Source organism: Formosa haliotis, assembly GCF_001685485.1.
Classification (GTDB): domain Bacteria; phylum Bacteroidota; class Bacteroidia; order Flavobacteriales; family Flavobacteriaceae; genus Formosa; species Formosa haliotis.
On sequence record NZ_BDEL01000001.1, the window covers coordinates 1 to 57,671 of the forward strand.

The 57,671-nt window shown below is 34.2% G+C and carries 54 protein-coding genes, 3 pseudogenes and 1 riboswitch (1 of these 58 running past the window's edge); of the genes and pseudogenes, 30 read left to right on the plus strand and 27 right to left on the minus strand.

The genetic code is table 11. The features are described from left to right. The first annotated feature begins 388 nt into the window (after nucleotides 1-388). The 3 genes from A9D35_RS00005 to A9D35_RS00015 all read left to right on the plus strand — a co-directional run bounded on the left by A9D35_RS00005 (nucleotide 389) and on the right by A9D35_RS00015 (nucleotide 1,646). Nucleotides 389-757, plus strand: coding sequence for a patatin-like phospholipase family protein (locus A9D35_RS00005; protein ID WP_066217528.1), 369 nt, complete (start codon nucleotides 389-391; stop codon nucleotides 755-757). After that, nucleotides 742-1,047 carry a patatin-like phospholipase family protein gene (locus tag A9D35_RS00010; RefSeq protein WP_141675445.1) on the plus strand — a complete coding sequence of 102 codons (306 nt, stop codon included), beginning with the start codon at nucleotides 742-744 and terminating at the stop codon, nucleotides 1,045-1,047. Before A9D35_RS00005 ends, A9D35_RS00010 begins: the two co-directional genes overlap by 16 nt. Nucleotides 1,048-1,115: 68 nt before the next feature. Further along, entirely contained in the window at nucleotides 1,116-1,646 is a 531-nt protein-coding gene (locus tag A9D35_RS00015; protein WP_066217534.1) for a hypothetical protein, read from the plus strand. A gap of 1,781 nt (nucleotides 1,647-3,427) precedes the next feature. Here the strand turns inward: A9D35_RS00015 and recF are convergent. Beyond that, nucleotides 3,428-4,503: pseudogene (gene recF, locus A9D35_RS00020) on the minus strand (DNA replication/repair protein RecF). Between the two features lie 130 nt (nucleotides 4,504-4,633). Here recF and A9D35_RS00025 point away from each other — a divergent pair. Together A9D35_RS00025 and ribH are read left to right on the plus strand one after the other, a co-directional pair. Next, nucleotides 4,634-5,422 (plus strand): tetratricopeptide repeat protein, encoded by a 789-nt coding sequence (locus A9D35_RS00025; protein ID WP_066217535.1) that lies wholly within the window; start codon nucleotides 4,634-4,636, stop codon nucleotides 5,420-5,422. A gap of 1 nt (nucleotide 5,423) precedes the next feature. After that, nucleotides 5,424-5,908 (plus strand): annotated as a pseudogene (gene ribH / locus A9D35_RS00030) (6,7-dimethyl-8-ribityllumazine synthase). Nucleotides 5,909-5,962: 54 nt separating this feature from the next. Here the strand turns inward: ribH and A9D35_RS00035 are convergent. Next, the gene (locus A9D35_RS00035) at nucleotides 5,963-7,306 is read right to left on the minus strand and encodes a serine hydrolase domain-containing protein (protein WP_066217537.1); all 1,344 of its coding nucleotides are present in this window, start codon (nucleotides 7,304-7,306) and stop codon (nucleotides 5,963-5,965) included. 195 nt (nucleotides 7,307-7,501) lie between these two features. On the opposite strand from A9D35_RS00035, the pseudogene A9D35_RS00040 reads away from it, so the two are divergent. From A9D35_RS00040 to A9D35_RS00055, 4 genes and pseudogenes are all read left to right on the plus strand, one after another. After that, nucleotides 7,502-8,055, plus strand: a pseudogene (locus A9D35_RS00040) (YeeE/YedE family protein). 4 nt (nucleotides 8,056-8,059) lie between these two features. Next, the gene (locus A9D35_RS00045) at nucleotides 8,060-8,473 is read left to right on the plus strand and encodes a YeeE/YedE family protein (RefSeq protein WP_066217539.1); all 414 of its coding nucleotides are present in this window, start codon (nucleotides 8,060-8,062) and stop codon (nucleotides 8,471-8,473) included. 64 nt (nucleotides 8,474-8,537) lie between these two features. Then, complete coding sequence (locus A9D35_RS00050) at nucleotides 8,538-8,876, plus strand: DUF4870 domain-containing protein (protein ID WP_066217542.1); 339 nt, start codon at nucleotides 8,538-8,540, stop codon at nucleotides 8,874-8,876. 98 nt (nucleotides 8,877-8,974) lie between these two features. Further along, nucleotides 8,975-10,519 (plus strand): IS1182 family transposase, encoded by a 1,545-nt coding sequence (locus A9D35_RS00055; protein ID WP_066217549.1) that lies wholly within the window; start codon nucleotides 8,975-8,977, stop codon nucleotides 10,517-10,519. A 141-nt stretch (nucleotides 10,520-10,660) separates the two neighbouring features. On the opposite strand, the gene A9D35_RS00060 is transcribed toward A9D35_RS00055, so the two are convergent. Then, complete coding sequence (locus A9D35_RS00060) at nucleotides 10,661-11,794, minus strand: histidine decarboxylase (protein WP_066217552.1); 1,134 nt, start codon at nucleotides 11,792-11,794, stop codon at nucleotides 10,661-10,663. A gap of 152 nt (nucleotides 11,795-11,946) precedes the next feature. Here A9D35_RS00060 and A9D35_RS00065 point away from each other — a divergent pair, with 152 nt between their 5' ends. After that, nucleotides 11,947-12,405, plus strand: coding sequence for an Lrp/AsnC family transcriptional regulator (locus tag A9D35_RS00065; RefSeq protein ID WP_066225648.1), 459 nt, complete (start codon nucleotides 11,947-11,949; stop codon nucleotides 12,403-12,405). A gap of 55 nt (nucleotides 12,406-12,460) precedes the next feature. On the opposite strand, the gene dnaN is transcribed toward A9D35_RS00065, so the two are convergent. From dnaN to A9D35_RS00095, 6 genes are all read right to left on the minus strand, one after another. After that, on the minus strand, nucleotides 12,461-13,579 hold the full coding sequence (dnaN, locus tag A9D35_RS00070) for a DNA polymerase III subunit beta (RefSeq protein WP_066217556.1): 1,119 nt from the start codon (nucleotides 13,577-13,579) through the stop codon (nucleotides 12,461-12,463). Between the two features lie 77 nt (nucleotides 13,580-13,656). Beyond that, nucleotides 13,657-15,324: a gliding motility-associated ABC transporter substrate-binding protein GldG gene (gldG, locus tag A9D35_RS00075; RefSeq protein WP_066217558.1), complete on the minus strand. Its 1,668-nt coding sequence runs from the start codon at nucleotides 15,322-15,324 to the stop codon at nucleotides 13,657-13,659. Next, entirely contained in the window at nucleotides 15,317-15,805 is a 489-nt protein-coding gene (locus A9D35_RS00080; protein WP_066217563.1) for a hypothetical protein, read from the minus strand. The genes gldG and A9D35_RS00080 overlap by 8 nt, the downstream gene beginning before the upstream one ends. A 2-nt stretch (nucleotides 15,806-15,807) precedes the next feature. Further along, nucleotides 15,808-16,509, minus strand: a complete 702-nt coding sequence (gldF, locus tag A9D35_RS00085; protein ID WP_066217566.1) for a gliding motility-associated ABC transporter permease subunit GldF — start codon at nucleotides 16,507-16,509, stop codon at nucleotides 15,808-15,810. A 51-nt stretch (nucleotides 16,510-16,560) separates the two neighbouring features. Then, nucleotides 16,561-16,857, minus strand: a complete 297-nt coding sequence (locus tag A9D35_RS00090) for a putative quinol monooxygenase (protein WP_066217571.1) — start codon at nucleotides 16,855-16,857, stop codon at nucleotides 16,561-16,563. Between the two features lie 4 nt (nucleotides 16,858-16,861). Beyond that, nucleotides 16,862-17,698 carry an SAM hydrolase/SAM-dependent halogenase family protein gene (locus tag A9D35_RS00095; protein WP_066217573.1) on the minus strand — a complete coding sequence of 279 codons (837 nt, stop codon included), beginning with the start codon at nucleotides 17,696-17,698 and terminating at the stop codon, nucleotides 16,862-16,864. A 111-nt stretch (nucleotides 17,699-17,809) separates the two neighbouring features. Here A9D35_RS00095 and A9D35_RS00100 point away from each other — a divergent pair, with 111 nt between their 5' ends. From A9D35_RS00100 to A9D35_RS00115, 4 genes are all read left to right on the plus strand, one after another. Then, entirely contained in the window at nucleotides 17,810-18,763 is a 954-nt protein-coding gene (locus tag A9D35_RS00100; protein ID WP_066217576.1) for a PhoH family protein, read from the plus strand. A gap of 668 nt (nucleotides 18,764-19,431) precedes the next feature. Continuing rightward, nucleotides 19,432-19,947, plus strand: coding sequence for a c-type cytochrome (locus A9D35_RS00105; protein WP_066217579.1), 516 nt, complete (start codon nucleotides 19,432-19,434; stop codon nucleotides 19,945-19,947). A gap of 24 nt (nucleotides 19,948-19,971) precedes the next feature. Further along, complete coding sequence (locus A9D35_RS00110) at nucleotides 19,972-20,655, plus strand: 2'-5' RNA ligase family protein (protein ID WP_066217580.1); 684 nt, start codon at nucleotides 19,972-19,974, stop codon at nucleotides 20,653-20,655. A gap of 120 nt (nucleotides 20,656-20,775) precedes the next feature. Continuing rightward, nucleotides 20,776-21,723, plus strand: a complete 948-nt coding sequence (locus A9D35_RS00115) for a phosphoribosylaminoimidazolesuccinocarboxamide synthase (protein ID WP_066217582.1) — start codon at nucleotides 20,776-20,778, stop codon at nucleotides 21,721-21,723. Here A9D35_RS00115 and A9D35_RS18995 read toward each other — a convergent pair. Further along, a complete protein-coding gene (locus tag A9D35_RS18995; protein ID WP_369692192.1) occupies nucleotides 21,709-22,179 on the minus strand; it encodes a hypothetical protein in 471 nt (156 codons plus the stop codon). The genes A9D35_RS00115 and A9D35_RS18995 overlap by 15 nt on opposite strands. Then, entirely contained in the window at nucleotides 22,158-22,826 is a 669-nt protein-coding gene (locus A9D35_RS19000; protein ID WP_235817821.1) for a heparan-alpha-glucosaminide N-acetyltransferase domain-containing protein, read from the minus strand. Before A9D35_RS19000 ends, A9D35_RS18995 begins: the two co-directional genes overlap by 22 nt. A gap of 189 nt (nucleotides 22,827-23,015) precedes the next feature. Here A9D35_RS19000 and A9D35_RS00125 point away from each other — a divergent pair, with 189 nt between their 5' ends. Both A9D35_RS00125 and A9D35_RS00130 read left to right on the plus strand, forming a co-directional pair. Beyond that, the gene (locus A9D35_RS00125; RefSeq protein ID WP_066217585.1) at nucleotides 23,016-24,395 is read left to right on the plus strand and encodes an alanine/glycine:cation symporter family protein; all 1,380 of its coding nucleotides are present in this window, start codon (nucleotides 23,016-23,018) and stop codon (nucleotides 24,393-24,395) included. Continuing rightward, nucleotides 24,392-25,762 (plus strand): GH1 family beta-glucosidase, encoded by a 1,371-nt coding sequence (locus tag A9D35_RS00130; protein WP_066217588.1) that lies wholly within the window; start codon nucleotides 24,392-24,394, stop codon nucleotides 25,760-25,762. Before A9D35_RS00125 ends, A9D35_RS00130 begins: the two co-directional genes overlap by 4 nt. Before the next feature lie 29 nt (nucleotides 25,763-25,791). Here A9D35_RS00130 and A9D35_RS00135 read toward each other — a convergent pair whose 3' ends face one another. Next, the gene (locus A9D35_RS00135) at nucleotides 25,792-26,673 is read right to left on the minus strand and encodes an AraC family transcriptional regulator (protein ID WP_066217591.1); all 882 of its coding nucleotides are present in this window, start codon (nucleotides 26,671-26,673) and stop codon (nucleotides 25,792-25,794) included. Nucleotides 26,674-27,060: 387 nt separating this feature from the next. Here A9D35_RS00135 and acs point away from each other — a divergent pair, with 387 nt between their 5' ends. Further along, a complete protein-coding gene (acs, locus tag A9D35_RS00140; protein WP_066217593.1) occupies nucleotides 27,061-28,968 on the plus strand; it encodes an acetate--CoA ligase in 1,908 nt (635 codons plus the stop codon). Between the two features lie 221 nt (nucleotides 28,969-29,189). Here the strand turns inward: acs and fahA are convergent, their stop codons facing one another. After that, nucleotides 29,190-30,479, minus strand: coding sequence for a fumarylacetoacetase (gene fahA, locus A9D35_RS00145; RefSeq protein WP_066217596.1), 1,290 nt, complete (start codon nucleotides 30,477-30,479; stop codon nucleotides 29,190-29,192). Between the two features lie 111 nt (nucleotides 30,480-30,590). Here fahA and glyA point away from each other — a divergent pair, with 111 nt between their 5' ends. Beyond that, nucleotides 30,591-31,865: a serine hydroxymethyltransferase gene (glyA, locus tag A9D35_RS00150; protein WP_066225651.1), complete on the plus strand. Its 1,275-nt coding sequence runs from the start codon at nucleotides 30,591-30,593 to the stop codon at nucleotides 31,863-31,865. Nucleotides 31,866-32,029: 164 nt separating this feature from the next. On the opposite strand, the gene ppnP is transcribed toward glyA, so the two are convergent. The 4 genes from ppnP to A9D35_RS00165 form a co-directional block, all read right to left on the minus strand. Then, nucleotides 32,030-32,311 (minus strand): pyrimidine/purine nucleoside phosphorylase, encoded by a 282-nt coding sequence (gene ppnP, locus A9D35_RS00155; protein ID WP_066217599.1) that lies wholly within the window; start codon nucleotides 32,309-32,311, stop codon nucleotides 32,030-32,032. 156 nt (nucleotides 32,312-32,467) lie between these two features. Beyond that, on the minus strand, nucleotides 32,468-33,538 hold the full coding sequence (locus tag A9D35_RS00160; protein ID WP_066217601.1) for a DUF5074 domain-containing protein: 1,071 nt from the start codon (nucleotides 33,536-33,538) through the stop codon (nucleotides 32,468-32,470). Nucleotides 33,539-33,548: 10 nt separating this feature from the next. Continuing rightward, nucleotides 33,549-33,764: a TonB-dependent receptor gene (locus A9D35_RS19350; protein ID WP_262487468.1), complete on the minus strand. Its 216-nt coding sequence runs from the start codon at nucleotides 33,762-33,764 to the stop codon at nucleotides 33,549-33,551. Next, the gene (locus tag A9D35_RS00165) at nucleotides 33,755-35,380 is read right to left on the minus strand and encodes a TonB-dependent receptor plug domain-containing protein (RefSeq protein ID WP_262487469.1); all 1,626 of its coding nucleotides are present in this window, start codon (nucleotides 35,378-35,380) and stop codon (nucleotides 33,755-33,757) included. Before A9D35_RS00165 ends, A9D35_RS19350 begins: the two co-directional genes overlap by 10 nt. Before the next feature lie 30 nt (nucleotides 35,381-35,410). After that, nucleotides 35,411-35,625: riboswitch (cobalamin riboswitch) on the minus strand. Between the two features lie 209 nt (nucleotides 35,626-35,834). On the opposite strand from A9D35_RS00165, the gene A9D35_RS00170 reads away from it, so the two are divergent. From A9D35_RS00170 to A9D35_RS00185, 4 genes are all read left to right on the plus strand, one after another. After that, nucleotides 35,835-36,986, plus strand: a complete 1,152-nt coding sequence (locus A9D35_RS00170) for an ABC transporter substrate-binding protein (protein ID WP_066217603.1) — start codon at nucleotides 35,835-35,837, stop codon at nucleotides 36,984-36,986. Beyond that, nucleotides 36,987-38,015 (plus strand): FecCD family ABC transporter permease, encoded by a 1,029-nt coding sequence (locus A9D35_RS00175; protein ID WP_066217606.1) that lies wholly within the window; start codon nucleotides 36,987-36,989, stop codon nucleotides 38,013-38,015. Further along, nucleotides 38,015-38,809 (plus strand): ABC transporter ATP-binding protein, encoded by a 795-nt coding sequence (locus A9D35_RS00180; RefSeq protein WP_066217609.1) that lies wholly within the window; start codon nucleotides 38,015-38,017, stop codon nucleotides 38,807-38,809. The genes A9D35_RS00175 and A9D35_RS00180 overlap by 1 nt, the downstream gene beginning before the upstream one ends. A gap of 75 nt (nucleotides 38,810-38,884) precedes the next feature. Further along, on the plus strand, nucleotides 38,885-40,273 hold the full coding sequence (locus A9D35_RS00185) for a DNA recombination protein RmuC (protein WP_066217611.1): 1,389 nt from the start codon (nucleotides 38,885-38,887) through the stop codon (nucleotides 40,271-40,273). 161 nt (nucleotides 40,274-40,434) lie between these two features. Here A9D35_RS00185 and A9D35_RS00190 read toward each other — a convergent pair whose 3' ends face one another. The 3 genes from A9D35_RS00190 to A9D35_RS00200 form a co-directional block, all read right to left on the minus strand. Then, complete coding sequence (locus A9D35_RS00190; protein WP_066217613.1) at nucleotides 40,435-40,650, minus strand: hypothetical protein; 216 nt, start codon at nucleotides 40,648-40,650, stop codon at nucleotides 40,435-40,437. A 14-nt stretch (nucleotides 40,651-40,664) separates the two neighbouring features. Further along, nucleotides 40,665-42,008, minus strand: coding sequence for an adenylosuccinate lyase (gene purB / locus A9D35_RS00195; RefSeq protein WP_066225652.1), 1,344 nt, complete (start codon nucleotides 42,006-42,008; stop codon nucleotides 40,665-40,667). A gap of 112 nt (nucleotides 42,009-42,120) precedes the next feature. Further along, on the minus strand, nucleotides 42,121-42,687 hold the full coding sequence (locus tag A9D35_RS00200; protein WP_066217615.1) for a HEAT-like fold family protein: 567 nt from the start codon (nucleotides 42,685-42,687) through the stop codon (nucleotides 42,121-42,123). Between the two features lie 36 nt (nucleotides 42,688-42,723). Here A9D35_RS00200 and A9D35_RS00205 point away from each other — a divergent pair, with 36 nt between their 5' ends. The 3 genes from A9D35_RS00205 to cls are packed head-to-tail and all read left to right on the plus strand — an operon-like array spanning nucleotide 42,724 to nucleotide 45,907. Further along, nucleotides 42,724-43,197, plus strand: a complete 474-nt coding sequence (locus A9D35_RS00205) for a heme-binding domain-containing protein (protein WP_066217617.1) — start codon at nucleotides 42,724-42,726, stop codon at nucleotides 43,195-43,197. A gap of 3 nt (nucleotides 43,198-43,200) precedes the next feature. Beyond that, entirely contained in the window at nucleotides 43,201-44,436 is a 1,236-nt protein-coding gene (locus A9D35_RS00210; RefSeq protein ID WP_066217619.1) for a glycosyltransferase, read from the plus strand. 13 nt (nucleotides 44,437-44,449) lie between these two features. Next, complete coding sequence (cls, locus tag A9D35_RS00215) at nucleotides 44,450-45,907, plus strand: cardiolipin synthase (RefSeq protein ID WP_066217621.1); 1,458 nt, start codon at nucleotides 44,450-44,452, stop codon at nucleotides 45,905-45,907. Between the two features lie 11 nt (nucleotides 45,908-45,918). On the opposite strand, the gene A9D35_RS00220 is transcribed toward cls, so the two are convergent. Both A9D35_RS00220 and A9D35_RS00225 read right to left on the minus strand, forming a co-directional pair. Beyond that, a complete protein-coding gene (locus tag A9D35_RS00220; protein ID WP_066217623.1) occupies nucleotides 45,919-47,154 on the minus strand; it encodes a M48 family metallopeptidase in 1,236 nt (411 codons plus the stop codon). Between the two features lie 29 nt (nucleotides 47,155-47,183). Continuing rightward, nucleotides 47,184-47,978 (minus strand): TrmH family RNA methyltransferase, encoded by a 795-nt coding sequence (locus A9D35_RS00225; protein WP_066217625.1) that lies wholly within the window; start codon nucleotides 47,976-47,978, stop codon nucleotides 47,184-47,186. An 86-nt stretch (nucleotides 47,979-48,064) separates the two neighbouring features. Here A9D35_RS00225 and A9D35_RS00230 point away from each other — a divergent pair, with 86 nt between their 5' ends. Next, nucleotides 48,065-48,868: a DUF6503 family protein gene (locus A9D35_RS00230; protein WP_066217627.1), complete on the plus strand. Its 804-nt coding sequence runs from the start codon at nucleotides 48,065-48,067 to the stop codon at nucleotides 48,866-48,868. A gap of 79 nt (nucleotides 48,869-48,947) precedes the next feature. Here the strand turns inward: A9D35_RS00230 and A9D35_RS00235 are convergent, their stop codons facing one another. Then, a complete protein-coding gene (locus tag A9D35_RS00235) occupies nucleotides 48,948-49,949 on the minus strand; it encodes a DUF3810 domain-containing protein (protein WP_369692129.1) in 1,002 nt (333 codons plus the stop codon). 132 nt (nucleotides 49,950-50,081) lie between these two features. Between A9D35_RS00235 and A9D35_RS00240 the strand changes: the two genes are divergently transcribed. Then, nucleotides 50,082-51,545 carry an aminoacyl-histidine dipeptidase gene (locus A9D35_RS00240; RefSeq protein WP_066217631.1) on the plus strand — a complete coding sequence of 488 codons (1,464 nt, stop codon included), beginning with the start codon at nucleotides 50,082-50,084 and terminating at the stop codon, nucleotides 51,543-51,545. A gap of 141 nt (nucleotides 51,546-51,686) precedes the next feature. Here the strand turns inward: A9D35_RS00240 and A9D35_RS00245 are convergent, their stop codons facing one another. The 4 genes from A9D35_RS00245 to A9D35_RS00260 all read right to left on the minus strand — a co-directional run bounded on the left by A9D35_RS00245 (nucleotide 51,687) and on the right by A9D35_RS00260 (nucleotide 56,024). Next, nucleotides 51,687-53,231, minus strand: a complete 1,545-nt coding sequence (locus A9D35_RS00245) for an IS1182 family transposase (RefSeq protein ID WP_066217549.1) — start codon at nucleotides 53,229-53,231, stop codon at nucleotides 51,687-51,689. Nucleotides 53,232-53,331: 100 nt separating this feature from the next. Continuing rightward, nucleotides 53,332-54,462: a peptidylprolyl isomerase gene (locus tag A9D35_RS00250; protein ID WP_066217634.1), complete on the minus strand. Its 1,131-nt coding sequence runs from the start codon at nucleotides 54,460-54,462 to the stop codon at nucleotides 53,332-53,334. Between the two features lie 9 nt (nucleotides 54,463-54,471). Beyond that, nucleotides 54,472-55,011, minus strand: coding sequence for a gliding motility-associated peptidyl-prolyl isomerase GldI (gene gldI, locus A9D35_RS00255; RefSeq protein WP_066217636.1), 540 nt, complete (start codon nucleotides 55,009-55,011; stop codon nucleotides 54,472-54,474). Then, nucleotides 55,008-56,024, minus strand: a complete 1,017-nt coding sequence (locus tag A9D35_RS00260) for a DHH family phosphoesterase (RefSeq protein ID WP_066217637.1) — start codon at nucleotides 56,022-56,024, stop codon at nucleotides 55,008-55,010. The genes gldI and A9D35_RS00260 overlap by 4 nt, the downstream gene beginning before the upstream one ends. A gap of 87 nt (nucleotides 56,025-56,111) precedes the next feature. On the opposite strand from A9D35_RS00260, the gene A9D35_RS00265 reads away from it, so the two are divergent. The 3 genes from A9D35_RS00265 to A9D35_RS00275 form a co-directional block, all read left to right on the plus strand. After that, on the plus strand, nucleotides 56,112-56,531 hold the full coding sequence (locus A9D35_RS00265; protein WP_066217638.1) for a nucleoside-diphosphate kinase: 420 nt from the start codon (nucleotides 56,112-56,114) through the stop codon (nucleotides 56,529-56,531). 107 nt (nucleotides 56,532-56,638) lie between these two features. Continuing rightward, on the plus strand, nucleotides 56,639-57,181 hold the full coding sequence (locus A9D35_RS00270) for a hypothetical protein (protein ID WP_066217639.1): 543 nt from the start codon (nucleotides 56,639-56,641) through the stop codon (nucleotides 57,179-57,181). Beyond that, a protein-coding gene (locus tag A9D35_RS00275) for an ABC transporter ATP-binding protein (RefSeq protein ID WP_066217641.1) crosses the window boundary here: on the plus strand, nucleotides 57,178-57,671 show its 5' portion. 352 nt of this gene lie beyond the right edge of the window; the window shows 494 of its 846 coding nt (coding positions 1-494); it begins with the start codon at nucleotides 57,178-57,180; the stop codon falls past the right edge of the window. The genes A9D35_RS00270 and A9D35_RS00275 overlap by 4 nt, the downstream gene beginning before the upstream one ends.

Here is a 57,671-nt window from a genome sequence, read left to right on the forward strand (position 1 = left end):
GTGGTGCCATAGGCGGATTTGTTACACGCTTATTTTAAGACCATCCCTTTCAAACCGACTTGTTAATGATTGGTTTACTGTCTATCCCGATTATCGTTCTTTTTGTTATGCATAAAACAGGACGATTAAATTAAATTTTTTTGTTCTGCTTTTAAAATGAAGATCTTTTCTGTTTTAGAGATTAAATGTTTCAGATATAAAAAGGTGTAGGTAAGAGTAATAATTTTCGGATAAATCCAGGCATAAGTTTTATAATGTGTTTACAGTATTCAATAATAGTCAATATTATAAATTGCATATATTTGTGGCTGCCAAATCATTGAGATTTAAGTATTCAATCAATTTCTATTTTTCAAATGTGTAACCTATTTCGTTCATTTTTTTTATTATGTCTTGCTATACTTCCCATGTGTACTTATGCACAAGAAGAAGAAAACCAAAAGTTGCTTTAGTATTAAGTGGAGGAGGCGCTTTAGGGATAGCACATATACCAACTCTTCAAAAATTAGACTCCTTAGGGATTGTTCCCGATTTAATTGTTGGAACCAGTATGGGGAGTATAGTTGGAGCCTTGTATTCTATAGGATATACAGGCGATCAAATAGCCGAAATTTCTCGTACAACAGATTGGAAGTCTTTATTTAGTGGAAAAGTTTCTATAAACAGTGTAAGTAACGAAGAGAAAAGTGAATTCGGACGATATAATATAGGTTTCGAGGTGGTCGATAAAAGCCAAAACCTGTGTTGGCCATATTAAACGATCAAAACTTAAGAGAGTTTTTTACAGTACTCACATTTCCGGTTTATAACCTTAATAATTTTGACGATTTTCCAATTCCGTTTAGAGCAATGGCTACCGATATTGTTAATGGAAAACAAGTGGTTCTAGATCACGGATCGTTGGTGACGGCCATGCGTGCCAGTATGTCTATTCCTGGGGTTTTTAAACCTGTAGACTATAAAAACACATTGCTTGTAGATGGAGGGGTTTTAAATAATTTTCCTGTAGATGTAGCAAAAGAGATGGGAGCCGATTTTAATTGGTAGTGAAGTGGGGGCGGACTCCAGCCCAAAGAAAAATTAGGGAATTTGAAACTTTATTGTTTCAAACTGGGATGTTATCTAGTAATGTCGTGGCAGAAGAACATAAAAAAGAGTGTAATATTTTATTAGATCATGTTCCGAACTTAACCTATACACCAGGCGATTTTGACAAGAGTAATATAATTTATGAAGAGGGTAAAAAAGCGGTTGAAGCTAACAATGATAAGTTTATTGAATTAGCCGAAAAGTTAAAACCGTTTAAGCAACTTAAGCCTAAAATGCCAGAGGTTCCTAAATATGTAGAGTTAGACACTATTGTTTATAAAGGTTTTAGTAAGAATAATTTACGATTAGTAACAACACGTTCGGGATTAGAACCGAAGAAAAAATATACCATAGAGGAGGCCAAGAATCATATAAACAGAATTTTAGGAACAAATTTATTTAATGCTATTTCTACAAATCCGATTATAAACGGAGATAAATTAGGTATGGAAATAGTTGGTGTAGAGAAGGCGAATAACCAAGTTAAATTAGCCGCTCATTTCGATAATTATAGAGGGGTTGGTTTATTATTAAATTACCCGGAAGAAATATTGTAGGATCCTCATCAGGTTTTTAGTGAATGCAGACATTGCGAGCAGCCTAAATTCAAGATACAATACCAAAGATATTTGGAGAAAAAGACTGGTGGTTTAGGTCAGAAATGTTTGGTCAAAACTAGATCAAGACGTTATTGTTAGGGGAGATCTGCCGACGGAAATGGATTATAGATATTTTCAATTGATAACGAAATTAATAGAATATACATACCCTAAAAAGTTACGCTGGTTTTGGTTTAGATTATCAGCATACTATCCTTAAACCCGATGCCGATCCAGAGATTGTTAGCAATGTGCTTAACTGGTAAACTATAGGTTTACAACCTTTGAGTTTATGGACAGTAGTTTATAACACTTTAAATGAAGTGTTTTACCCTACAAAGGAATGGATTTAGAGGTTAGATTAGGGCGTGCATTAACCAATAATGTTAGTGTAAATTATATAGACCATGATATTAATGAGAACGCAGAGGGCATGTAAATGGGTTTACGAATTGCGACTTAACTACGAATATGTAAAATCGTTTAAAGACTAAATTCACTTTAATTTAGGGTCCAATGTAGGATTTACCTTTTTAGATAATTTACAAGGAGACGTCTTTCTTATGAAGATATGGTTATGGTGCCAATTATTATCTAGGAGGTAATTTAAGACGGCCTAGAAAGATGACTTTGTGTTTTATGGATTATTAGAGGGATGAATTGCCTGTCAGTCAATTTATCAGCGGAAGATTAGCGCTGCAATATGAAGTTTTAAGTAAAATTTATATTACACCCATGCAGATCTAGCTTCGGTAGGTTTGGAGGATTTAACGATTATATTAAGGATGCCTTTACGCATCGGAGAGTGGCAAGATAATGTAGATACTAGTAGCCTAGTTCTTTTGGAACAAAATTATCGTACAATTCTTTAATAGGTCCAATAGATTTAGATTTACTTGGGTAATGGAACTAATAATTTCGTGTGTTTTTTGGTGTAGGAATCCCAATAGGAAGATAGTTTAAAAGTTTGGGTTTTTACCTATTTAAGCACTATTAACTTGAGTTAAGGAAGTTGTACTTACTTATCTTAAATCAATTTTTTATAACTTCCTTGCCTAATTCTTCATTAAGCATTTTTATTATTTTTCTTTCCCATAACTATTCTTCTCGTAAACACTAGAACTTAGTTGTACATAAGCGTTCGCGTTCTAAACTATAGCAGTAGTGTAGTTGTTACACCATTTCCCATGAGGGCGGCCCAGGCATCGCGCACATTCACTTGTCTAAACCACGTTCTAATTTATGGTTTCTACAAATTCTTTTAACACATCAGAAATGCTTAAATGGTCGTTGCTACGTTTGGCCATGATTATAAGTTTAAAGGGATATATCGTTTGTAAATATATACGTTTTGATGTTTGTTAACGACTTTTAAACGGTTAGAATTTAATTCTAATATAGTTTCTTTCCATTCCGCAAAGGAGTTTTGTACTGTATTTTTAAACTGTCGTTTTCTGTAATTAATTTAATGTTTTCCTTTTTAGTAACCGGGGTATAATTGTTATCGGCATCGGTTTTCATTTTTTGTCTGTAACCCAACAAACTGTCGTTAATCGAAAGTAATCTACCGTTTCATTTATTTTATAAACATGAGATGTGCCATCGGGAAGAATTACTTCCTCAATTTCCCAATACCCGTTTATATTCGAGGTGTCTATTTGTTGTGTATGCGAACAACTGCTTAAAAGGATAAGACTTAAAATTACAAAATATGTTTCATAAGACTAGATTTTAGGCTCCTATATTAAAATTTGATAGGTTTGATGTACTTGTTTAATAGCATTTTCGGTACGGTCGGCATGCGTGTCACTAATAAATAACTGACCGAAATTGGAGTCGTCTACTAGTTTTATAATTTGCCCTACGCGTTGTTCGTCCAATTTGTCAAATATATCATCTAATAATAAAATGGGATTTACGCCGCTTAATTCCTTTATAAAATCGAATTGAGCTAATTTTAAAGCGATTAAAAAGGACTTTTGTTGTCCCTGACTTCCAAATTTTTAATGGGATGGCCATCAATTTCAAATAGCAAATCGTCTTTATGTATCCCTGTAGAGGTGTATTGCACAGCTCGATCTTTTGCTAAATTTTGTTCTAAAAGCTGTTTTAATTCACCATCAAATAAATCGCTTTTATAATTTAAATCTACCGGTTCTTGGTTGTTACTAATTATTTTATGGCGTGCTTTAAAAATAGGAATAAAGGTTTCTAAGAAGGCTTTTCTTTTTTCGAAAATAGACGTTCCTAAAACGTTTAATTGTTCGTTGTAAACCTCCAGTGTATCTTTGTTAAAGGTGTGGTTTAAGGCAAAATATTTTAAGAGTGCATTACGCTGAGTAACCGTTTTGTTATAATTTATTAAATCGTTTAAATAGGTTTTATCACTTTGTGAAATAACACTATCCATAAATTTCCGACGTGTTTCACTACCTTCAATTATAAGATCGCGATCTGCTGGCGAAATAATTACCAAAGGAATAAATCCAATATGATCGCTAAATTTTTCGTAAGATTTTCCGTTACGTTTAATTACTTTTTTTTGCCCACTTTTTAAACTAACAATAATTTTTTCGGGATGCTCATGCTTTTCAAAATCACCATGAACAACGAAAAAATCTTCATTATGTCTAATATTTTGAGATGCAACAGGGTTAAAATAACTTTTTCCGAAGGATAAATGATAAATAGCGTCTAATATGTTGGTTTTTCCTACTCCATTTTGACCAACAAAACAATTAATTTTGTCATCGAACTCAAAAGATTCAGTTTCAAAATTTTTGTAATTTATTAGATATAAGGATTTTAGGATCATAAAAAAAATAATATAGTTTTATTTGTAGGACACTATCTGTAAGTCTCGCAAATTATTGAAAATAACAAATAAATAACCTTTTATTTCAGCAGAAAAATTTTATTTTTGCGCGGATTAATTAATAGAATATATGGCAACTTATAAAAAGAGAGGTTACAAACCTACCACAAAAGCAGAAATAGATAACGATATTGAGAATTTTGATAATGTTGAAGAAAACTCAACTACAGCAGAAGTTTTTAATACGTTAGACGAAACGGCTTCTAAAACAGAAGACTGGGTAGCTAGTAATCAAAAATATATTTTTGTAATTATAGGTGTAGTAGCAGCTTTAGTTCTTGGATATTTGGGGTACAACGAGTTTGTGGCACAACCAAAAGAGAGCGAAGCGATGAACGATATGTCTCAAGCTAAAATATATTTTAACGAGGCCGTTAACGGTACAGAAAAAGATTCTTTATATACTTTAGCATTAAATGGTGGTGAAGGTAAATACGGGATGTTAGATATTATTAATGAGCACGGTGGAACGCCTGCAGCTAACTTAGCTCAGTATTATGCTGGAATGGCGTATTTAAATTTAAAAGATTATAAAAAAGCCATCGATCATTTAAGCGATTTTAAAAGCGAAGATCAAGCTTTAGCACCTTTAGCAAAAGGCGCTATTGGAGATGCATTTGTACAGTTAAACCAATTAGATGATGCTTTAGATTATTACAGACAGGCTGCCGATATTCGTGAAAACGAATTTACCACGCCAATGTACTTGAACAAAGCAGGATTAATTTCTTTAGAATTAGGAAAGGCTAAAGATGCTCTTGGATATTTTGAAACCATTAAAAACGAATATCCGTCATCAACTGAAGCTGCTACTGTAGATGTATTTATTGGTAAAGCTCAAGTTTTAGCAAGCAAGTAATATGGCAACAGCAAATAAAAATTTATCTGATTACGATAAAACTACAATCCCAAACGCGAGCAACTTTCGGTTTGGGATTGTTGTTTCTGAATGGAATGATACCGTTACTGAAGGGCTTTTTGAAGGCGCATACAACACCCTATTAGAACAAGGTGTAGAGCCTAGTAATATTAAACGTTGGAATGTTCCTGGGAGTTTTGAATTGATTTACGGGAGTAAAAAAATGCAAGAACAGTTGGTTGATGCAGTAATTGCAATTGGCTGTGTTATTCAAGGTGAAACTAAGCATTTCGATTTGTTTGCGAAGGTGTAACACAAGGAATAAAAGACTTAAACGTAATACACGATGTTCCGGTTATTTTCTGTGTTTTAACCGATAATAATATGCAACAGTCTATAGATCGTTCAGGCGGAATCCACGGAAATAAAGGTACGGAAGCTGCCATAGCAGCTATTAAAATGGCCGATTTACGTAGTAATGCTTAAACAGATTTAAATTACTTTATATACTTAAAACTCTCAACCTTGGTTGGGAGTTTTTTAGTTTATAGCAGCGAGTATTCCAGAAAGAAAATCGTTGAAACTAAATATAGGGTCTTCTATCAGCCCAAAGCGCACTATAACCACATCTTTAGATGGGATTATGCTTACTTGCTGCCCTTGATACCCATTGCAAGAAAATAAATCTTTGGGAACATCTGGATAGCGTCCACCAGCATTTAACCAAAATTGAGCACCGTAAATCCCGTCCGATGTGTTTGTTGGTGTTTTTGTGTAATCTACCCAGTCTTTAGTTAAAATTTGCTCGCCGTTCCAATTACCGTTGTGTAAATAGAGTAGTCCAAATTTACTCCAATCTCTGGCTGTAGCCCAACCGTAAGACGACCCTACAAAATGACCTTTCAAATCGGTTTCTATGGTCATAGAATGCATTCCTATTTTATCTATTAATTCGGTATACCAAAAATCTAAATAATCTTGATCGGTTTTAAATTGATCTCGAATAAATCCTGAAATTAGGTTCGTGGTTCCAGACGAGTAGTTCCAGCTATTATTTGGTATGCCTTCTAGATTCTTTTCTCGAGGAATCTTTGGCATATCTGCTCTTAGAAATAACATTTTTGTGACATCGGAAATGTTATTATAATCTTCTTCCCAAGCCAAACCGCTATTCATTTGCAACAAATTGTTTAATGTAATATCTGCACGTTTATCACCTTCCCAAGATTCAAATAAATGCGATTGATTTCGGTTTACACGTCCTTGTTTTTCTAACACTCCAACAATTGCACTTGTTATACTTTTGGTCATAGACCAACCTAAAATTTTGGTGTCCTTATTGAAGTCTTTCGAATATTTTTCGGCAATAATATGATCTTTATAAACCACTAAAACAGCACGAGACCCTTTTATTCTGTCGTTACCAGAATCGAAAGCATCTGTGACAGCTTGGTTTAAAACGTCATAATTTATATTTGAAAAAATAGTGTCCTTTTGTGGTAAATCGCCATACGGAAAAGCTAGTGGTTTTGGTGTTATATCCCGGTTTGGTTTTACAGTTAAAGCAGCCGGATCTGCCCCTTCAGGAATTAAAATACAGCCCAATCCAGGTTTGAAAACGGCGGTCCTCGCTTTAAGTCCGAAGACCGTAGAAGTTACCGATTTGTTTTCAAAATCTATTTTGTTTGTAGCTAAATCGATAGGAGAAAAATCGTTGTCTTGAGCCTCGATAGATGCTAAACTTCTATCGGCTAAAAAGGTACAAGAGCATACACTTTTAGACGCAAATCCTGTTATAAAATTTAACTTCGGATAATTTAAATATATAGCAACGGTTAAAAGTACAACTAATAAAAGACCGAATAATTTTAGGAATTTTCTCATGAATTCTAATTTGAATAGGAAAGCAATTTAAAAGATTTATTGGGTTTGTCTTCATCATTAAAAAAATATTCCCGAATTTTTTAATTTAAATAGAAGTAACTTAAGTTACAGTTGAACGATTAACTTCGGCATATATTTGTCTCGACTTACAGAGCTAGAGGGTTTTGCTAAGTTTTAATTAATTAAATATTATTTATGGAAATTATTTATCAACCTTGGTCATGGTTTGTTTCTGGCTTTCTAATTGCACTTTTTATGTTTTTATTGCTGCTTTTAGGAAAACGTTTTGGCATGTCTTCTAACTTACGTGCTTTTTGTAGTATGTGTGGCGGCGGTAAAGTCAGTTCGTTTTTAATTACGATTGGAAAAAAGACAGTTGGAATTTATTTATTGTGGTGGGTACCATTTTAGGAGGGTATCTAGCCGCGCATTATTTGTCTCATGGAGCCATGCCACATATTAATGAATCTACTCAATTAGCGCTTCAGGATTTAAATATATCTTCTGAAAATGCCTATTTACCAAACGAATTATTTTCTATAGCAGCCTTGTCTAATGTAAAAACATGGGCCATTTTAATTGTAGGTGGTTTTTTAATTGGGTTTGGAGCTCGTTATGCAGGAGGTTGTACTTCTGGTCATGCGATTTCAGGCTTAAGTAATTTGCAATTACCATCTTTAATTGCGGTAATAGGTTTCTTTATTGGTGGTTTGTTTATGGTTCACGTGTTATTCCCTTTAATATTTTAAGAAGATGAAAAAAATTATATATATATTATTAGGATTGATTTTTGGTGTGGTGATGTACAAATCTGAAGCGGCATCTTGGTTTCGTATTTACGAGATGTTTCGATTTGAATCGTTTCATATGTACGGGATTATAGGAACGGCTTTAGTGTTTGGAATTATTTTTATACAACTTATAAAACGTTTCCATATAAAGACTTTTGATGGACAAGCCATAACTATTGAAGATAAAGATAAATCGGTTTACAGATACTTGTTTGGTGGCATCATTTTCGGATTAGGTTGGGCATTGGCAGGAGCTTGCCCGGGACCAATATTTGTGCTAATAGGAGCAGGTTTTTTACCGGTGTTAATTGTCTTGATATCGGCGGTTTTAGGGACTTTTGTATACGGACTTTTAAGAGATAAATTACCACATTAAAAAAGTTGTGTAACAATTTTATAAGTTTATCGTCTTATAAGTATCAATCAAAATCAAAACAATCATGAGACAAGATAAACAGCTTTTAGTCATTACACATTTAAGTCAGTTAGTTACCTTAATTACTGGATTTGGAAGTTTATTAATTCCGTTAATTTTATGGGTTACACAAAAAGAACGCGTTTTTGGTATGGATGAAGAAGGGAAGAAGATTATAAACTTTCAAATAAGCTTAATTGTTTACTGTATTATATGTGTGCCATTAATTTTAGTGTTTGGTTTAGGACTTTTAGGCTTTCTTGTTTTAGGACTTGTAAGCGTAATTTTTCCTGTTATTAATGCTATAAAAGTAAGTAATGGTGAAACACCACGATATCCTTTATCTTTCAATTTTATTAGTTAAAAATTTAGTAGATAAAATGGAAAGAGGTTGTCTAAAAAGGCAGCCTCTTTTTTTGGTTTAGATTTTATCAAAAGTTCAGTTTTTCGTATTTTAAAAGTATGAAAAGCAACATTGTATGGAAGACCAATAGTCAGACACAATTGAGTCTTCTTCCTCCGAGTTATGATGATTTTGTTCCAGAACATCACCCTGTGCGTATTGTAAATAGTATTTTAAATCAGATAGACATTCGTTCTATAGAAAACACCTATAAAGGAGGTGGTACTTCTAGCTATCACCCAAGAGATTTACTCAAAATTTTAATCTACGCCTATCTTCGTAATTTATATTCTTCTCGCAAAATAGAACAAGCCTTGGGAGAAAACGTTCATTTTATGTGGCTTAGTGGTTGTATCCAACCCGATCATAATACCATCAGTAATTTTCGTTCAGGAAAACTCAAAGGGAATTTTAAAAAGATATTTAATCAAGTTGTTATTCTCCTTGCTAAGGAAGGTTACTTGAGTTTAAAAGATATTTATGTTGATGGCACCAAAATAGAAGCCAATGCTAATCGCTATACTTTTGTATGGGGCAAAAGCATTAAAACCTCACGCTCACGTATTGAAAAACAACTCAAAGAACTATGGCGTTATGTAGAGACGGTATATGCAGAAGAAGAACAAAAGCCTAACGAGCCAGATAATTTTAAAGCGATAAATCCTGAGCAAGTCTCCCAAACCATAGATAAAATTAATCAAGCACTCCAAGGAAAAGAGATTGATAAAAAAGTGAAGCAAAAGCTTAACTATGCCAAAAAGAACTGGCCTGGGAATATAGCAAAATATAATACCTACCAGCAGCACATGGGGAGTCGCAACTCAATGAGCAAGACAGATCCTGATGCTACTTTTATGAAAATGAAAGAAGACCATATGCTAAATGGACAGCTCAAACCAGGATATAATTTGCAAGCATCTACCAACAATCAGTTTATTACCAATTACACCCTTGCACAAACTACGGCAGATACCACCACACTTATAGAGCATACAGAAGATTTTATTAAGGGATATGGCAAAGCTCCACAAGCCTTAACAGCAGATGCAGGTTATGGTAGTGATGAAAATTACACCTATCTGGAAGATCAGAATATCGAAGCTTTTGTTAAGTACAATTACTTCCATAAAGAACAGTTAGATGAGAAACGAGGTAAGACTAAAAATCCATTTGCAGCAGATAAACTTTTTTATAACCATAATACAGATACGTATTACTGTCCTATGGGACAACCTATGGAAAATATTGGTAGCTACATAAGACAAACAGCTACAGGATATGAACAAAAAATCGATAGATATCAGGCTAAGAATTGCTTCGGATGCCAGCTCCGGAGTCTCTGTCATCAATCAAAATACAACCGCATTATAGAGAGGAATCACAAATTGGTTAGACTCAAAGCAAAAGCCAAACAAAAATTATTAAGCCCAGAAGGAGTTGCTCATAGAAAACAGCGTTGCTGGGATGTTGAAGCTGTTTTTGGTAATATTAAACACAATATGAACTTCAAAAGGTTTATGTTAAGAGGACTTGATAAAGTAATTACCGAAATAGGACTTATTGCAATGGCACATAACCTTAAAAAAGTGAGTTTAGCCATATAAAATCACAGTGCCTATTTTTAACTAGACTCGAATTACTAAGTAAAAAAGAAAATCCTGATTAAACCCAAAATGTTCAAAAAATAAAAGGTCGCCTAATTGGTTTTTAGACGACCTCTTTTTTTGGACTAATTCAATATTAAACTAAGCTATTACAGCTTCAAATTCTGTTGGTATTTCAAATAATTCTGTTTTTAAATCTTCAAGAAAAGCATCTATTTGCTTAAACGTTATTCCAGGAATACAAATAATGTGTGCGATATCATCTTGCGATGCTAACTGATATTTTTTACAAATACGTTCGCTAGGTTTAGGTAAAACAACAGTTAATCCTTCGTTATTTCTCCAGGCCTTAATACCTAACCCGTTTAATTTATGTTCGGTGTAGGCTGCAATTTCTTGAGAGGCTTTAACACGATCTTTTAATCCTTCATGTCCGTGCTTTTGGATGAAATCCCAAATAAATAGAGGGGTTAATCCGTTTCTAGAACCTGTAATAGTAGTATCCATAGTGCCAACATACGACACCGAATTTGCAATTCTATCTCTGTGCTTACGCTTTACTAATACGGCACCGCATGGAATAGGACTTCCCATAAATTTATGTCCAGAAATAGCTATACTGTCTATTCCTTCGGCAAAATCAAATTTAGGTTTCGGATCGATATAAGGAGCAATTGTTCCTAAAAAAGCAGCATCGCAATGAATGAAATAATCTTTAATGGCATATTTTTTAATGATGCGTTTAATTTCCGATATTTTATCTACAGCTTCCGTCATGGTTGTACCAATGTTCAAAAAGAAAATGGCTGGTTTATCACGACGTAAGGCTACGGTTTGCTCTAAATCTTCATAATCCATTTCGCCATTGTCTTGAGATCGGATTACGATGTTAGGAATATTTAATAAATGTAAATTCTTTTTTACACTATAGTGTGTGCTTTCGCTATAATACACCATAGCATTTGGGAAACTCTCTCGTGCTAAATATAAGGCGTATAAATTACCTTCTGTACCACCATTTGTAACATACCCCCAAACATCTTTCATGCTACTCGATAACATTTCTGCAAAGAATGCGATGCATTGACGTTCGATATCTTTAGTATCGATAGCGAATGTAGAAGGACTTTCAGGATCTCCAACATTATTAATGCAGATATCTAAAAATGGGGCATAATCGCTATAAGAAAAATCTTTAGCTACAGGATAGCCTAAAAATGATTCAGAATTTGCTTTAATTCTGTCGTAAACTGCTTTTATTTCTGTTGTGTTCATGTCTTAAATATTTCTTCTGCAAAGATATTATTTAATTGATTTATTTTGTATTTTTTGAAATGTTTGAAAAATTATACTTTTAAATTGTATTTATAAAGAATATATTACTTTTGTTGAAGTTATATATTAATGTTTTAGAAATTCTTACCAATATGAAGTTAGATACCATCGATTTTAAGCTGATTGAAGCCCTGCAAAAAGATAGTAAACAGAGTATAAAACAACTTGCCGAAGGAGTGAGCTTGTCTATAACTCCCGTTCACGAACGCATTAAAAAGTTGGAGGCATCGGGCATAATTAATGGTTATACTGCCGTGGTAGATTATAGTAAATTAGGGAAAACTTTGGCCGTGTATTGCCAAGTAACCTTAACCACACACCAAGATGAACCTTTTCGGAATTTTGAAGCTTATATTAATACTTTAGAAGATGTTGTGGAGGCGAATTATATTGCAGGAACCTACGACGTGCTATTAAAAATTCTATTGAAAGATATGAACGAATATCAAGAGTTTATTTTAAAGCGAATCTCTAAAATGAGTATAGTGTCGAATATTCAAAGTTCGTTTGTGATAAAGAACATAAAGGACGGAAAAAATAAAGTCATGTAAATTCCATTTGGTTATGGAGTCTACATGACTTTTTATATCGTGATATGAGTTATATCTAACTATTTAGCATAACCGGCATAACAAGCATAGTAACTTGTTCGCCTTCATCTAAACCATCGATAGGGGTTAAAATTCCAGCACGATTAGGTAAACTCATTTCAAGTTGAACGTCGTCTGAATTTAAGTTGTTTAGCATTTCGGTTAAAAAGCGAGAGTTGAATCCGATTTGCATATCGTCACCCTGATAGTCACATGTTAAACGCTCTTCAGCCTTGTTGCTGTAATCTATATCTTCTGCAGAAATATTTAATTCTGCACCTGCAATTTTTAAACGGATTTGGTGTGTGGTTTTGTTCGAGAAAATACTAACACGTTTTACAGAGCTTAAAAACTGGTTTCTAGCAATGGTAAGTTTATTTGGATTCTCTTTAGGAATTACAGCCTCGTAATTAGGATACTTTCCATCAATTAAACGACAAATTAATTCTACATTATCAAATGTGAATTTTGCGTTAGAATCGTTGTATTCTACAATAACATCATCTTCACTTCCCGCTAAAATTCCTTTTAATAAATTTAAAGGTTTTTTTGGCATAATGAATTCGGCAACTTCTGTGGCAGAAACATCGGCTCGTGTATATTTTACTAGTTTATGAGCATCTGTAGCAACAAAGGTTAGGCCTTCTGTAGAGAATTGAAAAAATACCCCACTCATTACCGGACGTAAATCATCGTTTCCAGCCGCAAATATAGTTTTGCTAATAGCAGTGGCTAAAATATCGCCTACAATAGTGGTTGTACTTGGATTGTCTAAAGATACAGCTTTAGGAAATTCATTTCCGTTAGCATAGGCCAAGGCATATTTACCGTGATTAGAACTAATTTCTATGGTGTTATTATCTTCAATAATAAACGTTAAGGGTTGTTCTGGAAAAGTTTTTAAAGTATCTAAAAGTAAACGCGCCGGAATAGCCACACTACCATCACTATCGCTTTCAACTTCAAGCTTTGCAGACATGGTTGTTTCTAAATCGCTAGCCGAAACTGTAAGTTCAGAATGGCTCAGTTCAAAAAGAAAATTGTCTAAAATAGGTAAAGTGTTCGAACTATTAATTACGCCTCCTAGAACTTGTAATTGCTTTAATAAATAGGTGCTTGATACTATAAATTTCATCTGTATCTAAAGAGTTTATTTTAATAATTACAAATATATCTTTAAAAGCATTAAATAAGAAACAAACTTATTAACATTTAGGCGCCATACTTCTTCTTTCTGATGTAATTAAATACAAATCCGAAACCAGCCAATAAGGCCAAAGGTATCAATGTATTAAGGAGTTGCCAGCTTAATTTAGACGTCGCGATTTTTTCTTGATCAAGAAAAGGAACGGTAATTTCTTTAGACCGAATGTTTATAAGTCCGTTATCCTCTAAGAGGTAATTTACAGAATTTAATAAGAATTCTTTATTTCCGAAAAGCTGCCCCGTCCATCGATCGAATCCTAATTCTTGCGGAACATTCTTGATAACATCATTTTTAATGAGATCGCCATCTGCAATAACAATCATTTTAGTAGCTGTACTTAGCTCTTTATTAGAAGCCATTTTAAAGGGTTTAATTCGGTTTTTATAAGCCGAAGTAAATTCGCCTTCAATTAAAACTGCAAGCGGCTGACTCCCTTTGTTGAATGATTTAGGGTCGGGTTCTTGGGTTACCACATCTAAACTAATCTCTTTGGGTGCGCCTTCAAGCTTTGTCAGTTTAGCACTTTCCAAAAGAATGGTCTTTTTAAGATTGTTTTTTAAGGTATCTATCGGACTAGCAAAATCGAATTTAATAATATTTACATTGTTTACGATGGGATGCGTGTTACTTGTATTTACTAGAGGTGAATAGGGCCAACGTACATTTTGAAATTGAGAATTACTACCTTCTCCCATGGCCAAAGTAATGGGGGCCGAGTACGGAGTACTTATTAAAAAAGGGTTAACACGAACACCGTATTTAAAGAATAAATCGGTAAGGTTTAAATCTCTAGGCAAAGCAATAGCGCGTCCAGAGGCATTGTATAGACTGTCTTTTTCCATAGCAACAGCATCTATGAGCCAAAGGCTTTTTCCGCCATTCATGGTATATTGATCTAGCACTAATTTTTCTTCTTCAGTAAAGGCTTCGGTAGGTTTTGCGGCTATAATTAAATCGTAAGCATTTAATTTATTAAGCGTTTGCTCTGGTTTATTCGCTACACTATCTAAAGTAAAAGGCGCAATAAAATAGTAATCGCGAAGGGTTGTTAAAAAGTCGGCGAGGTATTGATCTTCTAGCTCTCCATTCCCTTTTAAAATGGCAATTTTTTTACTTTTTCCGTATACTAACTTACTAATACCATCTGCAAAGGCGTATTCTAAATGCTGAACAGAATTAGTAACAAGTTCCTGTTGTGAAGCTCCTAATTTGTTTTTAACTAACGGAATTTTTACCGTAACATCGTTGTAGCTAGCCAAGGCCCAAGGAAAAATAATTTCTTGGCTGCTTTTACCTTGCTCCTGAACGGTAAGTTGCATTGGTGTTAAGCCACGATTGTTTAATTGTTGAATAACTAAATCTCGATTGGTTTCGTCTTCTAGCGGATTTATAAAATTGAATTTAATATTGCTGTTTTGTGCATAAAATTCTTCTAAAAGTTGCTTCGTTTCCGATTGAAGTCTTCTAAATTCTGAAGGAAACCCTTCGCCTTCTAAAAATACATCTATAAGTATGGGAGAATTCGCATCTGCCACTATTTGTTTTGTGGCTTCACTTAAGGTGTAGCGTTGGTCTTGTGTTAAATCGAAACGCTTATACACGGTGTTTCCAATAAAATTCAACGCGATAAGCCCCAAGACTAATACTAGTATATATTTAAGATTTTTACTCATTAAATTGTTGTTCTAATTGATAGTGTTCTATGCCTTTTGCAACATTATTCTCGAAAGTAATTTTAATACATTCTTGAGTTTTATTGAATGCTCCAGGTTTGATTCCTAAATTATAATTCCAAAAATTTGTATCGTTAGCTTTTATAGCATCGTTCCAGCTAAACCATTCCGGTTTGCCCAGTAGAGTCGTTATTTCCGATTTGCTTTTTCCTAAAAGGAGTTTAGAATGTTCTAAATCGTAAGCCATTTCGTAGCGATATGCCGGTGTTTTTTTCCAGGCTTTCGCTTCAAAATGTTTTTCATGATGATAATCGCTAAAGATATTTATTAACGGATAAAGCACATAAAAATAAAGAACCGGTGTAAGTACAATACTAATTATAAGGGACACCCAAATGCGCTTGTCTATGGTTCTTGCAAACAAAAAAACAAGGACAAAAAGCAAACTAATTATGATAATAAAAGGCACTGTGAATATCATGCTTACTTATTATTAATATTGAATTGGGTTAAGGCGATAAATAATGTTGAAACACTTAAAAAATAAACGATATCCCGTGTGTCTAAAACGCCACGACTCATACTTTTAAAATGAAAACTCATACCCAAAGTATCTATAAAATTACTCGATAAAGCATCTGCAATGCCTTCAAAACCAATATAAAAAAAGAAACATAAAAATACGGCAATTATAAAAGTTACGATTTGATTGTCTGAAAGGGTAGAGGCAAATACCCCCATTGCGGTGTAAGCGGCTACTAAAAATAGTAAACCAAAATAAGATCCTAAAGTACTTCCTAAATCTAAGTTACCTTCAGGGCTTCCTAGTTTATAAACTGTAAATACATATAATAAAGTGGGTAATAAGGCAATAAGAATAAGTATAAAGGCTCCAAAATATTTTCCTAAAACAATTTGTAATCGGGTTACCGGTTTTGTTAACAATAACTCTAAAGTACCTTGTTTTTTTTCGTCAGCAAAGCTACGCATGGTCACTGCGGGAATTAAGAACATTAAAATCCAAGGTGCTAAAAGGAAAAATGAAGACAGGTCTGCAAAACCATTATCTAAAATGTTGAAGTCTCCTTTAAAAAACCATAAAAATAATCCGTTTAACAATAAAAATAAGGCAATAACCAAGTAGCCAATAGGTGAGGCGAAAAATGAATTAATTTCTTTTTTAATATGGCAAACATTCTTTTTTTGTTATAATTTGAAGTTGTTTTGTGCGTTATTTTACGGTAAACTTACCATTTTATCTACACTCCAAGCTTCAGGTTTATGGTTAAATAATTGTTTTGTTTTAGACCAAAGATCCTTAAATAAATCAGATTGTCTATAGTGTTCTAAATGCTGTTCTTCGTCCCAATAACTATAGGTGAAAAATATAGAGTCGTTTTGTTTGTCGCGATACAATTCTAAAAAGTTACAGCCTTCAAAATTTCTAATCAGTTCTTTTTTTGAATCGAACAAACTTAAAAATTCATCAACTTTAGAAGGCTCAAAACTCATTTTTACTATACGTACAAACATACCACTAGTCTTTTAAAAAGTTAACGGTTATCGTGTCCATTAAGGTTAATCCCATTAATGTAGATGCGCCTCCCACTGTCGTGGTGTTACTTTTGTAAATCGCAATTTCTAAATAATTAGAAGAGTTAAAAACCACTAAACCTTTTCCTTCTGCTTGGCGGTCGGAAACAGGTTTTGAAAAATCGACCACATCGCTATATTTATTATATATGGTATTAAACGAATGATTTCTAGCAGAAATTTTATAAGTACGTCCTTTTTGAATATTCTCGAAAAACTTTCGTTTAATATTGGTAATCACATTCCCGTAATTATCAATATAAATGATGCTCCCTATAATTTGATTTTGATCGTCGTTAATATAAGGTCTTAAATTTTGAATCGGTTTTATATGCTCTATAGTTTTTCCAATAACATCAAGCGTCCCGCCACGAGCAATATGGCAAGCCACTTTTACAAACACATCTAGTACTGGAAAACTCGTTTGAATTTTATTGTGAATATTAATTTCGACAATTTTTTCCGGATTAATTTCGGCACAAATCATACTCATTATTCCGTTGTTCGCACAAATAAAATAATGGCCATCTAACAGTACGGCTATATGTGTGTTTTCCGGATTAATTTCGGCATCAATGCCTATAATATGTATGGAACCTTTTGGGAAACTTGTGTATGCATTTTGAATGATATATGCCGCTTCAGAGATGCTAAATGGAGACACAGAATGCGAGATATCAACAATTCTAACATCTGGTAATTCACTATAGATAGCGCCTTTAATTGCCCCAGCGAAGTGGTCTTTTTCACCAAAATCTGTTGTTAAAGTTATTATAGCCATACGTGAATTGTTGATATGTTTTTCACATATCTGAAATAAATTTCATTAAGTTTGTTAGAAGCACAAAACTAATAAAACTTAACTGATATATTTAATTAAATCTACCTGCTTTTGAACGAAATAATTATAGAACTTGAAGAGATAACTCCTAAGGAGTTTTTTGGAGCACAAAACGTAAATATTGAACTACTTAAAAAATATTTTCCCAAATTAAAAATTGTTGCTCGCGGAAATAAAATTAAAGCCTATGGCGAAGAAGATCTCTTAGAAGAGTTCGACAGGCGATTAACCATGTTGCTAAATCACTTCGGAAAATATAATAAGCTAGACGAAAATACGATTGAGCGCGTGCTAACTAGTCAGAGTAGCGACGATTATACCACTTCTAAGCAAAGTGGCGAAGTTATTGTTCATGGGGTAAACGGAAAGTTGATTCGCGCCCAAACGGCCAACCAAAGAAAATTGGTTGAAAGTATGAGGAAAAACGATATGGTTTTTGCCATTGGTCCGGCAGGTACGGGTAAAACTTATACTGGGGTTGCTTTAGCGGTACAGGCTTTGAAAAACAAAGAAGTTAAACGTATTATTTTAACGCGACCAGCTGTAGAAGCTGGAGAAAATTTAGGGTTTTTGCCAGGTGATTTAAAGGAAAAATTAGATCCGTATATGCAACCACTTTACGATGCCTTACGGGATATGATTGCTCCTGAAAAATTAGCTTTGTATATAGAAAACGGAACCATTCAAATAGCTCCTTTGGCCTTTATGCGTGGTCGTACTCTTGATAATGCTTTTGTTATTTTAGATGAAGGTCAAAACACAACACATGCCCAAATGAAGATGTTTTTAACACGTATGGGTAAAAATGCTAAATTCTTACTTACGGGAGACCCTGGTCAAGTAGATTTACCAAGACGTACTACATCTGGATTAAAGGAAGCCTTGTTAATATTAAGAAATGTAGAGGGAGTTGGCATGATTTATTTAGACGATAAAGATGTTATTCGCCATAAATTGGTTAAAAAGGTGATAGAAGCTTATAAAAGTATAGAAAATCAAGAGTAGATATAGTTTGATTTTTTAGATATAATACACATGAGGTTTTATAATCTCATGTGTTTTTTATAGCTTTTAAAAGCTATAAAAAAATTTAGTTTTTCGAGATCGATTTTCTGTCTTTAATAACCTACTAAGAAAACCCAGCGATTATTATTAGGGCAGCAATTATACTCGTTATATTTTCATGTTCTTTTTCAATAATAAGGCAAGAAACAACAATCCATAAACAGACAGAAGAAACGATCTTTATAATTAAGAAGCGAGAAAGGTTTTTTATTTAAATAGAATTTCTGTTGAATGTTTATAATCCTAGTAAACCAGCTTTAAAATGGTCCCAATCAGAAAGTATTAGTGTTGTTAAAATAAATGAGATAAGCATGATCACTATACTGTAAACCTCTTTTCTTGTTAATTCTCTTTTCATATTATAAGTTAGTTATTTACCCTTCGTATGGATTTCATCGGCAAAAACTTAAATCTAAAGAAATACCTGCCTGAATAGAATTTAAAAGTAAGAAATTTTTCTAATCAATCTAGTTATACTTATTGTTTTTAGAATTCCATTACTTAAAATGTCTTTTTATTTGTTTTAAAAAAGTGAAATGAAGTATCTTTAGCGCAGCCAAACTAAGAATATGAAATAATGCCAATACGGTATTAGAAAATTAACCTTTATGAAAACTCCCAGTGTTTCATGCGTAGCTTTTATGCTGCTAACCCTCTTTTTGCTAGTAAGTTGTGTTGATGGAACTAAAAAAGAAAGTGAATCAGAATTTGTTCACCCTCAAGTGTTAAGAGAAAAGCCAAGCCGATCACCATCGAAAGGAATTGGCCCTATAAAAGAAATTGAATTAGCAGATTCTCTAGACCCAGAAAAGGTTAAAAAAGGCAAATTGCTTTTCCAAATGAAATGTGCTTCCTGTCATAAATTAACCGATCAACGTCTTGTGGGCCCAGGTTGGGAAGGTATAACCAATACTAGACAACCAGAGTGGATCATGAATATGATTACCAATACCGAAGAAATGCTGGAAAAAGATAGATTAGCAAAAATTCAACTTGAAGAATGTGTTACACGCATGCCTAATCAAAATGTTACCATTGAAGAGGCAAGATCTATTCTTGAGTTTATGAGACAAAACGATTTAGATCAAGTCAATAAAAAAGATGGTGCACTTCAAGAAAAATAATTTAAAGGAAGGTTGACGGTTTAAATGGAATTAAAAGCACAATATAATGCCATGTATTATGAAGCTATTCTGCAAATAAAACAAGATGCCTATGTTGTTGATGATCTTTTGCACTCCCAACACGATAAGCGTTTAGGAATTACGTTATTAATCCGACCACCGGAAGCTGTAAAGCAACAAATTCAAAAATTTTTATCAGAAATAAAAGCAGTAGATGCCAATCAATATTATTACCCAAATTCCGATATTCATATTACCGTACTGTCAATAATATCGTGTTATAACGGATTTCAATTAGATCAGATTTCTGTAGAAGATTATATCCAAGTTATTGAAACAAGCCTGAAGGATATGCCTGCATTTCGTATTCAATTTAAAGGTATTACAGCATCGCCTTCTTGTGTAATGATTCAAGGGTTTTTAGAAACAGATACCCTTAACCTAATTCGAGATCGCCTCAGATTTCATTTTAAAAACACTGCTCTAGAGCAGTCTATAGATATTCGGTATGCCGTACAAACGGCTCACTCAACTGTAGTGCGTTTTACGAATACCTTGCAACACAAAAATGAATTTTTAAATGTTATAGAAGCGTATAGACATTTTGATTTTGGTAGTTTTAAAGTACAGGGTTTAGAACTCGTGTATAACGATTGGTATCAGCGGGAAGACCGTGTAAAATGTTTGCACCGGTTTAATTTGGAATAAAAATATTTTCTCAATTTAAATATCCAATAAAGCATTTTGTGAATTATTGTTTACTTTTACCCTTTATTTATATTACTAATTAAAGCATCATCATGTTGTAAAGATGCAATTTTTCAAACCATGACAATTACAGATACTAATTTCAATTTTCCAGGACAACAAAGTGTTTATAAAGGAAAAGTTAGAGCCGTTTATACAATTAATGACGATTTATTGGTAATGATTGCCACAGATCGATTAAGTGCCTTCGATGTTGTAATGCCAAAAGGAATTCCTTATAAAGGTCAGATTTTAAATCAGATTGCTACAAAATTTATGGCGCAAACAGAAGATTTGGTTCCAAATTGGTTGATTGCTACGCCAGACCCTAATGTTGCAGTTGGTCATTTATGCGAGCCTTTTAAAGTAGAAATGGTAATTCGTGGTTATATGTCTGGACATGCAGCACGAGAATACAAAGCTGGTAAACGATTACTTTGTGGTGTGGCCATGCCAGAAGGGATGAAAGAAAACGATAAGTTTCCAGAGCCCATAATTACACCTGCAACGAAAGCCGAAATGGGAGACCATGACGAGGATATTTCTAGGGAAGATATTATTAAAAAGGGAATTGTTTCTGAAGAAGATTATCTAATTCTTGAAGATTATACGCGAAAATTATTTGCTCGTGGAACTGAAATTGCAGCAGAACGAGGATTGATTTTAGTCGATACAAAATATGAATTTGGTAAAACGAAAGATGGAAAAATAGTATTGATTGATGAGATCCACACCCCGGATTCTTCTCGATATTTTTATAAAGACGGTTACCAAGAGCGTCAAGAAAAAGGAGAGCCACAAAAGCAATTATCTAAAGAATTTGTTCGTCAGTGGTTAATATCTCATGGATTTCAAGGTTTAGAAGGCCAAGAATTACCAGTTATGAGCGATGAATATATTGACACGGTTAGTGAGCGCTATATAGAATTATATGAAAATATTATGGGCGAACCATTTGTAAAGGCAGATGTTTCAAACATTGAAGACCGTATTAAAACAAATGTAGAAGCGTATTTAGCGTCTGTTTAATCGCGATTTAATACCAGTATTTCCTATAAAATTTAAAGCCTTTCTAGTAGCATCATACAGGAAGGCTTTTGTTTTTTCTTCAAGCAGTACAATAACACACACGCTAATCATAAAAAACAGAGCACCAATTATTGCCGTCCACGGTTCTAAAGCCTTATTGTAATAGGCGTAGAGCCCGATACCGGTAAAACTGCCATACAGTATTATAAAATGTACCACATAAATAGAAAGGGTGTTGTTTCCTATTTTTGAAATTACCTTGTGTTTTAAATAGGATTCTAAAGCATAAAACACGCCAAAGGTTATACCTACTGCTCCTAATCTAGAAAATAAGTAATTGTAATCTGCAGCCCGTTGTAAGAGCTGAATGTTCGTGATTTCACTAAGCATGCTTAGGGTAGGCGATGATAAAAATTGAAGAAAAAAGCCTCCTATTAAAAACGAACCAATCGCAATTTGTTTAAAATTGGTTTTAGCTTGGTATTTAAAAAAATGTTACCTAAAACAGCACCGTACGCGACATAACCAAACCAAGGAAAAATTGTAAATACAGATCCGTTTTCTTTAGTGAGATAGTTTACAAATACATCTGGAATTTGAGGTAATGTTAAATTTCTATATAGCGGTTCCGATATAAATATAAGCGTTCCTACTACAGTCAAAACTATAGATAATAAAGTGGTTTTTGATTTTAAAACGTAAAATAATCCGGTTAAAAGTAAAAGGGAGACACCTATAATTTGAAGCACATCTATAATTAAAAAGTAACTATTAAAATGCCCGTTTAACCAATGAAAAAATGGAATTCTTAAGGCATAGCCTATTACAATTAAGGAGAGACCTCGTTTTAAACTTTTGTGTATTCTAAACGATGCTTTACCTTTTGCTTGGGCGGTTTGTAAAATATACATGATCACCAAGCCCGTTATTGTAAAAAATAAAGGGGCAGTATTTCCTCTTAGTTCAGACCAAATATTAAACGCAGTATACGCCGTAGATTTATAAACAGGGTTCAGTAAACCATCAATAAAATGCCCTTGAAGCATCATTAAAATAGCAAAGGCCCTTACGGCATCTAGAAAGTATAATCTATTGTTTTTCAAAAGAGATGTAATAAAACAGGTGTAAAAGTACAACAATTTTATATTTCTTATTTCTAGACCATAAATTTTACAGGAGTTAGGTGGTGTGAAAAAGAAATTAATCGATTTGATTAAAAAGGATAGGGTTTTGAATATATACGCTAAAGGTTTAATATTGAAATGGAATATATTTAACCCGTTGTATAGCTTATGAAACTATTAGATCATTTTATTTCTGAATTTGCCTCCTTTGTATGGGGATTACCCTTATTAATACTATTAATAGGAGGTGGATTATATCTGTTGATTTATTCAAGATTTCTACCATTTCGCTTCTTATGGCATGCCATTCAAGTTTTACGAGGAACCTACGACAACCCCAACGATCCGGGAGAAATCTCACATTTTCAAGCCCTCACAACAGCGCTTTCAGCTACAGTAGGAATGGGGAATATTGCAGGTGTAGCCGTAGCTATAGCCATTGGCGGACCAGGAGCTGTATTTTGGATGTGGGTGAGTGCCATTATTGGGATGGCCACTAAATTTTTCACCTCGGCATTAGCGATTATGTACCGTGGGAAAGATAGTGAAGGTAAATTACAAGGAGGGCCCATGTATTTTATAACAGAAGGTTTGGGTAAAACCTGGAAACCACTAGCAGTAATGTTTAGTGTTTGCGGTTTGGTTGGTGCTTTACCCATTTTTAATGTAAATCAATTAACACAGGCTATAAACGATATTTTGTTGGTGCCCAACCATGTTGAGGTTAGTTTAACCTCTAACCTTATTATAGGTCTGGTTTTAGTCTCGATTACAAGCCTGGTAATTTTAGGCGGCTTAGATAGAATTAGTAAAACAGCATCAAAATTGGTTCCCGCTATGGTTGGACTATATTTTGTATTGGTTTTGTTTATTCTCGCTGTTAATATAGAAGAAGTGCCTAAATATTTCGGAATGATTTTTTCAAATGCATTTACAGCACAAAATTTTAAAGGCGATACCTTTTTGGGAGGCGCTTTAGGAGGTTTAATTCTATTAGGAATTCGTAGAGCTGCATTTTCTAACGAAGCAGGAATTGGAACGGCCCCTATGGCTCATGGCGCTGCAAAAACAGCCGAGCCTATTCGTGAAGGTTTAGTAGCTATGTTAGGTCCAGCTATAGATACTTTATTAGTTTGTACTCTTACCGCGCTGGCCATTTTAGTTACTGGAGTATGGCAAACCTCTGATGCGAATGGCGTGAGTTTAACGGCAACGGCTTTTGGACATGCCATGCCAGTCTTGGGAAAGTATTTATTGCTGATTTGTATTTTTGTGTTTAGCATATCGTCTCTATTTTCTTATTCTTATTACGGTACAAAATGTATGTCCTTTCTTTTTGGGGCAGACAAAAAACACCTTTATAATTACATCTATATAGCAAGTATTATTTTAGGAGCGACCACTTCCTTAAGTATGATGATAAATTTAATTGACGGTTTTTTCGCGTTAATGGCAATTCCTACCATGGTGTCTACCTTAATTATGGCACCTCGAGTAATGGCACGGGTTAAAACATATTTTTTAACACTAAAGAATAATAACGTATGAAATTTCCAAAGGCATTTATTTGGGGTACTGCAACCTCGGCTTATCAAATAGAAGGGGCTTGGAATACCGATGGGCGTGGACCATCAATTTGGGATGCCTTTTGTCACGAACCAAATAATGTTTATAATAATCATACTGGGAATATAGCGTGCGACCATTATAATAAGATGAAACAAGATGTCGCCTTAATGAAAACGATGGGATTAAAAGCCTATCGGTTTTCTATTTCGTGGTCTCGAATTTTTCCTCAAGGACAGGGAGAAATAAATGAAAAAGGAGTGCAGTTTTATTCAGAATTAATTGATGAACTCATACAGAACGATATTGAACCTTGGGTAACTTTATATCATTGGGATTTACCATTAGCCATACACAACGAATTAAATGGTTGGTTAAATAAAGAGGTCACAGATTTGTTTGTTAAGTATGCTAAACTGTGTTTTGAGCGTTTTGGAAACCGGGTAAAACATTGGATTACATTTAATGAACCTTGGGTTGTTTCTATTTTGGGTTACGGACAAGGGGTTTTTGCGCCCGGAAAAATATCTAATTCAGAACCTTATTTGGTAGGGCACCACTTGCTAATTGCCCATGCAAAAACAGTAAAATTATATCGCAATCTGTTTCAAAAATCTCAACAAGGAAAAATAGGAATTACAAATAATTGCGATTGGCGAGAGCCTTTAACTAATAAAAAAGAAGATAAAGAAGCTGCTCAACGTGCTTTAGAATTTTTCTTGTCCTGGTTCGCCGATCCCGTCTATTTTGGAAGCTATCCGCAATCTATGGTAGATAGGCTGGGAGCTAGGCTACCTGAATTTACCATTGAAGAACGCAAGATGCTTAGAGGAAGCTCAGATTTTTTTGGGTTAAATCATTATACAACCATGTTAGCTTCAGAGGCTAAAGATTTGGAACAAATTTCGGTGTACGGAAATGGTGGTTTATCTGAAGATCAAAATGTGAATTTAACTTTAGATCCGAGTTGGGAACTTACAGCCATGAAATGGGCCGTTGTGCCATGGGGTTGTAGAAAACTTCTAGAATGGATTTCTAATCGTTACGATTTTCCAGACATCATTATTACAGAAAATGGTTGTGCTTACGATGATGTTTTAGAAAATGGCGAAGTTCACGATATAAAACGTATTGCTTTTTTTAAGAATTATCTAGAAGAATGTGCAATTGCAATAAATAATGGCGTGCAATTAAAAGGATATTTCTGTTGGTCTTTATTAGATAATTTTGAATGGGCTTCTGGCTATAGTAAACGCTTTGGTATACACTATGTGAATTTTGAAACTTTAGAGCGTACACCAAAAGCATCTTCAAAATGGCTTAAATTATTTCTAGAATCGCAGCCTTAACACGACTTGATATTTTTCGAAAATAAACTTTAGCCGTTAGATACAAATCGACTAAAACTACGATATTCGTGTCTAAACTCACTAGGCGTAGTGTTTTTGTTTTTCTTAAAAACACGATTAAAGTTTGCAATATTATTGAAACCACATTTAAACGAGATTTCGCTTACGGTTAAATCTGTTTCAATTAAATATTTTGTTGCGTGGATAATTCTAAAATCGTTAATATAATTAATAAACGTTTTTCCGGTACGTTTCTTTATAAATCGGTTAAACGAACTCGGACTCATATTAATAAGGTTAGAGATTTCGTTTAGGGAGATTTTGGTATGAAAATTCATTTCAACATAATCTTTAATCTTCATAATCTTCTTGCTATTTTCAAATTCTCCAGCCAAATTATCGCTATGCGATAGTAATCTATAGTCTTTTTCTTGAGCTAAACTTTCTAATAAATCTAATAATTGTGTGTGGTCTGCAATGGTATTTGTGTTTTTTAAAGCCATAATTTTCGATTGTAGCTTTAAGGCGGTTTCTTTCGAAAATTGTATGCCTTCTTTCGATTTAGATAATAAATCTTTAATTTTTTTAAAAACGCTTGTCGATAAAATTTTATCAGTAAATAACCAATTATGAAATTGAATGGTAATTTCTTTTATTTCGTTGCTTTTACAACGATGCATTTCCCAACCATGTTCTACGTTCGACCCTATTAAGGTTAATTCTACATCGTCTATCTCTTCAATATTATCACCAACAATACGTTTTATACCTTTCCCGTTTAGTATAAAATTGAGTTCTAATTCCGGATGAAAATGAATGGGGAAATTAAATTGCTTCTTTAATCTATTGATGATTAAAAACAATTCATCCTGATTTAATAGCGTTAATTCTCTATGTATATTTTCACACATGATAGTTAATTTGTTTGGTTAGACGAAACGATTTGTAATAAAGAGGATTTAAACTCGGTATTACATTGTGATTATTACAATATACAATAATATTTGTAGTTTAAGTATGTTGTTTTAGGTAAATTCGTAATGTTAGTGTTAAAAAAATAAGGTATTTTAAATATTTGTCAATTTTATAATATGGTGTGTGGAATTATCTAGGTTTCGGTTGAATATGGGGTAGTCAAATATTACGAATAAGGCTTTAAAGTTGTTAATATGTAAATTCATTATTATTTAGCGATATTTTTATGTTATCAGTAGAAAAAATGCTAATAATGCGATTAGTTTTTATATTTTAGGAGAGCACTAACTAAAATGTATTAAAAATTAAAACCATAGTATCGCATGAGTAATTATCATATAAAACATTTAGAAGAATATTATCAAGTTTACAGGAAATCGGTTAGAGAACCCGAAAATTTTTGGGCCGAAGTTGCAGAAGAACATTTTATGTGGCGTAAACGATGGGATAAGGTGTTAAGTTGGGATTTTAAGAAACCAGAAATAAAATGGTTTGAAGGTGCCCAGTTAAATATTACCGAAAATTGTATAGACAGACACCTTAGAACAAAAGGCGATAAAACTGCTATTATTTTTGAACCGAATGACCCGAATGATCCCGCAGAACATATTTCGTATCAACAATTACATGATCGCGTTTGCCAAATGGCTAATGTGCTAAAGCGTAAAGGAATTAAAAAGGGAGATCGTGTGTGTATTTATTTACCCATGATTCCAGAATTAGCTATTTCACTTTTGGCTTGTGCTAGAATAGGAGCCATACACTCTGTGGTTTTTGCAGGATTTTCATCGAAAGCATTATCCTCTCGTGTAAACGATAGTGAGTGTAAAATGGTAATTACTGCAGATGGATCTTATCGTGGTTCTAAAACTATCGATTTAAAAGGTATCGTAGATGGTGGCTTAGAATCGTGCCCTTGTGTAGAACATGTTTTGGTGGTGAATAGAATTAATTCGGAAATAACCATGAAAGAAGGACGCGATGAGTGGTTACAACCTTTATTAGATGCCGCATCTCCAGTATGTGAACCCGAAATTATGAACGCAGAAGACCCTTTATTTATTCTATATACATCGGGATCTACCGGAAAACCAAAAGGGATGGTACATACCACTGGAGGATATATGGTATATACCGCTTATACTTTTAAAAATGTATTTCAATATAAAGATGGCGATGTGTACTGGTGTACGGCAGACATTGGTTGGATTACCGGACATAGTTATATTGTTTACGGTCCATTAGCAAACGGCGCAACTACACTTATGTTTGAAGGCGTACCTCATTATCCAGATTTCGGAAGATTCTGGCAAATTGTAGAAAAACATAAAGTCAATCAATTTTATACGGCTCCTACAGCAATTCGAGCTTTAGGAAAACAAAATATTAATTTTGTTGAAAACAGCGATTTATCATCTTTAAAAGTTTTAGGGTCTGTAGGAGAACCCATAAACGAAGAAGCATGGCACTGGTATAACGATAATATTGGAAAACATAAAAGTCCGATTGTTGATACTTGGTGGCAAACCGAAACAGGAGGGATCATGATTACACCAATACCTTTTGTAACACCAACAAAACCAACGTATGCTACCTTACCATTTATAGGGATCCAACCCGCCTTGTTAGATGAGGTTGGGGAAGAGCTTAAGGGCAATCAGGTAGATGGTCGTTTGTGTATTAAGTTTCCTTGGCCATCTATTGCTCGTACCATTTGGGGAGATCATGCCCGATATAAAGACACTTATTTTTCTGCCTTCGAAAATATGTATTTTACAGGTGATGGCGCTTTAAGAGACGAGGTTGGATATTACAGAATTACTGGTCGCGTGGATGATGTTATCATTGTTTCTGGACATAATTTAGGAACGGCTCCTATAGAAGATGCCATAAACGAACATCCAGCAGTTGCAGAATCTGCCATTGTAGGATTCCCTCACGATGTAAAAGGAAATGCACTTTACGGGTATGTTACTTTAAAAGAAACTGGGGAGTCTAGAGATCAGAATAACTTAAGAAACGAGATTAACCAATTAATTACAGATCGTATTGGAGCTATTGCTAAATTAGAAAAGATTCAGTTTACAGATGGCCTACCTAAAACGCGCTCTGGAAAAATTATGCGTCGTATTCTTAGAAAAATAGCAAGTAACGATCTTAGTAATTTAGGAGATACAAGTACCTTGTTAAATCCGGAATGTGTACAAGATATTATAGATAAAAGTCTTTAATACTTTTAAGTCCCGGCTAGAAAGATGTAGACCGTATTATAGCTGAAGGCTTAAAAAGTAGAGATGATAAAGCAAAAAAAGAGGCTGTCCAAAAAGAATTAAAATCCGTCATTCTGAACTTGATTCAGAATCTCATGATATTGATAACCAATTATGTGAGAACCTGAATCAAGTTCAGGTTGACGAAAACTCTTCTTTTATGACAGCCTCTTTTCTTTATATTACTTTTTCTTTGGTTTAAATACAGGTAGTAATTCGGTTTTAACTTCTCCGAAACCAATTCGGGTACCATCATTTTCGCAATACCCTCGCATGATCACCGTATCGTAATCGTTTATAAATTTACGTTCTGTTCCGTCTTTTAAAGTTATGGGTTTAGAACCTCTCCAAGTTAATTCTAGCATAGACCCTAAAGAATCTGGAGTTGGACCAGAAATCGTACCACTTCCCATTAAATCGCCAGAATTTACTGGGCAACCATTTATGGTATGGTGCGCTAATTGTTGCGACATATTCCAATACATATATTTGAAATTAGAATGACAAACAACAGTTTCTTTTGCCGTTTTAGGTTGAATAGCAACTTCTAAATTAATATCGAAACTCTTTTTGCCTTTTGTTTGTAAATAAGGCATTTGTGCTTTTACAGGTTTCGGACCTTGAACTCTAAATGGTTCTAAAGCATCAAGTGTTACAATCCATGGCGACATAGAAGAAGCAAAATTCTTTGATAAAAATGGTCCTAGAGGCACATATTCCCAACTCTGAATATCTCTAGCACTCCAGTCGTTAAATAATACTAGTCCGAAAATATATTCTTCAGCTTCATTTGCTGGAATAGGTTCTCCTAAATCATTAGCATCAGTAGTAATGAACCCCATTTCTAATTCAAAATCAACAAATTTTGAAGGTCCAAATACTGGTTCTGTAGCATCAGGAGGTAAGGTTTGTCCTTGTGGTCTGTGAATAGGAATTCCAGATGGAATAATAGACGAACTTCTTCCGTGATATCCTACAGGTATATGTAACCAATTAGGTAATAAGGCATTTTCAGGATCTCTAAACATGGCCCCAACATTTGTGGCATGTTCAATGCTTGAATAAAAATCGGTATAATCTCCTATTAAAACGGGCAGTTGCATTTCTATTTCATCTAAACGAAATAGTACAATTTCTTTATGTTGTTTATTATCTTTTAAAATATCGTTTTCAGCATCAAAAATTTCGGCAATTCTATTACGTACTGCTCTCCAAGTTTTTCTACCGTCGGCAATAAAGTCATTTAAAGTATCTTGAAGAAATATATCGTCTGTTAAAGGAATATCGTTAAAGTAGCCTAATTGATGCAGGGCACCAAGATCGATGGCCGTATCTCCAATTCGGGTTCCTATAGTAATAATGTCGTCTCGGGTAAGAAATACACCGAAAGGAATATTCTGAATAGGAAAATCCGAATTTTTGTCGACATGTAGCCATGTCTTACGATCTGGATTGTTGGCTGATATTTGCATAACGTTGTTGTTAGTTAATTGTTTAATAAATTCTATTCAAATATATGTTTTTTGATGTATTTAACTAATCTATTTGTTATTTTTGAGGAATTTTTAACGATAATTATAATGATGCAACGCGACGAACAAATTTTTGAATTAATAGAAGCCGAAAAACAACGCCAATTACATGGTTTAGAGTTAATTGCTTCGGAAAACTTTGTAAGCGACCAAGTAATGGAAGCTGCAGGTTCTGTTTTAACTAATAAATACGCAGAAGGCTACCCAGGTAAGCGCTATTATGGTGGCTGTGAGGTAGTTGATGAGGTAGAACAAATCGCGATTGATCGTGCAAAAGCTCTTTTTGGAGCGGCCTATGTAAACGTACAACCACACTCTGGAAGTCAGGCAAACACAGCTGTTTTTGCGGCTTGTTTAAAACCTGGAGATAAAATTTTAGGTTTCGATCTTTCTCATGGTGGACATTTAACGCACGGTTCTCCGGTAAACTTTTCAGGAAAATTATACAATCCTTCGTTTTATGGTGTAGACCAAGAAACAGGAATTTTAAACTACGATAAAATTCAAAAGGTAGCTACAAAAGAGCAACCTAAGTTAATTATTGCTGGTGCTTCAGCATATTCTCGTGATATCGATTTTAAACGTTTCCGTGAAATAGCAGATAGTGTAGGGGCAATTTTAATGGCCGATATTTCTCATCCTGCTGGATTAATTGCAAAAGGAATTTTAAACGATCCAATTCCGCATTGTCATGTAGTTACAACGACAACGCATAAAACCTTAAGAGGTCCAAGAGGAGGAATGATTATGATGGGTGAAGATTTTGATAACCCATTTGGATTAAAACTTAAAAATGGAAGTTTAAGAAAGATGTCTTCTTTATTCGATTCTGCCGTATTTCCAGGAAACCAAGGAGGCCCATTAGAGCATATTATTGCCGCTAAGGCGATTGCTTTTGGTGAAGCTCTTACAGACGACTACCTTAATTATATGCTACAAGTAAAGAAAAATGCATCGGCAATGGCAGACGCATTTGTAGCCAAAGGTTATAATATTATTTCTGGAGGAACAGATAACCACATGATGCTTATCGACCTTAGAAATAAAAATGTTTCTGGAAAACAAGCTGAAGAAGCCTTGGTGAAAGCAGATATTACAGTAAATAAAAACATGGTACCTTTTGATGATAAATCACCTTTTGTAACTTCAGGTATTCGTATTGGTGCTGCCGCAATTACAACTAGAGGTTTAAAAGAAAGCGATATGCAAACTATTGTTGATTTAGTTGACGAAGTTATTGTAAACTTAGAAGATGATGCTGTTTTAGCGTCTGTAGCAACTAAAGTAAATGCATTAATGGCAGAACGTCCGTTATTTGTATCTTAAAAAGATAACAAACAGTTTATATAAATAAAAAGGCTGTCCTAAAATTTAAATTTTCGTCAACCTGAACATGATTCAGAATGACGGTTTTAAATACTTTTAGGATAGCCCTTTTTTATGGGTGTTAGAAAAAAAATATGTAACCGTATTTAATACAGGTTACATTTTTATTTATACTGACATAAATAGGAGGTTTGCTCTGAAACCTTTACTTGAAACGTTTTATTAGCATCGATCTCGTAAGATTCTCCCGCTTTAAAATTTTCCCAATTGCTAGATTCTGGTAATAACACGGTCATACTTCCTTCTATAACATTCATGGTTTCATGTTTGTTGGTGGCAAATTCGTACGTTCCAGCTTCCATAACCCCTAAAGTTGATGCTCCTGTAGCCGATTGATAGCCTAAAGATTTTACATTTCCTTCAAAGTAGGTGTTGCTTGATATCATAATATATGGTTTTAATGAACCTTAAAAGTATAACAATGCTTTATTAAGGCCAAGAGAACTGCCAAGAAACCGAAAATTCCTTAACGACAACAAATAAAAAATCGCCTAAAAATTGCTTTCTAGACGATCTCTCTTTGTAAATGATACATTTGGGAATTAATCGTTGAAATAGAATCCGTTTGGACCAACACCCACAGTATAGGTATTTATTAATGATCCAGATAACGAATATTCGTAAGTGGTTCCGGCAGAAGCAAAATCACCAGCATCTGCGATGTAAATTTTATCATCTTCTACAGCAAACCCGTACATCGCTCCGTATTCTGAAGTTGATTCGTATTCTAACACTTGAGCGAAAGAATTTTCGTCGGCATTTGTGTTTAGTTTAAATACAGAAGTTGCATTTGTAAAATACATAATGTCATCTTCAATATGTAATTGTTTTGCATTTTGAAGTTCTGCAGGTAAATCAATTTTTAAAGCAATAGTATTTGTGCTTAAGTTGATTTTAAAAATAGAAGAACTAGTTGAAACGGCATTATTAGTTAAAACATATAAACTTCCGTCTTCTTCCTCAAGAGAATTAGGAGAATTTCCTTCACCTAAATCAATTTCTGTAGTCGATTCTGTATTTGGGTCTAATACCGTAACACGGTTTCCAGCACCAAAATATCCATTAGCAAAATAGATCATGTCATCGTCTTCAATAACACGCTCTGCATTCTTCATATTAAATGTAGAGGTAGAATAATCTGTTAAATCTATAACTGTAACAAAGTCGTCTGAACCATCATCCCATCCGTTAGAGTTGGTTACATAGGCCTTACCTTCTGCAATAGCACCATATCTAGGAGATGCAAGATCTGAATCTATAGTTGCAATATATTCGAAAGAATAACGGTCTACTACTGTAATTTGATTTGAGGCTCCCGAAATTATATAGGCATGGTCATCATCAAAAAACATACTTTGTAAAGCATCTCCAAGTTCTGAAGCTGTAGGGTTCACATTTTCAAAAATATCATTGTCTTGAGAACCATCTTCTCCTATAAATGTAACTCCAGAAGTTCTAGGGTTTCCAAATTGTCCTTCGTTTAAAACAAAATAACCATGGTCGTAAATGCCATTTGGTACATCGGGTGTATTATCGTCATCGTCTTTGCTACAAGAGCTAAACATAGCTGCACTAACTAAGGCAACTGCAAAAAATTTGTGTATCTGTTTCATAGTGTAATAATTAAAAATTTATATTTAAGTAAATTGAATAATTTCGTCCAGGCATATATCTACTAGAAACACTTTGGTAGTTTTCGTTCCATATATTATTAAGCTGTCCTCCTAAAGTAAAGGTGTTACAGAAGGTGTAATCTAATCCGATATTTGAGATTTGATAGCCATCTAATTCATATTTTGAAATATTATCTGTAGTTGTAAATACGTTTCCTACATACATAAACTGATAAAAGCAGATATATTTTTAAAGCTATAACCTAAACTTGCAGTTGCTTTATGATAAGGCACATAAATAAGTTGTTTATTGGTAGCTTGGTTTTCTGAAACCGTGTACGCATAGGTGCTATTAACGGTTATTTGATGTTGGTTAAATGTTTTTGTATACTGTAGGAGTCCTTCTAAACCGTAGGTAATTACATGATCTGTATTAATAGGTTGCCAATTAGAACCGTTTGGTAGCCATCTAATCATATTTGTAATGTCGTTATAATAGGCGGTTAACGACAGGTTTATATTTTTAAATTTAAGATGATTTCCTAGTTCTGCTTGATAGGATGTTTCTGGTTTTAAGTCGGGATTACCACTGCCTTCCCAATACAAATCGTTAAAGGTTGGAATTCTAAAATTTTTAGACCCATTAATCGTGATATAATAAGGCGAACTAATTTGAATTTGTAGGCCTAAATTATATAAAAACGGACTGTTATAACTATCTGTAAGCTCTTGCCTGAAACCTAATTCGTATAAAAACCACGTGGTTAATTGATGCTTGTAAAGAAGATTAAAACTTGCTATTTGTCGTTTTTCATCATCTATGCTTGAGCCTTCACCTTTGTTTTGTGTATAATCGGCAATCGCATTAAGCGTTATTTTTTCTGAAGGGGTATAGGTAAAATCGTATTTTGCGATTATAGAGTTTACACCCCCAAAAGCATTCGAGTTGGTATTTATATTATCGAAATATTTATAATCTTCGGTAATATAAGCTAGTTTCAATTTCGATATTATGTTATTGTAGAACCCATTCCATTCAATTAAATTTCGGGTATTAAAATCCTGATATTTAGTAGGCGTTTCATTAGGAAGAATTAAAGAAAAATGGCGCTCCCCATCAAAAGCATAACTATACAATTTTAGTATATTTTTGGTGTTTAATCTATAACTAATATTAGCATTTAAACTGGTATTGTAATAGGCGCCGTTGCGATTATAATTATCGGAATCTACAAATTCATAATCGTTATCTGAGCTGTTTCTACTAATACTAATATTGGCGCTTAAATTATTTACCACTATGTTACTTTTATAATTAAATAATAGGGTATTAAAACTTCCGTAACGGCTATGTATGGTATTTTTAAAACCTTCAGAATAGTCGAATGCATTATTTAAATGAATACTTCCGCCAATCGCACCACTCCCGTAAATAACACTACCGCCACCACTTCTTACGCTAATCGCATTAAAATCTGAAGTGTTTAAGGTGTTAAAATCTGTTTGTCCGTTAAGCTGAGAATTTATATTTATCCCATTCCAAATAACAGCGGTTTGTTGCGCAGTTGTGCCTCTAAAAGAAGGTGAGGATACCATGCCCAAACCATTTTCTTTAAAATAAATAGGTGTGTTATAATTTAAAAGCGAAGTTAAAGAGGGCTTATTTATTGAGATGATACTATCCGATAAGACTAAAATAGATTGAGTATTACTAAATGTTTTTAGTTGCGAGTCGGTGGTGATTAAAACTTCTTCTAAATTTTGAACCGCATCGGTTTGCGCAGCAAGAGTTGCTGAAAAACACAAGGAAATTAAAAAATAGAGTGATAGTTTTTGTTTCATATATCTTAAGACCTTTTTCCCGAAAGCCGTTCGTTTATGCTGAATTTGGCAGGTCTCCTGACTTTCGTCTTGTTAATTCACCTTCCCAATTTAAAATTAAAATCAGTGGTATGTTGAAGTATCAATAACAAGCATTTTGCTAAGCAAAACTAAGATTACAGTTGCGGGAACAGTTTGAGATTTGCACTCAATTCCCATTTAATCCATCACTTAAAGTAATATGAACCAAAATTCGCAGCAAAAATAAGGATTTTATTATTATTGGAATGTAAATCCCACTTTTTTTGTAGAGTAGTTTGTAAGGAGACAGATATAACCTTTCAAAAAAAATAAATATTTTTATTTTGACTGAAATTTATATGCTTACATTTGAAGTGTTTTTAATGTTAAAATTCTTGATTCTTATCGGTGTTTAAAAACCATTTTACAGTCCGTTTTAATTAATATTTAAACTATGTCTTTACAGTTAAAATCTTTATTATTAGTCTTTTTAGTGTTTGTTTTCAGTTGTAAAAACGAAGCAAAACAAGTTAAAGAAGTTCAAGATCCAGGTGTTGATTTACCTTTAAAACACGCTAAAGGATTTTCTGTTAAAACGTATAAAAATTACAAAGTTTTAGAGATTTATAGTCCGTGGCCAAAAGCAGAAAAGACCTATAAATTTGCTTTGGTAGATAGAGCTTTTCAGGATAAGGTAGATTTAAAATCATCCGATTTTGAGGCGGTAATTCCAATTCCTATTGAGCGCATTGTAGTAACATCTACTACACATTTACCAGGATTGGAATTGTTAGATGAAGCGCATAAATTAGTTGGTTTTCCAGGCACTCAATATGTGTCTTCAGAGCATATTAGACATCGTATAGATAATAATGAAATTCGGGAACTTGGAAAAAACGAAGGTATAAATACCGAGGTGTTGTTAGAATTGCGACCTGAGTTAGTAATGGCTTTTGGTGTAGATGGGAATAATCGCGCTTTAGAGCAAGTAAAAAATGCAAATATTCCTGTGATGTACAATGGCGACTGGGTGGAAACATCTCCACTAGCCAAAGCCGAATGGATAAAACTTTTTGGTGTACTTTTTAAAAAGGAAGCCCAAGCCGATCAGGTTTATAATATTATAGAAACCGAATATGTAAACGCTAAAAAATTAGCAGCTACGGTAAGTGATAAGCCGAGTATTTTAAGCGGTGCTATGCATAAGGATGTGTGGTATTTACCTAACGGGACGAGTGCCGAGGCCCAATTGCTACAAGATGCGAATACCAATTATTTATGGAAAAACACACAAGGAGCAGGGAGTTTAGCGCTTAATTTTGAAACCGTTTTTAATAAAGCAAAAGCGGCAGATATTTGGGTAAACCCGTCGTTTTATGCAAGTTTAGAAGATTTAAAAACGGCGAATCAACATTATTCTAAATTTACTGCATTTAAAGCTAAGCAAATCTACACCATGGCAAATACTAAGGGTGAAACCGGTGGTGTTTTGTATTATGAATTGGGTCAATCTAGACCAGACTTGGTGTTGAAAGATTTAATTAAAATTTGTCACCCAGAATTACTTCCAGATTACGAACTTTATTTTTATCAAAAACTAAACTAATTGCCTAATCAACCCAAATATAAACAGGCCTTTTTTGTGCTTTTTGTACTGCTTGTATGTTGCTTTTTTATCAACATAAGTTTGGGGTCTGTTTCTATTCCTATACGAGGCGTTATTAATAGTGTTTTTGCGCATTCATCTCACGAATCATGGACTTATATTATTCAAAATTATAGATTACCAAAGGCTGTTACAGCCATATTAGTAGGGTCGGGATTGGGCGTGTCGGGCCTTTTAATGCAAACATTATTTAGAAATCCTCTTGCCGGACCTTTTGTTTTAGGCATAAGCTCTGGGGCAAGTTTAGGCGTGGCTTTAGTTATATTAGGGTCGGGCCTTTTTGGAGGTGTATTTGCCGGTATTTTAATTTCGAAATGGAGTGTGGTTATTGCAGCCAGTTTAGGTAGTTTTTTAGTTTTGTTGGCGGTACTTATTGTGTCTTCGAGGGTTCGCGATACCATGGCCATTTTAATTATAGGACTCATGTTTGCAAGTATTACAGGAGCCATTGTAGGTGTGTTATCTTATTTTAGTTCGGCAGAACAATTACAGCGCTATGTGTTTTGGGGCTTTGGGAGTTTAGGCAATTTATCTTGGCAAGAACTCCTTGTTTTTGGACTCATTTATAGTGTTGGTTTGGTTTTAAGTTTAGCTTCTGTAAAAGCCTTAAATACCTTGTTATTAGGCGAAAATTATGCCAAAAGTTTAGGCTTACACCTAAAGCGAAGCAGATTGTATATTATTTTAGCAACAAGTTTATTGGCAGGTACGATTACCGCGTTCGCAGGGCCGATTGCTTTTATAGGTTTGGCCATTCCGCATGTTGCGCGTTTGGTTTTTAATACGTCTAATCATAAAATATTATTACCGGCAGTGGTACTATTTGGGGCTATTATTATGTTGATTTGCGATACGATTGCTCAAATTCCGAATAGCGATTACACATTACCTATCAATGCAATTACCTCGTTGGTAGGCGCTCCAATGGTGATTTGGTTATTAGTACGGAAACGAAATTTAATGTTTTAATGGAAGAAAATCAGAAACATATAATTTTAAGAACGGAAGATTTAACCATTGGATATCGATCTACATCGGAGAAAACCATAATCGCGGAACATATAAATATTACCCTTGGTAAAGGAGAACTTGTTAGCTTAGTGGGAGGTAATGGTATAGGAAAATCTACGATGTTACGTACACTTACTAACACACAGCCAGCCTTAAGCGGTCAAGTTTTTATTAATAATAAAGCCGTAGTAACTTATGATGCTCTAGCTTTAGCACAAGTGCTTAGCATTGTATTTACTGAAAAATTGACCTCGAAAAATTTATCGGTTTTCGAATTGGTAGCCTTGGGGCGCCATCCTTATACCAATTGGATTGGAAGCCTATCTGACTTGGATGTTGAAAAAATTAATAATGCGTTGCAGTTAACGCATATTGAACATTTAAAGCATAAAAAGTGTTTTGAATTAAGCGATGGCCAACTTCAAAAAGTGATGATTTCTCGCGCTTTAGCTCAAGATACCGATTTGATTATTCTCGATGAACCTACCACGCATCTAGATATGTATCATAAAGCCTATGTTTTAAAATTGCTTCAACGCTTAACCAAAGAAACAGGAAAAACCATTTTGTTTTCGTCTCACGAAATTGATTTAGCCATTCAGCTTTGTGACAAAATGATAGTGATGACTCCAGAATGGGTGGTTTCAGATTCGCCATGTAACCTTATAGAACAAGGGGTGTTTTCTACATTATTCCCAGACGATTTAATTAAGTTTGATCCGTCAACAGGAAGTTTTCGGGTGAATAAATAGGCGAAGTTTCTTTAGTTTTCAAGCTATTTTTTTCCATTAAAAACAAGTATATTTGAGTGTTTTCAACCAAATTTCATGAGCGATACTATCATATTATTAACGTCTATAGGCCTTTCGTCTGCAATAGGATTTTTTATAGGATTTACCATTTCAAAATTAAAAAGTAAAGGGGAATATGGCCGATTGGAGGAACGAAATGCACAATTGCTTCAGCAGTATAATGATTTTAAATCCGATGCTGCTGCTCAAAATCTAAAGCAGGAAGAGGCATTTAAAGCACAGTTAGAAGACCTCCAGAAATACAATGCTAAAATTGAAAGTGATCGTGAAAGTATTAGACGAGAAAAGGATTTTTTAAATGAAGCGTTTACACGTAAATCTACCGAATTTCAAAATTTGCAAGAACAAAATGTACAGCGCGATAAAGATATGGTGAAGCAACAAGAACAACTCCGAAAGGATTTCGAGTTGCTTGCTGCTAAAATATTAGAAGAGAAGTCTGAAAAGTTTACCCATCAGAATAAAGAAAATCTAAAACTTATTTTAAATCCGTTGCACGAAAAAATTCAAGGTTTCGAGAAACGAGTAGAAGAATCTCAAAAGGAAAATATAGGTATGCATTCTGCCTTGAAAGAGCAATTGTTAGGATTAAAAGATTTAAACCTTCAAATGTCTAAAGAGGCAACCAATTTAACACGGGCTTTAAAAGGCGATAGTAAAATGCAAGGCAATTGGGGCGAATTGGTGCTTGAACGCGTGCTAGAAAAATCTGGTTTAGAGAAAGACCGCGAGTATTTTGTACAGCAACATTTTACACGTCCAGATGGTACACGTGTGTTGCCAGATGTGGTTTTACATTTGCCAGATAACAAACGCATGATTATAGATTCGAAAGTGTCGTTAGTGGATTATGAACGGTTTGTAAACGCCAACGAAGCCGAGCGTATATTGCATTTAAAGGCGCATGTAAACTCTATCCGCCGACATGTCGATCAGCTTTCAGCTAAAAATTATCAGGATTTATACGATATCGATTCGCCAGATTTCGTCTTGCTTTTTATTCCTATAGAACCTGCTTTTGCCGTTGCGATAAATGAGGATAATGCACTGTATAATCGAGCTTTCGAGAAGAATATCGTGATCGTTACGCCGGCGACCTTATTAGCCACGTTACGAACGGTGGACACCATGTGGAACAACGAAAAACAACAGCGAAATTCATTAGAAATTGCAAGACAAGCGGGAGCGTTATACGATAAATTTGAAGGCTTGTTAAAAGATTTAACTGGGGTGGGAAAGAAGTTAGACGATGCTAAAAAAGATTATGCGTCTGCCATGAATAAATTGGTAGATGGCCGAGGAAATTTAGTAACAAGTGTTGAGAAATTAAAAAAGATGGGCGCTAAAGCGAAAAAGCAATTGCCTGAAGCCGTTTTAAATCGGGCTATAAACGAAGAGGAATAAAAAAAGAGGCTGTATAAAATGTTGAGTTTTCGTCGACCTGAACTTGATTCAGGTTCTCACATATCGTGTTATCCATGTGATGAGATTCTGAACTAAATTCAGAATGACGAGTTTTAATACTTTTTAAACAGCCTCTTTTATTGAATTGTGTGATTTAACACTTAGTATGCTTCAAAATCTTCTTTACGAGTTTGTGGTTTTTCGTAGTCTTCAATTTGAACTTTATCGTGAGTAAATAAATTGGCAACAACCAAAATAAATCCTAACATTAAAAGTGTAATCACTACAAAATTATCTAATATATCTAACATACCCGAGATGGCGAATCCGAAAGAAACGACAATGGTGAGTATGAATGACATTTTATCTGAAAGCATAATGTGTTTAGGTTTTAAATTCCTGTATAGTTACTAGGTGTAATAGCTTTTAATTCTGTTTTAATAGCATCTGATACCTCTAAGGTATCAATAAAATTTGCAATAGACAACTGATTGATTTTTTCGTTTGTTCGTGTTAAACCTTTTAAAGCTTCATAAGGATTTGCATAGCCTTCACGACGTAAAATAGTTTGAATCGCTTCTGCCACTACTGCCCAGTTATTTTCTAAATCTTCGGCAAATTTATCCGTGTTTAAAAGTAATTTATTCAATCCTTTTAAAGTCGATTCAAAGCCAATTAATGTATGGCCAAATGGCACACCAATATTTCTTAAAACCGTACTATCTGTTAAATCACGTTGTAACCTAGACACAGGTAATTTGGATGAAAGGTATTCAAAAACCGCATTTGCCATACCTAAGTTTCCTTCACTATTTTCAAAATCGATTGGATTAACTTTATGTGGCATAGCAGAGCTTCCTACTTCACCTTTTTTAATACGTTGTTTAAAATAATCCATAGACACATAGGTCCAAACATCGCGATCTAAATCGATAAAAATATTGTTGATACGCTTTATATTATCAAATAAAGCAGCCATATGGTCGTAATGCTCAATTTGTGTAGTTGGGAATGAATGGTGTAATCCTAATACATCTTGTACAAAGTTACGTCCGAAAACTTTCCAGTCGATATGGCTATAAGCGACATTATGAGCATTGAAATTCCCTGTAGCTCCACCAAATTTGGCAGCATGAGGAATAGTTTCTAATAATTGATATTGCTGATTTAAACGTGCCACAAAAACTTCAACTTCTTTTCCTAAACGTGTAGGAGAAGCTGGTTGGCCGTGAGTTCTTGCCAACATTGGTACATCTTTCCACTCAATCGCTAAATCTTTTAATTTCTCTTTTAGTGCAAGAAATTTAGGGATATAAACGTTGTTTAAAGCTTCTTTAATGCTTAAAGGAATAGCTGTATTATTAATATCTTGAGAAGTTAGTCCGAAATGGATAAACTCTTTGTATTGTGAAATGTTTAAAGCATCGAATTTTTCTTTAATGAAATATTCTACGGCTTTAACATCGTGATTAGTTACACTTTCAATTTTTTTAATAGACAAAGCATCTTCAGTAGAAAACGACTTGTAAATAGTACGTAAATCTTCGAATAAATTACTATTAAAATCTTTAAGTTGCGGTAATGGAATTTCGCAAAGCGCAATAAAATATTCAATTTCTACTTGAACTCTATATTTTATTAAAGCTTCTTCAGAAAAATAAGGTGCTAGTGAATTTGTTTTACTTCTGTAACGACCATCAATTGGTGAAATAGCATTAAGTGTTGTTATTGGCATAGTGTAAATTTTTTCAAGTGCAAATATAAGCATTTCGTTGCCTTTGTTAGCCGATATTTTAAAAGGATTTCGTTAAATATTTCGGAATAATAACACCAATTTTTACTTTAATTTACGGAATCTTAATTTTCTTTAAAATATGTCTGGCTCGTGCTTTAAAAGCAGCACTTTGCACATGATAATCACGACTTAAAATATCGGCGAGTTCAGGGTAAATCCAATCATATTCCTTGCCAAACAAATAAAGAGTTTGCATGGCGTAGGCTTTTGTGGCTACTTTTTCATCTTTTATTAAATAATCGAAACACACAGAAATGATACGCTCTTTTATTTCTGGAGTTAAAGCGTTTCTTAAATAAAAGTTCATTTTATCGGTATTGGCTTTTGCTAGATATTCGCAAATTTTAGCCACCGGACGTACAGCAGAATCTAAATGTACAGTATGCATCTTTGCAGTGAAAGTATCTAAATAAGGATAGATAATAGCTAAGTGTTCGGCACAAGCAAATTCTAAAACCCAAGCGGCTTTACACGATATTTTATCATCTATTTTAAACAAAATGTCTAAAAGCGTAGGCATTAAATCGGGGTGTTCAAAAACAAGGGAAGCAAATTTTAATCGGTTTTCACGGGAGTGATTAACATAATTTAATTGCTCGTAAAGTTGCTCTGTAGTCACTTAATTTTTATATTTTTAAGTCTTAAATTTAATAAAATGAAAAGTCTTAAGAAAATATTGTTACTACTATTGGTGCTGTTTGTAATTGCTCAGTTTTTTGGACCAGAAAAAAACACTGGAGATTTAACTTCGGTAGAACCTTTTCTTGAAGCTACGAATCCGCCCGAAAATGTTGCAGCTATTTTAAAAGAAAGCTGTTACGATTGCCATAGCAGTCATACACGATACCCATGGTATAGTAATATTACACCCGTAAATTATTGGTTGGCAGACCATGTTAACGATGGTAAAAAACATTTTGATTTTAGTAAGTGGAATGCTTATTCTGTAAAGAAAAAAGATCATAAAATTGAAGAATTAATTAAGATGGTTGAAGAAAAAGAGATGCCATTAAAATCGTATACGCTGGCACATAGCGAAGCTAAATTATCGGCTTCAGATATAGAAGCGGTAAAAGAATGGGCAGAACATGTGCGTATTCAGTTAACTTTAATTCCGAAGCCACAATAATTTATGACCAACATATTAATTATTGGTTTTGTTTGGCCAGAGCCTAAATCGTCTGCTGCCGGAAGTCGGATGATGCAACTTATTGAAGCCTTTAAAATTAATAAAGCGCAAATCACTTTTGCGAGTCCAAGTAGTAAAAGCGAACAAGCCGTATCATTAAAAGAATTAGGTATTGCCGAGCAACATATTGTTTTAAACGATACCAGTTTCGACCAATTTATAAAGGAATTACAACCCGATGTTGTGATGTTTGATCGCTTTATGATGGAAGAACAATTTGGGTGGCGAGTTACCGAACAGTGTCCAGATGCTATAAAAATATTAGATACAGAAGATTTACATTGTTTAAGAAAAGGGCGCCAGCAAGCCTATAAAGAAAAAACAGAATTTAATGATCGCTATTTATTTAATGACATTGCGGTTAGAGAAATTGCAAGCATTTACAGGTGCGATTTGAGTTTAATGATTTCTGAAGTTGAAATAGATCTTTTAAAAACCAAATTTAATGTGCCATCAAATCTTTTGGTTTATGTTCCTTTTTTATTCGAAGATTTACCAGTAGAAGATCAAAATAAACTACCTAATTTTCAAGATCGTCAACATGTAGTAACGATTGGTAATTTTTTACATGAGCCCAATTACCAATCGGTTTTGTATTTAAAACAAACGCTTTGGCCACTTATAAAAACAAAATTACCAAAAGCAGAGCTTCATATTTATGGGGCTTATGCCTCACAAAAAGTAAATCAGTTACAAAATATTAAGGAACGTTTTTTTATTAAAGGTTTTGCTAATGATGTTAATGAGGTGATGAAACATGCCAGAATTTGTGTGGCGCCATTGGTGTTTGGTGCAGGATTAAAAGGGAAATTAACCGATGCTATGGCACACGGAACGCCTTGTGCCATGTCTACAATTGCGGCAGAAGGCATGTTTGGCAATATGGAACCCAATGGTTTTATAGAAGATGATGCCGAGCAATTTGCATTAAAAGTTTCAGAATTATACACTAATGAAACCCTTTGGAAAGAAAAACAATATTTCGGATTTAAAAATTATAATTCTCGATTTAATAAGTCGTATTTTCAACAACAGTTTTTAGAGCGTGTACATCAGGTTCAGAAACAATTAGAAATTCATCGTTTGACTAACTTTACTGGAACCATGCTACAACATCACAGCATGCAAAGTACTAAGTTTATGTCGCGATGGATTGAAGAAAAAAATAAACAACATTAGCTAGCATTGTAGTATGAATTGGATTCTAATTTCGGAAATTGCATATATTATTCTTGTTCTATTTGTATGCTTGCGCATCATTTACGACACCCACCACATCACCAAAACGCTTTCGTATTTATTACTTGTGGTATTTGTTCCTGTGTTTGGAATGTTCTTTTATTTCTCCTTCGGAATAAATTATCGGAACCGAAAAATGTACAGTAAAAAACTTTTCAAAAATGTAAAATTTGAAAGGCAATTAACTGTAGAGTTACGAAAATATGCAAGGGAGATTATTTCTAACAAAGGGGACCTGTTAGCGTCTAATAAGAAGTTGGTTAAACTTTTACTTACCGAAATTGCAAGTCCGTTAACCAACAATAACGAAGTAGATTTGCTAATAAACGGAGAACAGAAATTTCCAGAAGTTTTAAAAGCTATTGAAGCAGCTAAATATCATATTCATCTAGAATATTATATTTTTAATAATGATAAAATAGGGCAACAAATAGAGGAAGCACTGATTAAAAAAGCTAAAGAAGGGGTAACTGTTCGTTTTATGTACGACGATTATGGAAGTAGTTCCATTAGGAAAAGTCTAGTGTTACGTTTGCGAGAAGCGGGTATCGAGGCCTTTCCGTTTTATAAAATTAAACTTATTTATTTAGCTAACCGCATGAACTATAGAAACCACAGAAAAATTATTGTTATCGATGGTCGTGTTGGTTTTGTGGGCGGAATAAATGTTAGCGATAAATACATAAACTCTATAGAAACAGAACCTTTTTCGTATTGGCGAGATACACATTTAAAAATTCATGGACCAGCGGTTTGGTATTTGCAATATCTGTTTTTATGCGATTGGAATTTTTGTGCAGATTGTAGTTTAGAACCGTCTGATCATTATTTCCCAGAATTAGAATCTTTTAAAACAACCGATAGCATTGCGGTACAAATAGCAGCTAGCGGACCAGATTCAAGCACGCCAACCATATTATATTCTTTGCTTCAAGCGATTAGTTTAGCCGATTCCGAAATTTTAATAACCACACCTTATTTTATACCAAACGAGAGTATCATGGATGCGTTGTGTATTGCTTCTATGAGTGGTGTAAAAGTGAAATTATTGGTGCCTTTTACTTCGGATACCAATTTAGTTAACGCAGCGTCTCGATCGTATTATTTAGAATTGCTAAATGCAGGGGTAGAAATTTACCGTTACAAAAAGGGATTTGTACATGCTAAAACCTTAACCATAGATGATGAAATTGCAATTGTAGGTTCGGCCAATTTAGATTTACGTAGCTTCGATTTAAATTTTGAAGTAAACGCTATTGTATACGACCGAGGTATCAATAAAGCACTGAAAGAGGCTTATTATAATGATTTAAAAGACGCTGATAAAATTGAATTAGAACGCTGGAAACAACGGTCTTGGTACCATGGGTTTATCGAGAACTTAGCTCGTTTAATGTCACCTTTATTATAGTTTGAACTGAATTATTTTCGTTTTAAATGCTTTATTCTACTGTATAATGTAGGATGAGAATAGTGCATAAACACATAAGCTGGATGTGGGGTAAGATTGCTTAAACTGTGTTTAGATAATTTTTTTAACGAGCTAATAAGCGATTCAGAATTATAAGTGTGCTTAGCATAATCGTCTGCTTGATATTCGAATTTTCTCGAGAATACGTTCATAATCAAACCGGTGATTTCACTAATCGGACTATAAAGTAACCCAAAAGCAATTAAGCCGACATGGAAACTTGGAATGCTTACCCCAATGGCATGCGATAATATAGGCTTGGCTATAAATAGCGATAAGATATATAGCGTTAATCCGGTAAGTAAAATGGAGGTTACCAAATTAATAATAATGTGTTTCTTTTTATAGTGTCCAACTTCATGGGCCAATACAGCTACAATTTCATCTTCGTCTAAGTCATTCACTAAAGTGTCGTAAAGGGTAACCCGTTTTTCGCTGCCAAAACCAGAAAAATAAGCATTTGCTTTGGTGCTTCGTTTAGAGCCATCTATAATAAAAATATTATCTAACTGAAAGCCCACCGTTTTAGCATACTCAGAAATCTTATCTCTTAATGATCCCGACTCTAAAGGCGTTTGTTTATTGAATAACGGTACAATGAGTTTGGCATAAAACATATTTACTAAAAGACTAAAAACGGCAACTAAAGCCCAAGCATATAACCAAAAATGATTTCCAGCGATATCGTAAAACCAGATAATTAGTGCTAAAATACCACCACCAATTACGGCAATCATGAGCCAGCCTTTAAGTTTATCTATAAAAAAAGTTGCTTTTGTGGTTTTGTTAAATCCAAATTGCTCTTCGATTACAAAGGTTTGATAGTAAGAAAAAGGCGTTGTTAATAGGTCGCTTCCTAGCATAATAATTCCGAAGAAAATTAAGGATATTACAATGTTGTTATCGCTAAATTGTCGGGCTATACCATCGATATATTCAAAGCCACCAAAAAACAAAAAGGCTAAGGTGAGTATTAAAGAAAAACTCGAAGTAAATAAGTTAAATTTATAATTTACGGCTTTATAGCGTTGCGATTTTTTATACTCCGCTTCATCGTAAACATCCTGCAATGCTGTTGGTAAGGGATCATTAAAATGTTTCGCATTTAAAGCATCTAGAATTTTATCGACTATAAAATCGATTACAATAATGGCAATAATAATATAGAATAGGGTAGTAGCTGTCATAGCAAAAAGGATAATTAAATCTTGAAAGATTAAGCGAATTGTCTTTGGCGTTTGGCTTCGAAAACTAAAATTCCGGCAGCTACAGATACGTTCATAGAATCTATTTCGCCTTGCATAGGAATTATAATATTTTGTGTCGATTGGTTAAGCCATTCGTTGCTTAAACCCGTTGCTTCTGTACCAACCACCAAAGCTGTTGCTGTTGTAAAATCTTGTGTATGGTAGGGTTTAGAGGCTTGTAAGGCAGCACAAAAAATAGGAATGTCTTTAGATTTTAAAAAGGAAATAATTTCTGCGGTGCTTCCAGAAGCCACCTGATTTGTAAAAACGCAGCCCACACTAGAACGGATAATATTTGGGTTGTACAAATCGGTTTTAGGATTGGCAATAATAAAGGCGTCTACATTGGCAGCATCGGCGGTACGTAATAATGCTCCAATATTTCCTGGTTTTTCAGGAGCTTCGGCAATTAAAATTAACGGATTTGGTTTATTAAATTCGAGTTCGTTAAGACCTAAGGTTTTTGTTTTTGCTACAGCTAAAACGCCCTCGGTCGTATCTCGATACGCCAGTTTTTGATATACATCTTTAGTGACTTGAATGAGTTGTGTGCTTGCTGTTTGCAGGACTTCTATTTGATTAGTTTCAATAAAATCATTGCAAAACAGTAAGGTTTCAATGTCATATTTTCCTTTTATAGCAAGCGAAATTTCACGCTGACCTTCAATTAAAAATAAGCCAGATTTCTTACGTTCTCTAGACTTGTCTTTTAATTGAACCAATTGTTTTATGTAACTATTTTGGGTACTTGTTATTTCTTTCATAACTTAAAAAAAGCAAAAGTAAATGTTTTATATGTAATTAATGGCTTTTGCATTCGTCCAAAAGGTATAAATCATTAAAAGAAACCATGAAAAACACTTTACTACTATTACTATTAGTTGCTTTTGCTTCTTGTAAGCAAACAACAGAAACAAAGACAGCGGAAGAGAAAATTACAGAAGAAGTTGAAACCACAAAGGTTATAGAAAAACAATATCCAGAGTCTATTGCTAAGGTATTTGAAGCACATGGCGGACTGTCTACCTGGAAAAGTATGAATACTTTAGAGTTTACTATGGAAAAACCAGACGGACCAGAAATTACCACCACCGATTTAAAAAGTAGAAAAGCACGTATTGAAATGCCAAATCATGCCTTAGGCTTTAATGGAAATACGGTATGGGTACAAAATAAAGGTGAAGCAGACTACGAAGGAAAACCTAAATTTTATTATAACTTAATGTTCTATTTCTATGCTATGCCTTTTGTATTGGCTGATGATGGTATTACATACAGCGAAGCAGAACCTTTAACATTTGAAGGGGTAGCCTACCCCGGAATTAAAATTTCTTATGGTGCTGGCGTGGGCTCTTCACCAGATGATGAATATATTATTTATTACGATGCCAATACTAACCAAATGGCCTGGTTAGCTTACACCGTTACATTTTTTGCTAAAGAAAAAAGCGAAAAATTTAGTTATATAAAATACGGAACTTGGCAAGATGTAAATGGTGTAAAATTACCGAAAGCCATAACATGGTATAACGTAGTAGATGGAAAACCTGTAGATGTAAAAAGAGAGGTTGAGTTTTCAGACGTAAAACTAGCAAAAGACAAAAAGGCTGCTTCTTTTTATGAAGCTCCAGAAGGATCTCAAATTATAGAATAATCTAGAAATTATAGGTCTAGAGGATATTAAAAATGTTAACAGCTCAATTAATTTGTGTGGTTAGCATTTTTTTTATGACTTATTTATCAAAATAGTTCACTAAAAGGGCTACTACGTAACTGTAACTTTCCATACCACCTTCTTGGTTATTGGCTTCTAAATAAGAATTATAGGTCATTTTAAATACCGGTTCTAGTGGATTTGTATACGATTCCCAAAATACGCGTGTTTCTTCATAATTTTTTAAAATACCAAGGTTTACGTTTTGCACGGTGCTTTCGTAAAGGTCGGGGTCTCGACGATAAATTTCATTTAAACAATGACGTAATCCAAAGGCATACCCAGAGTATTTCATATATATATCATCATTATTTATAGTTGCTAAACAACCTATAAAATTGGCTTCGTTTTCTGCTGCATAACCTAGTTGATGCGCCATTTCGTGGGCTGTAGTCGTAGGGAATTTATACGATGGTATTAAATAATCGACTTGCGCTTCGTTGGTTAAGGGGTTTAAATACCCACTAAATCCCATATAGGTTAACGGCACACTAAATAATGATTTTTTAATGCTTGCAGGATGATATTCTAAATGCGGAAATTGGCTTTCTAAATTTTTATATCCTGTCTCGGCACGTTTCATAATTTCAGATTTGCTATAAGGCATATCTACTTTTATTGTGTCGTTTTTCGTGATGTCTAATTGCAGGGCATTTGTTTTTTCAATTAATACCTGGGTTACCGAAATAAGTTGTTCGGTAGTATAATCGGCTTCTAAATTAAGATTATGGTGTAGGGGTAAACGGTAATAATTCATTCCCCAAAATAAATGGAATGCAAAATAAAGCAGGGTCACTGCTGCCAAAATATCTATAAGCCATGCTTGCGTATCTGTAAAAAATCGCTTTCTATGTTTAACAATCCACCGAATCATGTAAATAACACCAAAGGCATATACAAAATCACCAAACGAAAACGGAATCCAACCCAGGCCGTAACGTAACGTTTTAGAAATTATAGGGTAAATACCATTACTATAATAATGCTCTATAATTTCGGGGTAATTCGATAAAAATTTCACAAGGAAATAAACCGGTAATAGCGAAAACGCTAGATATGTTTTTGGGTTTTTAAGCATGCTTCAAAAATAAGTAAATGTTTGTAATACCTTGCCGCTAATATGTACCTTTGTGTAACATTATAAAACGAAAGTATGAATTCAGAAATAAGAGTACTAGAACCAAAAGCAATTTGGAATAAATTTGCAGATTTAAATGCAGTTCCAAGAGCTTCAAAAAAAGAAGAGCAAGTTATTGCCTTTATGAAAGATTTTGGAACGTCTTTAGGATTGGAAACTATAGAAGATGAAGTTGGAAATGTAATAATTAGGAAACCTGCTACTGCGGGTATGGAAGACCGAGAAACCATTGTTATGCAATCGCATTTAGATATGGTGCATCAAAAGAATAACGATACCGAATTCGATTTTGCAACTCAAGGTATCGATATGTTTGTTGATGGCGATTGGGTTCGTGCTAAAGGAACAACTTTAGGAGCAGATAACGGATTAGGCGTGGCTACCATTATGGCTATCCTTGAAAGTAAAGACATTGTTCACCCTGAAATTGAAGCTTTATTTACTATAGATGAGGAAACTGGAATGACAGGGGCTCAAGGTTTAAAAGGCGGCGTGTTAAAAGGAAATATTCTTTTAAATTTAGATACCGAGGAAGATGATGAAATTGGCGTAGGTTGTGCAGGAGGAATTGATGTTACTGCCACACGAACCTATAATCTAGAAGATACGCCGGAATTTAAAATTGGTTATAAAATTACGGTAAAAGGCTTGCAAGGCGGACATTCGGGAATGCAAATTCATGAAGGGTTAGGAAACTCGAATAAGATTTTAAACCGTTTATTATTTGATGGCTTTGAAAATTTTGGTTTACGTATTTCTGAAATTGATGGCGGTAGTTTACGTAATGCAATTCCTAGAGAAAGTAAAGCTATTGTTGCTATAGATGAAATCCATAAAGCGGCTTTCGAATTAGAAATAAAGCAACTAGGGGATGCTATAAGAGAAGAATTAAAAACTATGGAGCCCGATTTAACGATTCTTGTTGAAGCCACAGAACTTCCGGAAACCATAATGGATTTAGGTGTTCAGGAAGGATTTACAAGAGCCTTATATGCGGCACATAATGGCGTATTTCGTATGAGTGCCGATATTCCAGGTTTGGTGGAAACCTCTAACAATATTGCCCGTGTTATTGTAAAAGACGGAACGATAAAAGTTGGATGCTTAACACGCTCTTCGGTAGAGAGTTCTAAATTAGATCTGGCTAATACATTACGTGCTTGTTTTGAATTAACAGGATGCGAAGTTGAATGCTCTGGCGATTATCCTGGATGGGCGCCAAATATGGAATCTTCAATATTAAAAGTGTTAGATAGTACTTACGAGCGATTACATGGCGAAAAAGCACATGTAGCGGCATGTCATGCGGGATTAGAATGTGGTATTATAGGTTCGAATTACCCAGATATGGAAATGATTAGTTTTGGACCAACTATTAAAGGGGCACATTCTCCAGACGAACGTGCTAGTATTACTTCGGTTCAGAAATATTGGAACTTTGTTCTTGAAATTTTAAAGGAGATTCCTAAAAAGAAATAATCTTAGTATAAGGATGAACTAAAAAAGAGGTCGTCTAAAAACCAATTAGGCGACCTTTTATTTTTTGAACATTTTGGGTTTAATCAGGATTTTCTTTTTTACTTAGTAATTCGAGTCTAGTTAAAAATAGGCACTGTGATTTTATATGGCTAAACTCACTTTTTTAAGGTTATGTGCCATTGCAATAAGTCCTATTTCGGTAATTACTTTATCAAGTCCTCTTAACATAAACCTTTTGAAGTTCATATTGTGTTTAATATTACCAAAAACAGCTTCAACATCCCAGCAACGCTGTTTTCTATGAGCAACTCCTTCTGGGCTTAATAATTTTTGTTTGGCTTTTGCTTTGAGTCTAACCAATTTGTGATTCCTCTCTATAATGCGGTTGTATTTTGATTGATGACAGAGACTCCGGAGCTGGCATCCGAAGCAATTCTTAGCCTGATATCTATCGATTTTTTGTTCATATCCTGTAGCTGTTTGTCTTATGTAGCTACCAATATTTTCCATAGGTTGTCCCATAGGACAGTAATACGTATCTGTATTATGGTTATAAAAAAGTTTATCTGCTGCAAATGGATTTTTAGTCTTACCTCGTTTCTCATCTAACTGTTCTTTATGGAAGTAATTGTACTTAACAAAAGCTTCGATATTCTGATCTTCCAGATAGGTGTAATTTTCATCACTACCATAACCTGCATCTGCTGTTAAGGCTTGTGGAGCTTTGCCATATCCCTTAATAAAATCTTCTGTATGCTCTATAAGTGTGGTGGTATCTGCCGTAGTTTGTGCAAGGGTGTAATTGGTAATAAACTGATTGTTGGTAGATGCTTGCAAATTATATCCTGGTTTGAGCTGTCCATTTAGCATATGGTCTTCTTTCATTTTCATAAAAGTAGCATCAGGATCTGTCTTGCTCATTGAGTTGCGACTCCCCATGTGCTGCTGGTAGGTATTATATTTTGCTATATTCCCAGGCCAGTTCTTTTTGGCATAGTTAAGCTTTTGCTTCACTTTTTTATCAATCTCTTTTCCTTGGAGTGCTTGATTAATTTTATCTATGGTTTGGGAGACTTGCTCAGGATTTATCGCTTTAAAATTATCTGGCTCGTTAGGCTTTTGTTCTTCTTCTGCATATACCGTCTCTACATAACGCCATAGTTCTTTGAGTTGTTTTTCAATACGTGAGCGTGAGGTTTTAATGCTTTTGCCCCATACAAAAGTATAGCGATTAGCATTGGCTTCTATTTTGGTGCCATCAACATAAATATCTTTTAAACTCAAGTAACCTTCCTTAGCAAGGAGAATAACAACTTGATTAAATATCTTTTTAAAATTCCCTTTGAGTTTTCCTGAACGAAAATTACTGATGGTATTATGATCGGGTTGGATACAACCACTAAGCCACATAAAATGAACGTTTTCTCCCAAGGCTTGTTCTATTTTGCGAGAAGAATATAAATTACGAAGATAGGCGTAGATTAAAATTTTGAGTAAATCTCTTGGGTGATAGCTAGAAGTACCACCTCCTTTATAGGTGTTTTCTATAGAACGAATGTCTATCTGATTTAAAATACTATTTACAATACGCACAGGGTGATGTTCTGGAACAAAATCATCATAACTCGGAGGAAGAAGACTCAATTGTGTCTGACTATTGGTCTTCCATACAATGTTGCTTTTCATACTTTTAAAATACGAAAAACTGAACTTTTGATAAAATCTAAACCAAAAAAAAGAGGCTGCCTTTTTAGACAACCTCTTTTTTAGGTTTTTAATAAAAATATTATTCAACTAAACCAACAATTTCTAAATCGAAAATTAGGTTTGTGTTTGGCTTAATTACTGGAGGAGCACCACGCTCTCCGTAAGCTAAATACGATGGGATAAATACACGAGCTTTATCTCCTAAATTCATGTTTAACATGGCTTCTCTAAATCCTGGTACTAAGCCAGCACGCTCGTTATAAATCATAGCGAATGGCTTATAACCACCTTGAGCATCACGTTGTTCGTTATATTTACCGTATTTTTCGGCAACTTCTTTAATACAGGTGTCAAATAACTCACCGTTTTCAAAATATCCTGCATAGTTAATTAATACATGGTCGGCTACCGTTGGTTTTGTTCCGTCTCCACGCTCGGTGAAAATCATAACCACTCCGGTATCTAGTTTTTTAACTTCACCATCTAAAGCTTTGTTTTCTTCAATAAAGTCAGCTTTAGCCTTTTCTAATTGTGCTTTAGCTTCTTCTTTTTTACGCTCTATTTCAGCAAAACTATTTAAGAAAACTGCGCTAGCATCAAAGTCTTTTGCATCTTTTCCTTTTCTAATAATGTTTATCGTTTCTATAGCAACATCTTCTAATGGCTTGTCGTTAGCATCGCGTTCTACATTAGAAATTGAATCTTGAACTTCTAATCCAGAAACTAATTCCCCGAATACAGAATGTCTGTTATCTAAGTTTGGTGTTTCAACTTCTGTGATAAAAAACTGACTACCGTTACCGTTAGGGCCAGCATTTGCCATAGATAAAATTCCTGGCTTATCGTGCTTTAAGTCTTCACTAAATTCATCTGCGAATTTATAACCAGGACCACCCATTCCTGAACCTGTTGGGTCTCCAGTTTGAATCATAAATCCATCTATAACACGGTGAAAAATAATACCGTCAAAGTATTTTTTTCCTCTGTACATACTGTCTACCATAGTGTTTGTGCCTTCTGCAAGTGTTACAAAATTGGCAACCGTTACAGGTGCTTTTTTGTACTCTAAGTTGGCTAACATGGTGCCTTTTGTGGTAATAATTTCAGCATAAAGACCATCTGGTAAATCAGGGTATTTTTCGTTACATGCTGTAAAACTTACGACTAACGCAAGTAAAATTAATTTTAAAGAGTGTTTGAATAATGTCATGTGTTGTAATTAATTTTCTGTTATTGAATGTATTGTTACTTTGCAAATTAGGGGGATATTCGTACCTATTTTATTTTGATCGCCATAATAGCCATATGCTTGAGATGATGGGAACAGGAAGGTTGCAGTTTCTCCTGCTTTCATTAATTTCAGTCCTTCGCGTAATCCCGTAAATAATTCCTGCTTGTCCATAATATAGGTGTCAGGTTTGGTTTCTTCAAAAGAATATAAAAGTTTGCCATCGATGGTTTTTACGTTGTAATCGAAGTTTACAACATCTCCAAAATCGGGTTTCGCAATAGAATCTGCTTCTATTTTGGTATTATAGGTATACCAAAATCCGTTTTGCGATAATTCGTAATCCTGATTAGGATTGGCATCCATAACTACTTGAAAACGTGTTTTTTCGTCTTCGTATAATTTAATGTTACGAGCTATAGATTCATCTATATACGAACCGCTTTTTACAGATACGGGGCGTCTGGCTTCGGGCGATTTGCAGCTTAGGATGCTGAAAATTACCAAACAACATAAACCTAGTTTTTTCATGAGGTTAATTCATTTTTATGGCTTGGTAATATACTAATAAATTTTTCAATGGTTTCATCTAAATTTAAATCGCTTTTTCCTCCCGCCGCATTTGTATGTCCGCCACCTTCAAAATACTGTCTAGAAAATTCATTTACAGAAAAATCACCTTTAGATCGTAACGAGATTTTTATAATATTTTCCTTTTTGTGCTCTATAAATATGGCGGCAAAAACAATATTATTTAAGGATAAGCCATAGTTTACAAAACCTTCTGTATCTCCCTTTTTAAAGTCGAACTGATTTAATTCGTCTTGAGATAAGGTAATATACGCTGTTCTTAATTCTGGAATTACCTTTAGGTTTCTAAGAGCACAACCTAAAAGTTGAAGCTTTTCGTAACTATTGGTGTCGTATATCGCATTGTGAATTTTTGCATTATTGGCTCCGCGATCTATAAGTTTACCAATAATATAGTGCGTCTGACTTGTGGTTGAAGGGAATCTGAACGATCCGGTATCGGTCATTATTCCCGTATATAAACACGTCGCTATTTCTGGAGTTACTAATTCGTCATCGCCTAAAAGATCTATAAACCGGTAAACCATTTCGCAAGTAGAACTCATGGAAACATCAGAATAGACATACATAGCATAATCATCGGGTTGTTGATGATGGTCTATCATTAACTTTATAGCCTTACTATTAGCAATATCATCGCCCATGGGGCCAACGCGATGTAAGGCATTAAAATCTAGGGTGAAAATTAGATCTGCTTGATGGATTAATTTTTGGCAATTATCTGTATCCGATTCGTATTTTAAAACGGTATCATCGCCCGGTAACCATTTTAAAAAGTCAGGATAATCGTTAGGTGCTATAACTAGCGCTTCGTGATTATACTGTTTTAAATAATGATATAATGCAAGTGTAGACCCCATGGCATCGCCATCTGGGTTTTTATGAGGAACAATTACAATGTGTTTTGGTGTGCTTAAAAGCACCTGAATTTCGTTAATTTCTGCTGATGTCATAAGGGGCGAATATACGATTTTTTAATATGTGATAATATTGTATTTATTAAGAAATACATTACTTTTGCAGCAAATTTAAAAAAACAAATGGCAACAAATAGAACTTTTACAATGCTTAAACCAGATGCTGTTGAAAACGGACACATCGGTGCAATTTTAGAAAAAATTAATGCTTCAGGATTTAGAATTGTAGCGTTAAAATTAACGCAAATGACAACTGCTGATGCTCAAGCATTTTACGCTGTGCATAAGGAAAGACCTTTTTTTGGTGAATTAGTGGAATTTATGACACGCGGACCAATCGTTGCTGCTATTTTAGAAAAAGAAAATGCTGTTGAAGATTTTAGAACCTTAATTGGAGCTACAAATCCTGCAGAAGCTGCAGAAGGTACAATTCGTAAATTATTTGCTGCATCTATAGGCGAAAATGCTGTACATGGTAGTGATAGTGACGAAAATGCTGCTATAGAAGGTGCTTTCCATTTTGCAGGAAGAGAGCAGTTTTAATGACTATATTTCAAACAAATTTTAGAGCCTGTAATTGTTACAGGCTTTTATTTTTAAAATACCCTTTAAAGTTTGAATCTTTTTAAAGATTTATTTAATTTGCTTTTATGGAATTGCTGAGTTTACCAAAACAGCCAAGTGCATTTGTTTCTTATCTAAGGGTAGGTAAACTGCTTTATTATTCACTTATTCTATTTATTTTAGAATCGTGGATTTATTGGGTGCAATTAAAAGCCTCGCTGCTGCAACCTAATTTATGGATCCAAGGATTTTGGGTTTGGTGTTTTCTGTTTTCGTTTGTCCATATTTTTTTGGTTATCATGGATGGTTGGTCGCGATACCAAAATTATAAACGTGCAAAAGACCAATTTTTCGAATATGGATTTAGAAAGCGAATTGCAGCAAACTATATAGTGTCTAAATGCCAACGCGAAGCTGCATTAGTCGCGGCAAGCGAATTGGGAATAGAAGATAAAGTGTTGCGATTTTATGAGCAAAAAGGTGTGAAATGGTATCATTATGTGCCCTATTTTATGGTAAAAGATCCTTTGTTTTTATTTAGAAAAGCCTTTTGGTCTCGTACCTTTTTAGAGCGTTCATACACTGCAAAATTCGATTTTAAAAAACTACAACCCAAGTTAACTTCATGATATTATCGGCTACAGATTTATGTAAATCGTACGGCAAATTACAAGTTCTTAAATCTGTAACTATAGCATGTAAAGCAGGAGAGATTTGTGGTTTGTTAGGGGCTAATGGCGCAGGTAAAACAACGCTTTTTAAAATTATTTTAGGCTTAGTAAAACCCAATTCAGGCAGCGTAAACCTTCAGACACAAGGGATAAAACCAATTGGAGGAATTATTGAAAAACCGGCACTTTATGAGTATTTAAATGCTTACGATAATTTAAAATTGTTTTGTAAAATACAAGGTTTAAAGGTTTCCGAAACCGAAATTAATACCCGTTTATTACAAGTGGGGCTACCTATAAATAGGAAAGATCCTGTTCGGAATTTTTCTATGGGAATGAAGCAACGATTAGGTATAGCAATCGCATTGCTTAACAACCCGAAATGCTTGGTGTTAGACGAGCCGTTTTCTGGTTTAGATCCGCTAGGAATTTCGGCCTTACGAAAATT

Bases quoted from the DNA above. Each gene is read 5' to 3' on its own strand.
- A9D35_RS00220 (WP_066217623.1), bottom strand. From the start codon at position 47,154: ATGACAGCTACTACCCTATTCTATATTATTATTGCCATTATTGTAATC.
- A9D35_RS00090 (WP_066217571.1), bottom strand. From the start codon at position 16,857: ATGTTTGTACGTATAGTAAAAATGAGTTTTGAGCCTTCTAAAGTTGAT.
- A9D35_RS00125 (WP_066217585.1), top strand. From the start codon at position 23,016: ATGAAACTATTAGATCATTTTATTTCTGAATTTGCCTCCTTTGTATGG.
- A9D35_RS00270 (WP_066217639.1), top strand. From the start codon at position 56,639: ATGGAATTGCTGAGTTTACCAAAACAGCCAAGTGCATTTGTTTCTTAT.
- A9D35_RS00230 (WP_066217627.1), top strand. From the start codon at position 48,065: ATGAAAAACACTTTACTACTATTACTATTAGTTGCTTTTGCTTCTTGT.
- gldI (WP_066217636.1), bottom strand. From the start codon at position 55,011: ATGAAAAAACTAGGTTTATGTTGTTTGGTAATTTTCAGCATCCTAAGC.
- dnaN (WP_066217556.1), bottom strand. From the start codon at position 13,579: ATGAAATTTATAGTATCAAGCACCTATTTATTAAAGCAATTACAAGTT.
- A9D35_RS00105 (WP_066217579.1), top strand. From the start codon at position 19,432: ATGAAAACTCCCAGTGTTTCATGCGTAGCTTTTATGCTGCTAACCCTC.
- A9D35_RS19350 (WP_262487468.1), bottom strand. From the start codon at position 33,764: ATGTATGTAGGAAACGTATTTACAACTACAGATAATATTTCAAAATAT.
- A9D35_RS00095 (WP_066217573.1), bottom strand. From the start codon at position 17,698: ATGGCTATAATAACTTTAACAACAGATTTTGGTGAAAAAGACCACTTC.
- gldG (WP_066217558.1), bottom strand. From the start codon at position 15,324: ATGAGTAAAAATCTTAAATATATACTAGTATTAGTCTTGGGGCTTATC.
- A9D35_RS00005 (WP_066217528.1), top strand. From the start codon at position 389: ATGTCTTGCTATACTTCCCATGTGTACTTATGCACAAGAAGAAGAAAA.
- A9D35_RS00240 (WP_066217631.1), top strand. From the start codon at position 50,082: ATGAATTCAGAAATAAGAGTACTAGAACCAAAAGCAATTTGGAATAAA.
- A9D35_RS00135 (WP_066217591.1), bottom strand. From the start codon at position 26,673: ATGTGTGAAAATATACATAGAGAATTAACGCTATTAAATCAGGATGAA.
- A9D35_RS00025 (WP_066217535.1), top strand. From the start codon at position 4,634: ATGGCAACTTATAAAAAGAGAGGTTACAAACCTACCACAAAAGCAGAA.
- A9D35_RS00185 (WP_066217611.1), top strand. From the start codon at position 38,885: ATGAGCGATACTATCATATTATTAACGTCTATAGGCCTTTCGTCTGCA.
- A9D35_RS00245 (WP_066217549.1), bottom strand. From the start codon at position 53,231: ATGAAAAGCAACATTGTATGGAAGACCAATAGTCAGACACAATTGAGT.
- A9D35_RS00165 (WP_262487469.1), bottom strand. From the start codon at position 35,380: ATGAAACAAAAACTATCACTCTATTTTTTAATTTCCTTGTGTTTTTCA.
- purB (WP_066225652.1), bottom strand. From the start codon at position 42,008: ATGCCAATAACAACACTTAATGCTATTTCACCAATTGATGGTCGTTAC.
- A9D35_RS00205 (WP_066217617.1), top strand. From the start codon at position 42,724: ATGAAAAGTCTTAAGAAAATATTGTTACTACTATTGGTGCTGTTTGTA.
- fahA (WP_066217596.1), bottom strand. From the start codon at position 30,479: ATGCAAATATCAGCCAACAATCCAGATCGTAAGACATGGCTACATGTC.
- A9D35_RS00225 (WP_066217625.1), bottom strand. From the start codon at position 47,978: ATGAAAGAAATAACAAGTACCCAAAATAGTTACATAAAACAATTGGTT.
- A9D35_RS00080 (WP_066217563.1), bottom strand. From the start codon at position 15,805: ATGATATTCACAGTGCCTTTTATTATCATAATTAGTTTGCTTTTTGTC.
- ppnP (WP_066217599.1), bottom strand. From the start codon at position 32,311: ATGATATCAAGCAACACCTACTTTGAAGGAAATGTAAAATCTTTAGGC.
- A9D35_RS00015 (WP_066217534.1), top strand. From the start codon at position 1,116: ATGTTATCTAGTAATGTCGTGGCAGAAGAACATAAAAAAGAGTGTAAT.
- A9D35_RS00055 (WP_066217549.1), top strand. From the start codon at position 8,975: ATGAAAAGCAACATTGTATGGAAGACCAATAGTCAGACACAATTGAGT.
- glyA (WP_066225651.1), top strand. From the start codon at position 30,591: ATGCAACGCGACGAACAAATTTTTGAATTAATAGAAGCCGAAAAACAA.
- A9D35_RS00130 (WP_066217588.1), top strand. From the start codon at position 24,392: ATGAAATTTCCAAAGGCATTTATTTGGGGTACTGCAACCTCGGCTTAT.
- A9D35_RS00210 (WP_066217619.1), top strand. From the start codon at position 43,201: ATGACCAACATATTAATTATTGGTTTTGTTTGGCCAGAGCCTAAATCG.
- A9D35_RS00170 (WP_066217603.1), top strand. From the start codon at position 35,835: ATGTCTTTACAGTTAAAATCTTTATTATTAGTCTTTTTAGTGTTTGTT.
- A9D35_RS00250 (WP_066217634.1), bottom strand. From the start codon at position 54,462: ATGACATTATTCAAACACTCTTTAAAATTAATTTTACTTGCGTTAGTC.
- A9D35_RS00265 (WP_066217638.1), top strand. From the start codon at position 56,112: ATGGCAACAAATAGAACTTTTACAATGCTTAAACCAGATGCTGTTGAA.
- A9D35_RS00050 (WP_066217542.1), top strand. From the start codon at position 8,538: ATGAGACAAGATAAACAGCTTTTAGTCATTACACATTTAAGTCAGTTA.
- A9D35_RS00065 (WP_066225648.1), top strand. From the start codon at position 11,947: ATGAAGTTAGATACCATCGATTTTAAGCTGATTGAAGCCCTGCAAAAA.
- A9D35_RS00060 (WP_066217552.1), bottom strand. From the start codon at position 11,794: ATGAACACAACAGAAATAAAAGCAGTTTACGACAGAATTAAAGCAAAT.
- A9D35_RS00180 (WP_066217609.1), top strand. From the start codon at position 38,015: ATGGAAGAAAATCAGAAACATATAATTTTAAGAACGGAAGATTTAACC.
- A9D35_RS00115 (WP_066217582.1), top strand. From the start codon at position 20,776: ATGACAATTACAGATACTAATTTCAATTTTCCAGGACAACAAAGTGTT.
- A9D35_RS00045 (WP_066217539.1), top strand. From the start codon at position 8,060: ATGAAAAAAATTATATATATATTATTAGGATTGATTTTTGGTGTGGTG.
- acs (WP_066217593.1), top strand. From the start codon at position 27,061: ATGAGTAATTATCATATAAAACATTTAGAAGAATATTATCAAGTTTAC.
- A9D35_RS00035 (WP_066217537.1), bottom strand. From the start codon at position 7,306: ATGAGAAAATTCCTAAAATTATTCGGTCTTTTATTAGTTGTACTTTTA.
- A9D35_RS00260 (WP_066217637.1), bottom strand. From the start codon at position 56,024: ATGACATCAGCAGAAATTAACGAAATTCAGGTGCTTTTAAGCACACCA.
- A9D35_RS00160 (WP_066217601.1), bottom strand. From the start codon at position 33,538: ATGAAACAGATACACAAATTTTTTGCAGTTGCCTTAGTTAGTGCAGCT.
- A9D35_RS00190 (WP_066217613.1), bottom strand. From the start codon at position 40,650: ATGCTTTCAGATAAAATGTCATTCATACTCACCATTGTCGTTTCTTTC.
- A9D35_RS00110 (WP_066217580.1), top strand. From the start codon at position 19,972: ATGGAATTAAAAGCACAATATAATGCCATGTATTATGAAGCTATTCTG.
- cls (WP_066217621.1), top strand. From the start codon at position 44,450: ATGAATTGGATTCTAATTTCGGAAATTGCATATATTATTCTTGTTCTA.